The 56,253-nt window shown below is 72.3% G+C and carries 54 protein-coding genes and 3 tRNA genes (2 of these 57 only partly in view); 21 read left to right on the top strand and 36 right to left on the bottom strand.

The features are described from left to right. Window positions 1–482: the 3' portion of a DUF1028 domain-containing protein gene (locus AC1WTP_RS11685; RefSeq protein WP_481649361.1), read on the top strand. It extends 7 nt beyond the left edge of the window; only the last 482 of its 489 coding nucleotides appear in the window; its start codon lies beyond the left edge, outside the window; it ends in the stop codon at window positions 480–482. A gap of 283 nt (window positions 483–765) precedes the next feature. On the opposite strand, the gene AC1WTP_RS11690 is transcribed toward AC1WTP_RS11685, so the two are convergent. Next, on the bottom strand, window positions 766–1,494 hold the full coding sequence (locus AC1WTP_RS11690; RefSeq protein ID WP_481649244.1) for an AI-2E family transporter: 729 nt from the start codon (window positions 1,492–1,494) through the stop codon (window positions 766–768). Between AC1WTP_RS11690 and AC1WTP_RS11695 the strand changes: the two genes are divergently transcribed. Next, window positions 1,484–2,008, top strand: a complete 525-nt coding sequence (locus tag AC1WTP_RS11695) for a hypothetical protein (protein WP_481649245.1) — start codon at window positions 1,484–1,486, stop codon at window positions 2,006–2,008. The two genes, AC1WTP_RS11690 and AC1WTP_RS11695, sit on opposite strands and share 11 nt — an antisense overlap. A gap of 313 nt (window positions 2,009–2,321) precedes the next feature. Here the strand turns inward: AC1WTP_RS11695 and AC1WTP_RS11700 are convergent, their stop codons facing one another. Together AC1WTP_RS11700 and AC1WTP_RS11705 are read right to left on the bottom strand one after the other, a co-directional pair. Beyond that, window positions 2,322–2,921 carry a hypothetical protein gene (locus AC1WTP_RS11700; RefSeq protein ID WP_481649246.1) on the bottom strand — a complete coding sequence of 200 codons (600 nt, stop codon included), beginning with the start codon at window positions 2,919–2,921 and terminating at the stop codon, window positions 2,322–2,324. 292 nt (window positions 2,922–3,213) lie between these two features. Then, window positions 3,214–3,289 (bottom strand) — tRNA-Lys (locus tag AC1WTP_RS11705). Between the two features lie 186 nt (window positions 3,290–3,475). Here AC1WTP_RS11705 and AC1WTP_RS11710 point away from each other — a divergent pair. After that, window positions 3,476–4,738, top strand: a complete 1,263-nt coding sequence (locus tag AC1WTP_RS11710) for a L,D-transpeptidase (RefSeq protein WP_481649247.1) — start codon at window positions 3,476–3,478, stop codon at window positions 4,736–4,738. Between the two features lie 170 nt (window positions 4,739–4,908). After that, window positions 4,909–6,198, top strand: coding sequence for a L,D-transpeptidase (locus AC1WTP_RS11715; RefSeq protein ID WP_481649248.1), 1,290 nt, complete (start codon window positions 4,909–4,911; stop codon window positions 6,196–6,198). A 71-nt stretch (window positions 6,199–6,269) separates the two neighbouring features. Here AC1WTP_RS11715 and AC1WTP_RS11720 read toward each other — a convergent pair. Beyond that, window positions 6,270–6,342, bottom strand: a tRNA-His gene (locus tag AC1WTP_RS11720). Between the two features lie 105 nt (window positions 6,343–6,447). Then, window positions 6,448–7,038, bottom strand: a complete 591-nt coding sequence (gene orn, locus AC1WTP_RS11725) for an oligoribonuclease (RefSeq protein ID WP_481649249.1) — start codon at window positions 7,036–7,038, stop codon at window positions 6,448–6,450. 519 nt (window positions 7,039–7,557) lie between these two features. On the opposite strand from orn, the gene AC1WTP_RS11730 reads away from it, so the two are divergent. Further along, the gene (locus tag AC1WTP_RS11730; protein WP_481649250.1) at window positions 7,558–8,853 is read left to right on the top strand and encodes a glycosyltransferase 87 family protein; all 1,296 of its coding nucleotides are present in this window, start codon (window positions 7,558–7,560) and stop codon (window positions 8,851–8,853) included. A gap of 128 nt (window positions 8,854–8,981) precedes the next feature. Here the strand turns inward: AC1WTP_RS11730 and AC1WTP_RS11735 are convergent, their stop codons facing one another. From AC1WTP_RS11735 to AC1WTP_RS11750, 4 genes are all read right to left on the bottom strand, one after another. Beyond that, window positions 8,982–10,028, bottom strand: coding sequence for a hypothetical protein (locus AC1WTP_RS11735; protein WP_481649251.1), 1,047 nt, complete (start codon window positions 10,026–10,028; stop codon window positions 8,982–8,984). Between the two features lie 141 nt (window positions 10,029–10,169). Continuing rightward, a complete protein-coding gene (locus AC1WTP_RS11740; RefSeq protein WP_481649252.1) occupies window positions 10,170–10,910 on the bottom strand; it encodes a YcnI family copper-binding membrane protein in 741 nt (246 codons plus the stop codon). Window positions 10,911–10,924: 14 nt separating this feature from the next. Then, entirely contained in the window at window positions 10,925–12,589 is a 1,665-nt protein-coding gene (locus tag AC1WTP_RS11745; protein ID WP_481649253.1) for a copper resistance CopC/CopD family protein, read from the bottom strand. A 35-nt stretch (window positions 12,590–12,624) separates the two neighbouring features. Beyond that, window positions 12,625–13,266 carry a zf-HC2 domain-containing protein gene (locus AC1WTP_RS11750; RefSeq protein ID WP_481649254.1) on the bottom strand — a complete coding sequence of 214 codons (642 nt, stop codon included), beginning with the start codon at window positions 13,264–13,266 and terminating at the stop codon, window positions 12,625–12,627. A 107-nt stretch (window positions 13,267–13,373) separates the two neighbouring features. Between AC1WTP_RS11750 and AC1WTP_RS11755 the strand changes: the two genes are divergently transcribed. From AC1WTP_RS11755 to AC1WTP_RS11770, 4 genes are read left to right on the top strand one after another with little or no spacing between them, the layout of a single operon-like run. After that, window positions 13,374–13,964, top strand: coding sequence for a sigma-70 family RNA polymerase sigma factor (locus AC1WTP_RS11755; RefSeq protein ID WP_481649255.1), 591 nt, complete (start codon window positions 13,374–13,376; stop codon window positions 13,962–13,964). 31 nt (window positions 13,965–13,995) lie between these two features. After that, entirely contained in the window at window positions 13,996–14,520 is a 525-nt protein-coding gene (locus tag AC1WTP_RS11760) for a MauE/DoxX family redox-associated membrane protein (RefSeq protein ID WP_481649256.1), read from the top strand. Next, complete coding sequence (locus AC1WTP_RS11765) at window positions 14,513–15,229, top strand: DsbA family protein (RefSeq protein ID WP_481649257.1); 717 nt, start codon at window positions 14,513–14,515, stop codon at window positions 15,227–15,229. The genes AC1WTP_RS11760 and AC1WTP_RS11765 overlap by 8 nt, the downstream gene beginning before the upstream one ends. Then, the gene (locus AC1WTP_RS11770; RefSeq protein ID WP_481649258.1) at window positions 15,226–16,305 is read left to right on the top strand and encodes a hypothetical protein; all 1,080 of its coding nucleotides are present in this window, start codon (window positions 15,226–15,228) and stop codon (window positions 16,303–16,305) included. Before AC1WTP_RS11765 ends, AC1WTP_RS11770 begins: the two co-directional genes overlap by 4 nt. Window positions 16,306–16,367: 62 nt before the next feature. Here AC1WTP_RS11770 and AC1WTP_RS11775 read toward each other — a convergent pair whose 3' ends face one another. The 4 genes from AC1WTP_RS11775 to AC1WTP_RS11790 are packed head-to-tail and all read right to left on the bottom strand — an operon-like array spanning window position 16,368 to window position 19,019. After that, complete coding sequence (locus AC1WTP_RS11775; protein ID WP_481649259.1) at window positions 16,368–17,132, bottom strand: energy-coupling factor ABC transporter ATP-binding protein; 765 nt, start codon at window positions 17,130–17,132, stop codon at window positions 16,368–16,370. Next, the gene (gene cbiQ, locus AC1WTP_RS11780) at window positions 17,129–17,899 is read right to left on the bottom strand and encodes a cobalt ECF transporter T component CbiQ (RefSeq protein WP_481649260.1); all 771 of its coding nucleotides are present in this window, start codon (window positions 17,897–17,899) and stop codon (window positions 17,129–17,131) included. Before cbiQ ends, AC1WTP_RS11775 begins: the two co-directional genes overlap by 4 nt. A gap of 14 nt (window positions 17,900–17,913) precedes the next feature. Beyond that, entirely contained in the window at window positions 17,914–18,306 is a 393-nt protein-coding gene (locus tag AC1WTP_RS11785; protein ID WP_481649261.1) for a PDGLE domain-containing protein, read from the bottom strand. Beyond that, window positions 18,303–19,019 (bottom strand): energy-coupling factor ABC transporter permease, encoded by a 717-nt coding sequence (locus AC1WTP_RS11790; protein ID WP_481649262.1) that lies wholly within the window; start codon window positions 19,017–19,019, stop codon window positions 18,303–18,305. The genes AC1WTP_RS11785 and AC1WTP_RS11790 overlap by 4 nt, the downstream gene beginning before the upstream one ends. A gap of 236 nt (window positions 19,020–19,255) precedes the next feature. On the opposite strand from AC1WTP_RS11790, the gene bcp reads away from it, so the two are divergent. Next, window positions 19,256–19,732: a thioredoxin-dependent thiol peroxidase gene (gene bcp / locus AC1WTP_RS11795; protein WP_481649263.1), complete on the top strand. Its 477-nt coding sequence runs from the start codon at window positions 19,256–19,258 to the stop codon at window positions 19,730–19,732. Window positions 19,733–20,270: 538 nt separating this feature from the next. Here the strand turns inward: bcp and AC1WTP_RS11800 are convergent. Beyond that, on the bottom strand, window positions 20,271–20,591 hold the full coding sequence (locus tag AC1WTP_RS11800; RefSeq protein WP_481649264.1) for a hypothetical protein: 321 nt from the start codon (window positions 20,589–20,591) through the stop codon (window positions 20,271–20,273). 76 nt (window positions 20,592–20,667) lie between these two features. Here AC1WTP_RS11800 and AC1WTP_RS11805 point away from each other — a divergent pair. After that, window positions 20,668–20,751: transfer RNA gene (locus AC1WTP_RS11805), tRNA-Leu, on the top strand. Window positions 20,752–20,880: 129 nt separating this feature from the next. Next, on the top strand, window positions 20,881–21,417 hold the full coding sequence (locus AC1WTP_RS11810; protein WP_481649265.1) for an N-acetyltransferase family protein: 537 nt from the start codon (window positions 20,881–20,883) through the stop codon (window positions 21,415–21,417). 73 nt (window positions 21,418–21,490) lie between these two features. Here AC1WTP_RS11810 and AC1WTP_RS11815 read toward each other — a convergent pair whose 3' ends face one another. Then, window positions 21,491–21,928 carry a VOC family protein gene (locus tag AC1WTP_RS11815; protein ID WP_481649266.1) on the bottom strand — a complete coding sequence of 146 codons (438 nt, stop codon included), beginning with the start codon at window positions 21,926–21,928 and terminating at the stop codon, window positions 21,491–21,493. Between the two features lies 1 nt (window position 21,929). Continuing rightward, window positions 21,930–22,514: a DinB family protein gene (locus AC1WTP_RS11820; protein WP_481649267.1), complete on the bottom strand. Its 585-nt coding sequence runs from the start codon at window positions 22,512–22,514 to the stop codon at window positions 21,930–21,932. A 61-nt stretch (window positions 22,515–22,575) separates the two neighbouring features. On the opposite strand from AC1WTP_RS11820, the gene AC1WTP_RS11825 reads away from it, so the two are divergent. Next, entirely contained in the window at window positions 22,576–23,535 is a 960-nt protein-coding gene (locus AC1WTP_RS11825; protein ID WP_481649268.1) for a helix-turn-helix transcriptional regulator, read from the top strand. A 48-nt stretch (window positions 23,536–23,583) separates the two neighbouring features. Here the strand turns inward: AC1WTP_RS11825 and AC1WTP_RS11830 are convergent, their stop codons facing one another. The 3 genes from AC1WTP_RS11830 to AC1WTP_RS11840 all read right to left on the bottom strand — a co-directional run bounded on the left by AC1WTP_RS11830 (window position 23,584) and on the right by AC1WTP_RS11840 (window position 25,651). Further along, window positions 23,584–23,901 (bottom strand): hypothetical protein, encoded by a 318-nt coding sequence (locus AC1WTP_RS11830; RefSeq protein ID WP_481649269.1) that lies wholly within the window; start codon window positions 23,899–23,901, stop codon window positions 23,584–23,586. Window positions 23,902–23,994: 93 nt separating this feature from the next. Beyond that, window positions 23,995–24,813, bottom strand: coding sequence for an MOSC domain-containing protein (locus AC1WTP_RS11835; RefSeq protein WP_481649270.1), 819 nt, complete (start codon window positions 24,811–24,813; stop codon window positions 23,995–23,997). 4 nt (window positions 24,814–24,817) lie between these two features. Further along, window positions 24,818–25,651 (bottom strand): class I SAM-dependent methyltransferase, encoded by an 834-nt coding sequence (locus AC1WTP_RS11840; protein ID WP_481649271.1) that lies wholly within the window; start codon window positions 25,649–25,651, stop codon window positions 24,818–24,820. Between the two features lie 120 nt (window positions 25,652–25,771). Here AC1WTP_RS11840 and AC1WTP_RS11845 point away from each other — a divergent pair, with 120 nt between their 5' ends. Together AC1WTP_RS11845 and AC1WTP_RS11850 are read left to right on the top strand one after the other, a co-directional pair. Further along, window positions 25,772–26,833 carry an LCP family protein gene (locus AC1WTP_RS11845; protein WP_481649272.1) on the top strand — a complete coding sequence of 354 codons (1,062 nt, stop codon included), beginning with the start codon at window positions 25,772–25,774 and terminating at the stop codon, window positions 26,831–26,833. Window positions 26,834–26,943: 110 nt separating this feature from the next. Then, on the top strand, window positions 26,944–28,485 hold the full coding sequence (locus AC1WTP_RS11850; protein ID WP_481649273.1) for a sugar transferase: 1,542 nt from the start codon (window positions 26,944–26,946) through the stop codon (window positions 28,483–28,485). A gap of 122 nt (window positions 28,486–28,607) precedes the next feature. On the opposite strand, the gene AC1WTP_RS11855 is transcribed toward AC1WTP_RS11850, so the two are convergent. From AC1WTP_RS11855 to AC1WTP_RS11905, 11 genes are all read right to left on the bottom strand, one after another. Continuing rightward, a complete protein-coding gene (locus tag AC1WTP_RS11855; RefSeq protein WP_481649274.1) occupies window positions 28,608–29,867 on the bottom strand; it encodes a DUF1501 domain-containing protein in 1,260 nt (419 codons plus the stop codon). 1 nt (window position 29,868) lies between these two features. Next, a complete protein-coding gene (locus AC1WTP_RS11860; RefSeq protein ID WP_481649275.1) occupies window positions 29,869–31,134 on the bottom strand; it encodes a DUF1800 domain-containing protein in 1,266 nt (421 codons plus the stop codon). Window positions 31,135–31,411: 277 nt separating this feature from the next. After that, entirely contained in the window at window positions 31,412–33,385 is a 1,974-nt protein-coding gene (locus AC1WTP_RS11865; protein ID WP_481649276.1) for a S8 family serine peptidase, read from the bottom strand. A 248-nt stretch (window positions 33,386–33,633) separates the two neighbouring features. Further along, on the bottom strand, window positions 33,634–35,067 hold the full coding sequence (locus AC1WTP_RS11870; RefSeq protein ID WP_481649277.1) for a glycosyltransferase family 39 protein: 1,434 nt from the start codon (window positions 35,065–35,067) through the stop codon (window positions 33,634–33,636). Between the two features lie 367 nt (window positions 35,068–35,434). Then, window positions 35,435–36,538, bottom strand: a complete 1,104-nt coding sequence (locus AC1WTP_RS11875) for a glycosyltransferase family 4 protein (protein ID WP_481649278.1) — start codon at window positions 36,536–36,538, stop codon at window positions 35,435–35,437. Window positions 36,539–36,603: 65 nt separating this feature from the next. Then, the gene (locus tag AC1WTP_RS11880) at window positions 36,604–37,434 is read right to left on the bottom strand and encodes a glycosyltransferase family 2 protein (RefSeq protein ID WP_481649279.1); all 831 of its coding nucleotides are present in this window, start codon (window positions 37,432–37,434) and stop codon (window positions 36,604–36,606) included. Continuing rightward, window positions 37,431–38,582 (bottom strand): glycosyltransferase, encoded by a 1,152-nt coding sequence (locus AC1WTP_RS11885; RefSeq protein WP_481649280.1) that lies wholly within the window; start codon window positions 38,580–38,582, stop codon window positions 37,431–37,433. The genes AC1WTP_RS11880 and AC1WTP_RS11885 overlap by 4 nt, the downstream gene beginning before the upstream one ends. Beyond that, complete coding sequence (locus tag AC1WTP_RS11890) at window positions 38,582–39,691, bottom strand: polysaccharide pyruvyl transferase family protein (protein WP_481649281.1); 1,110 nt, start codon at window positions 39,689–39,691, stop codon at window positions 38,582–38,584. Before AC1WTP_RS11890 ends, AC1WTP_RS11885 begins: the two co-directional genes overlap by 1 nt. A 20-nt stretch (window positions 39,692–39,711) precedes the next feature. After that, the gene (locus AC1WTP_RS11895; RefSeq protein WP_481649282.1) at window positions 39,712–41,127 is read right to left on the bottom strand and encodes an oligosaccharide flippase family protein; all 1,416 of its coding nucleotides are present in this window, start codon (window positions 41,125–41,127) and stop codon (window positions 39,712–39,714) included. Next, a complete protein-coding gene (locus AC1WTP_RS11900) occupies window positions 41,114–42,559 on the bottom strand; it encodes an O-antigen ligase family protein (RefSeq protein ID WP_481649283.1) in 1,446 nt (481 codons plus the stop codon). Before AC1WTP_RS11900 ends, AC1WTP_RS11895 begins: the two co-directional genes overlap by 14 nt. 188 nt (window positions 42,560–42,747) lie before the next feature. Beyond that, entirely contained in the window at window positions 42,748–44,046 is a 1,299-nt protein-coding gene (locus AC1WTP_RS11905) for a hypothetical protein (RefSeq protein ID WP_481649284.1), read from the bottom strand. A gap of 230 nt (window positions 44,047–44,276) precedes the next feature. Here AC1WTP_RS11905 and AC1WTP_RS11910 point away from each other — a divergent pair, with 230 nt between their 5' ends. From AC1WTP_RS11910 to hutH, 6 genes are all read left to right on the top strand, one after another. Next, a complete protein-coding gene (locus AC1WTP_RS11910; protein ID WP_481649285.1) occupies window positions 44,277–45,125 on the top strand; it encodes a MurR/RpiR family transcriptional regulator in 849 nt (282 codons plus the stop codon). An 11-nt stretch (window positions 45,126–45,136) separates the two neighbouring features. Then, a complete protein-coding gene (gene hutU, locus AC1WTP_RS11915) occupies window positions 45,137–46,786 on the top strand; it encodes a urocanate hydratase (protein ID WP_481649286.1) in 1,650 nt (549 codons plus the stop codon). A gap of 2 nt (window positions 46,787–46,788) precedes the next feature. Further along, the gene (locus tag AC1WTP_RS11920; protein ID WP_481649287.1) at window positions 46,789–47,991 is read left to right on the top strand and encodes an allantoate amidohydrolase; all 1,203 of its coding nucleotides are present in this window, start codon (window positions 46,789–46,791) and stop codon (window positions 47,989–47,991) included. A 226-nt stretch (window positions 47,992–48,217) separates the two neighbouring features. Next, window positions 48,218–49,576, top strand: coding sequence for a formimidoylglutamate deiminase (locus AC1WTP_RS11925; RefSeq protein WP_481649288.1), 1,359 nt, complete (start codon window positions 48,218–48,220; stop codon window positions 49,574–49,576). Between the two features lie 55 nt (window positions 49,577–49,631). Next, on the top strand, window positions 49,632–50,834 hold the full coding sequence (gene hutI / locus AC1WTP_RS11930; RefSeq protein ID WP_481649289.1) for an imidazolonepropionase: 1,203 nt from the start codon (window positions 49,632–49,634) through the stop codon (window positions 50,832–50,834). Continuing rightward, complete coding sequence (hutH, locus tag AC1WTP_RS11935; RefSeq protein WP_481649290.1) at window positions 50,831–52,366, top strand: histidine ammonia-lyase; 1,536 nt, start codon at window positions 50,831–50,833, stop codon at window positions 52,364–52,366. Before hutI ends, hutH begins: the two co-directional genes overlap by 4 nt. A gap of 68 nt (window positions 52,367–52,434) precedes the next feature. Here hutH and rdgB read toward each other — a convergent pair whose 3' ends face one another. From rdgB to AC1WTP_RS11965, 6 genes are all read right to left on the bottom strand, one after another. Beyond that, the gene (gene rdgB, locus AC1WTP_RS11940; RefSeq protein WP_481649291.1) at window positions 52,435–53,052 is read right to left on the bottom strand and encodes an RdgB/HAM1 family non-canonical purine NTP pyrophosphatase; all 618 of its coding nucleotides are present in this window, start codon (window positions 53,050–53,052) and stop codon (window positions 52,435–52,437) included. Then, on the bottom strand, window positions 53,049–53,774 hold the full coding sequence (gene rph, locus AC1WTP_RS11945; RefSeq protein ID WP_481649292.1) for a ribonuclease PH: 726 nt from the start codon (window positions 53,772–53,774) through the stop codon (window positions 53,049–53,051). Before rph ends, rdgB begins: the two co-directional genes overlap by 4 nt. Window positions 53,775–53,843: 69 nt before the next feature. Continuing rightward, a complete protein-coding gene (locus tag AC1WTP_RS11950) occupies window positions 53,844–54,590 on the bottom strand; it encodes an MBL fold metallo-hydrolase (RefSeq protein ID WP_481649293.1) in 747 nt (248 codons plus the stop codon). A 238-nt stretch (window positions 54,591–54,828) separates the two neighbouring features. Next, a complete protein-coding gene (locus AC1WTP_RS11955; RefSeq protein WP_481649294.1) occupies window positions 54,829–55,794 on the bottom strand; it encodes a PLP-dependent cysteine synthase family protein in 966 nt (321 codons plus the stop codon). Window positions 55,795–55,804: 10 nt separating this feature from the next. Next, window positions 55,805–56,164 carry a MoaD family protein gene (locus AC1WTP_RS11960; RefSeq protein WP_481649295.1) on the bottom strand — a complete coding sequence of 120 codons (360 nt, stop codon included), beginning with the start codon at window positions 56,162–56,164 and terminating at the stop codon, window positions 55,805–55,807. 71 nt (window positions 56,165–56,235) lie between these two features. Beyond that, a protein-coding gene (locus tag AC1WTP_RS11965; protein WP_481649296.1) for a M67 family metallopeptidase crosses the window boundary here: on the bottom strand, window positions 56,236–56,253 show its end. It continues 471 nt past the right edge of the window; the window shows 18 of its 489 coding nt (coding positions 472–489); its start codon lies beyond the right edge, outside the window; it ends in the stop codon at window positions 56,236–56,238.

A 56,253-nucleotide genomic window follows, 5' to 3' on the forward strand; every position in this document is an offset into this window, starting at 1 on the left:
GGGACGACCCGGAGGTCATCCCGGCGGCCGGCACGCGGGTACACGCCGCACTGGCCAGCCCACCGGATCGCCCCACCGTCGTCTGTGTCCACGGCCAGGGTCTGTCGCACCGGTACCTCTTCCTGGTTGCAAAGGGCGCTGCGGTCGTCCGCCCACATGGTCGCCGTCGACCTGCCCGGCTTCGGCCTCACCCGCGGCGCCCGGTAGGTGCTGCTCGCCGAGGGCCGCTTCCCGCAGGACGTCCTGACCGAGCTGCTGGCCCGGAACCGGGTCGGGAAGTGCGGCAGGTCGGCATGGTCGACCGTCACACGCCTTCATCGGCTCCCGTACGCCGGACTGGGCCGGGCACCGCACCGCGCCGCGCGGTGCAGGGTAACCGTCTGGTGGGCCCGGAGACCCTGGCGGAGGTCCTCGGGGTGTTTGAGAACAGCCGTGAACTCGACCTGGCGGAGCGGCTCGTGCTGGCCATCGAGGCCGGTTAGGAGAGCGGCGGTGACCGACAGAGTGCATGGTCGGGGGACCGTCACGGTGATCCGTGATCAGCCGTGTCCGCTCTGGGATCTACTGGTCGATGACGCTGCGCACCCGGCACGCGGCTGCGCTGGCTCTACGGCGCTTTCAGGAGCAGTTGCTGCCGATTCCAGCAGCTGCTCACCCCGGACAACCCGATGGGCGAGGCGGCCCGGCAGACGCTCGGCTGATCGGCGGGGGGCGTCTAACGAACAGGGGGAATGCTCCGCACGCCCGGCGCGAATCGGGGAGTGATCACGGCTGGACTGGTGGCGGATCCTCCTCCGGCACCGGTCCGGGAGCATCCCGCTGTTCGGCCCGATGCCGCAACAGGACGGTGCCGGCGCGGTGAAGTACGGCCAGGATCGGCACCGCGATGACGGCTCCGGCGATACCCGCGGTCAGCGTGCCGGCGGTGACGGCGAGGAGTACCGGGGCGGGGTGCAGTTTCAGGGCCCGGCCGACGATCAGTGGCTCCAGCAGGTTGCCTTCGAGTTGTTGAACGGCGATGACGGCAGCGAGGACGAGCAGGGCGTCGGTGGGGCCGTTGGCGACGAGGGCGACGAGGACGGCGGCGGCGCCGGCGACGGTGGCGCCGACGATCGGCACGAACCCGCCGAGGAAGGTCAGCAGCGCCAGCGGGAGGACGAGCGGCACACCGATCACCACCAGAGCAATGCCAATGCCGATGGCGTCGACCGCCGCCACCAACACCTGGCCGCCGATGTAGCGGCTGACGGCCCACCAGCCTGCCCGCCCGGCCTCGTCGACCGTGTGGCGCAGCCGGTCGGGGAACAGTCGCAGCAGCCAACCCCACATTCGGGACCCGTCCCGGAGGAGGAAGAAGAGCAGGACGAGAGCCAGCAGCGCCGCGCCCACCGCCTCCAGGGTGGTGGACGCGGTGGCGGCGGGATCGACATCCGCGGAGGCCTCGGCGAGGCGCTGCTGCAACGCCTCGACGGCGGAAATCGAGTTGCGCCTCACCGATCGGCAGTGGACCGGTGACGATCGCCTGACGGATCTCGCCCAGGCCATTCGACAGCGTGTCGCCGAGGTCGTCGAATTGGTTGGCGATCTGGTTCGTCACCAGGACGCCGGCGAGCGTGAGCATACCCAGCAGAGTGAGCACGCCACCGAGCGCGGCCAGGGTGTCCGGTACCCGGAGCCGCCGCAGAAGCCCGCTGACCGGGCTGAGCAGCGCGGCGAGCAGCAACGTGACGGCCACGGCCAGGGACAACGGGGCCACGGCGAGCAGGAGTTGGCCGATCAGGTAGGCGACGGCGGCCAGCACCATCAGGCACAGCCCGTACAGCGCCGCGACACGGAGCATCCAGGGCAGCGCTTCCCACGGACTCCCGGGCTGGGGTCGCGCTCGGGCCTTCGACATTTCCGGGCTCCCCGGCCCAGACGTTCAGGAACCGTGGGCGGCGCCGACGCCGCGAGGGTCCATCCCGGGCTGCGGCGCGTTCCGGCTCGACAGCGCCAGCGGGACCAGTGACAGCACGACGGCGATGATGGCCACCAGCCAGGTTCCGGCGTCGATCCCCTCCCTGGACTCTCCTATCAGGCTGACCCCATTCGTGTTGACACCGAAGCCACCCGATAGGCGATTGACGGGACCGACCGGCAGGCTCAGTTATATCCCGAACAGCGACCGGAAACAGGTGAGTTCCCCCGCTTTGATGGAGGGCTTTGAGGTGTCCGACGCCGCGTTCGACCATCGCGCTGGCCCTGGGCGACGCCGGCACCGCGATTGCTCTCGCCCGCAAGGTGCCCCGAGACATGCCGAACCTGCCCGCCGTCACCCTCCGTCACGCCGTGTGATCATCGTCAACGGGGAACACTGACTCTACGATGGTCGCGATCCCGGCCACTGGCCTCTGTTCGTGCATCGTAATCACATCGCCGGGCACCAGACGTCGCCACCGTTGCGGGCTCAGCGGAGCCAGGCGGACCACCGCTCTCCCGCCGGGCTGGAGATCCGGCCGCGCCTCGACCCAGAGCCGCGCGACGTACAGGTCGGGGTCGCCCGCCGCCGTCACATCGCCGATGTCCCACAGCGGACGGAGGCGCCCCTCGCCGGGAATGGGAATCCGCCTGCCGCCGGCGACGCCCGGATCGACAAGCTGAAGGTCGGCGCGAACCACCCCGTGAACAGATTCAAAGCGACGCCAGTGACACCATCGCTCGGTCCGGGAAAGCCACATCATCCGGGCAGCCTCCGCGAGCAGATCCCAGAAGGCGATCTCGGAGCTATACGCGTCGCCAAGTTCCACGAGGATGTCCAGCGCGACTTCCCACTCATCATGGTCGAGGTACTCGTTCGCATCGGCCACCGTCGTGCCGGCCTCACCCGTCGCGACCCCGGGCACGTGACAGGCAGCTCGACGAAGAAGCTCAGGGACATCCACGGCATAGATCTTCCCGCATGAATCCACAGGACGCCGCGCCCAAGAAAGGGCCGAAGCCAAGATCGGCCATGGGGAACCCCATGGCCGGAGCCACGCCTCGGCCAGCACCCCGGCTGCCGGTCGCGCGCCACCCCACAGGTTGGGTAGCTTGTGTCCACGGTCACGACACCGCGTCCATGGCTTGCCGGAGCCGTCCAACCGCTCCCGAGCACCCAGCGAGCACCCGGCCACCGGCGGGGACACGTAAAAGGCCCCGACCCAGCGTGAAACGCCAGGTCAGGGCCTTGATTGCTGGTGCGCCGCCAGGGACTCGAACCCCGAACCCGCGGATTAAGAGTCCGCTGCTCTGCCAGTTGAGCTAGCGGCGCTCGCTGGCAACGGGGAGAACATTAGCACGGCCCCCGAGACGGGTTCCAATCCGATCCCCGGCTCCACCCTTCGGTCGAGCTTAAGCCGCGAAAGCGACAAACACCCCCGGCGCAGGGTCGCCGGGACCAGCGGATCGGCGCCCATGCGGCACGATGTCCGCCAGGTACGCGAGAACAGAGGTGGGGATGGGCAGGTTCGCGCGGGCCGGGGCGATGGTGGGTGCCCTGAGCCTGGTGGCGTCGCTGGCTCTGACGGGCTGCGGCGACGACCCGAAGAAGGCCGAGTTCGTCAACGGCGCGGCGCCGAGCGCGACCGCGGGCTCCTCGACCGACCCGTCGGCGCCGCCGGCGGCCCCGACCGGCCCGGCGCTGGCTCTCAGCCCGGCCGACGGAGCGAAGAACCGGCCGGTCAGCTCGGAGATCAGCGCCCGGCTGCCCGACGGCGGCAAGGTGTCCGGCGTCACGCTGACCACCGCGGACGGCAAGCAGGTGGAGGGCCGGCTGCGCACCGACGGCTCGTCCTGGGTGCCCTCGGCCCCGCTGAAGTGGGGCACCCAGTACACCGCCACCGTCACCGCGACCGGGGCCGACGGCCAGACCAGCCAGGGCACCAGCACGTTCACCACGATGACCAAGCCCAGGTCGATGATCAGCTCCGGGCTCTACCTCTTCGACGACAAGACGTACGGCGTGGCGATGCCGGTGGTCGTCGAGTTCCACCCGGGCATCCCGAAGAAGGACCGGGCCGCGGTGCAGAAGCGGATGTTCGTCCGCACCGACCCGCCGCAGCCGGGCGCGTGGCACTGGGTCGACAACGGCACCCAGGCCTACTACCGGGCGCCGGAGTACTGGAAGCCGGGCACCACGCTCACCGTCCGGATCGCGCTGGCCGGGATCCCGCTGAGCAACGGGCGCTACGGCAACGTCGACCGCAAGGCCACCGCCAAGATCGGCCGGGCGTTCGAGATGAAGGTCGACAACGCCGACAAGCAGATGCGGGTGTACGAGGACGGCAACCTGGTCCGCACCCTGCCGGTCAGCCTCGGCAAGCGGAAGACCCCCTCCTCCAGCGGCACCATGGTGGTGATGGAGAAGAAGGAGTCGACCGTCTTCGACACCCGCGACGATCCCGACCCGGCGAACCGCTACGTCACCGAGATCGACTTCGCGCAGCGGCTCACGTGGGGCGGCGAGTACATCCACGCCGCACCCTGGTCGGAGCACGTGCAGGGTCGGCAGAACGTCTCGCACGGCTGCGTCAACGTGTCCATGACCAACGCCCGGTGGCTGTTCGGCAAGACCAAGATCGGTGACCCGATCACCATCAAGGGCACCGAGCGGCGGCTGGCGCCCGGCAACGGGTGGACGGCATGGAGCCTCAGCTGGTCGGAGTTCGTCAAGGGCAGCGCCCTGCCGGTGCCCGACGGCGGCGCCGGGCCGGCGCTCTGAACGCCGCCCGCGACCGGTCGGGACTGGAAGTGGTCGTATCGAATGTCGGAATTTTCCAATTTCGGGCATGATGGTCAGGGTGTTTCAGGGCACCCCCGGCAACGGGTATCCCTCCCCGTGCGTCAGTTGAGAGACGATGGGCAACCGGGGACCACGACTGTGAGGGAATCATGCGAGCTGTCCAGGACCAGCTGAAGCGCCACGGTGGGCGACGCCGCGGGCTAGCGGCGGCCGTGCTCGCCGCGGCGCTCGCGCTGACCGCGGGCTGCACCGGCGGTGGCGGCGACAAGCCGTCGGGGTGGCAGGCCGGCAGCCAGAGCGCCGCGCCGAAGGCCGCCGCCACCATCACCGAACCGCAGGCCGACGCCAAGGACGTGCCCGCCTCCACCGGCATCACCTTCACCACGAAGGACGCCGAGGAAACCACCGTCGAACTCAAGGACTCGACCGGCAAGGCCGTCGAGGGCGAGCTCGCCGCGGACGGCAAGAGCTGGCTGCCGGCCGGGGCGCTGGAGTACGGCGAGACCTACACCGCCACCGTCACCGCCACCGGCGACGACGGGCGGCCGGCCACCGCGACCAGCACCTTCACCACCATGGAGAAGCCGGACAAGCAGGTCCGGGTGAGCAGCTTCCTCGGCGACGGCCAGGTGGTCGGCGTGGGCATGCCACTGATCGTCAAGTTCAGCCGGGCCGTACCGGAGGACTACCGCGACGACGTCCAGCGCCGGATGACGGTGACATCCACCCCGGCGCAGGAGGGCATCTGGCACTGGGTCAGCCCGACCGAGATCCGCTACCGGCCCAAGGAGTTCTGGAAGGCCGGCAGCACCGTCTCCTACCGGGTCCAGGCCGGCGGCCTGCCGATGGGCGACGGCTGGTACGGCCGCGCCGACCTGACCGTCGACATCAAGATCGGCCCCTCGCTGATCATGACGGTGGACAACAGGACCAAGCGGATGACCGTCCGGAAGAACGGCGCGGTGGTCAAGACCATCCCGGTCAGCCTCGGCAAGAAGAGCACCCCGTCGTCCAGCGGCACCATGGTGGTGATCGAGAAGCTCCGCAAGACGGTCTTCGACACCTTCGAGGAGCTCGGCCCCGAGGAGGGCTACCGGACGAAGATCGACTACGCCCAGCGGCTCACCTGGGGTGGCGAGTTCATCCACGCCGCGCCCTGGTCGGAGGGGCAGCAGGGCCGGGTGAACGTCTCGCACGGCTGCGTGAACGTGTCGATGGCCAACGGGGCGTGGCTGTTCGCCAACACCCGGATCGGTGACCCGATCACCGTCAAGGGCACCGAGCGGAGACTGCAGAACGGCAACGGCTGGACGGACTGGAACATGAGCTGGGACCAGTACGTGCAGGGCAGCGCCCTGCCGTACGAGCCCTCCGCCGAGCCCGACCCGGACGCGTCGGCGGATCCGGACCTCACGCCGAGCGCCGGCCCCACGGCCTGAGGCCGGCGCCCCGGACGGCCCGAGCCGGAAACGACGGAAGCCCCCTCTGCGGAGGGGGCTTCCGTTCACCGGGTGACTGATGGGAATTGAACCCACGACAACCGGGACCACAACCCGGTGCTCTGCCAACTGAGCTACAGCCACCATGCCGTCCACCCGGTCGATCGCCCCGGGCGGGTGCGGACCAATCATAGCCTCACCCCGGCCCGCCGCGTCCAGCGGGTTCCGACCGAGGGCGGGCGGCCCGGTTCAGAGCTCGGCGGCGATCGCCTTGGCGCTCTCCACGTCCGGGCCGGGCAGCGGGACGAAGATGGTGCGCCGGTAGTACTCCAGCTCCCGGATGCTCTCCCGGATGTCGGCCAGCGCCCGGTGCGCGAGGCCCTTCTGCGGCTGCCCGAAGTACACCCGGGGGTACCAGCGCCGGCAGAGTTCCTTGATCGAGGAGACGTCGATCATCCGGTAGTGCAGGTGGGCGTCGAGACGCGGCATGTCCCGGGTGATGAAGCCACGGTCGGTGGCGATCGAGTTGCCGCACAGCGGGGCGGTACGCGGTTCCTTGACGTGGCGGGTGACGTAGTCGAGGACCATGTCCTCGGCCTCGGCCAGGGTCACCGCGGAGCGGCGGACCTCCTCGGTCAGCCCCGACTTGCCGTGCATCGTCGCGACGATCTCCGGCATCGCCTCCAGCGCCGCCTCGTCGGCGTGGATCACCACGTCGACACCGTCGCCGAGCACGTTGAGGTCGGGGTCGGTGACGAGCGCGGCGACCTCGATCAGCTTGTCCCTGCCGAGGTCCAATCCGGTCATCTCACAGTCGATCCAGACGAGAAGATCAGCCACCGGGACAGCCTACGCGCCGCCCACGACCCGCGGCTGCGCGCTCCCGGCGGAGCGGACCGCGAGCGCCGTTCTCGCCGACGGGGCCGCTCTCGCCGGCATCACCGTTCGGTTGGTCGACGAACGCGGCACGCCCTCGACCTGCCCCGCCTGCCAACGGCGGGGTGCCGAAACCTCGTGGGCGGACCCTGTCCTGCCCGCACTGCGCATTTTCCGGACACCGCGACCTGGTCGCGGCCGCCCGGCGTCGCCACCCGCATCCCGGGCGGCGGACCCGCCGCCCGGACAGCCGTCGTGCCGCCGGAGGTGGTCACGCACCGTCGAGCTGGCCGGCACCGGCCCGGCGCCGGCCGGTCCCGACGTGACCCCCGCCGCCCGCCCGGCACGGCGCGGGGATCAGTTGGCCTGCGCAGGCCCGTCCCACCACCCGGTGGGGAGTCGCTCACCCTGCACGGCGAGGATCCACAACACGCCCACCGGACACCTGGTGAATGTCAGTGGACACCGCACTAGGGTTTCTGCGTGCCAGCCGAATCTGTCGCGCCGCCCGCCGTCACCGACGACGACACCGGTGGCCGTACGGTTCGTCGGCTCCTCGCCGTGCTGGCGCTGGCCGCCGTGCTGCCGGCGCTCTACCTGCCGGGCCTGGTGCACGACTTCTTCGACCTGAAGATCTACATGCGGGCGATGGAGTGGTGGGCGGCCGGCAACCCGCTCTACGACTACGTCCAGCCGGACCGGGTGCAGGGTGAGCTCTACTTCACCTATCCGCCGTTCAGCGCCCTGCTGCTGCTGCCGTTCGCGGCGCTGCCGCTGGGCGCCACCGTGGCGATCTTCACGGTGCTCACCGGGCTCGCCGTGGTGGTCACCACCCGGTGGCTGGTCACGCCCGTGATCGACCGGCACCACCTGCCCCGACTGTTCACCCTCGTGGCGGCGGTGCTGCTGGTGCTCGCGGTGGAGAGCACCCGCGAGACGATCACCTTCGGTCAGATCAACATGCTGCTGGTCGTGCTGGTCCTGGCCGACCTGCTCTTCGCCGTACCGCAGGCGCGACGCTGGGCGGGGGTGGGGGTCGGGCTGGCGACGGCGCTCAAGCTCTTCCCCGGCATCTTCATCGTCTACCTGCTGGCGACCCGGCGGTGGCGGGCGGCGGTGGTGGCGAGCGCGACCGCGGCAGCCGCGACCCTGCTCGCCGCGGCCGTGGCCCCGCGGGACTCGTGGCGGTTCTGGACCCACGAACTCTGGGCCACCGACCGGGTCGGCCGCACCGACTACACCGGCAACCAGTCGCTGTTCGGGTTGCTGAGCCGGATCACCGCCCCGGAGCAGCCCGCCCGGCCGATCTGGTTGCTGCTGGTCGCGGTCGTCGCCGGGTACGGGCTGTGGCGGGCGGTGCGGGCGGCCCGCGCCGGGGACGCGCTCGCCGGACTGACCCTGACCGGCCTGGTCGGTGCGCTGGTCAGCCCGATCACCTGGACGCACCACATCTACTGGTTCATCCCGGCGGTGGTGGTGCTGGCGGACGCGGCGCTGCGCGCCGACCCGTCCACCGTGGCCGGGACCCGCCGCCGGAAGCTGTTCGCGGCGCTCGCCGTCGGCACCGCCGCCCTCATCGTGTACGGAGTGGTGACCTTCTACGACTGGGGCGTCGCCCCCGCCCGCACCGACTCGCCCGTGGAGTTCCTGGTGCGCAACACGTACGTGCTGCTCAGCCTGCTGCTGCTGGTCACGCTGCCGGCCCGGTCCCGGCCGGCCCGGGAGAAGTCACCGCAGGGTCGAGAAAAGCCGCATCAAATGGACGGACTTCCCGAGTAGCACCCTTCACCGCTAATCTGGTCTCAACTACCTCAGACGACTCTCGGGTAGCACCGATCCCCCGGTGAAGACGGCCCTCCGCGTCGGCAGCGCGGAGGGCCGTCGCCGTTCCGCACCGGGCGGGGTGGTCAGGTCGCGGCGGCGGGGTCGTCCGTCGCAGCGGCGGGGCGGAGCCGGCCGTCCACCGGGACCGGCCGGGCCGTCTCCTCCGGTCCGTTGGGCGGCCAGGCCAGCGTCAGGGTCACCCCGGGCGGGCGGGGCGTCTCCGCCGGATCCGGCCCGGTCAGGTCGGCCAGGCTGGCCGGCCGGCGGGCGGGCACCGGCCCGATGGCCGGCCGGGGCGCGCCGGAAGCGCCCACCGCCGCCAGTTGCCGCCCACCGACCAGGGACCGGTCGGTGTCCCGGGTCGGTTGGGCGCCCAGCCCGCTCAGCGAACTCACCCCGAGACGCCCGGCCAGCACCGGCACCTGGTCCGGCTCGACCACGAAGACCACCTCCCGGGGCCGGACCTGGCGCAGCAGGAGCAGCAGGGCCAGCGTCACCAGCAGCACCCCGCCCGCCAGCAGGCCGGCGGTGGCCGGGGCGGCCCAGCCGGAGCGCAGCTCGGCGCGCAGCTGCAGGGCCAGGTCGGGCCGGCCGTCGGGGTGCATCACCACCAGGCTCAGCCGCTGGCCGGCCAGTTCCCGCGGGCTCCACTCCAGCGCACCGATGCCCTCGCGTACCCAGAAGGGGCGGCCGACCGGGTCGGTGGCCGCGGCCGGCGCGGACCCGGCGGCCGGCGCGGGCGCGACGGGTCCGGCCTGCTCCAGCCGGACCGGCAGCGGGCCCCGGGCCAGCGCCACCCGGCGGACGGTGGCGTGCGGGACCGGGTCGAGCCAGCGCCGCACCTCGTCGGTGGGGGCCAGGCCGACGAAGGCCGGGCCGCCGGCGGTGCGCGCCTCCAGCCGGAGCCGGGCCGAACCGACCCGCGCGAACGGCGCCTCCGTGTGCAGCAGCGCGTCGACGTCGCGGACCACCACGGCGTGCCCGGCCGTCTGCACCGTCTCGAACCGGGCGGCGAACGCGCCGTCGGGTTCGGCGTGCCGGGCCAGCATCCAGAGCGCGCCACCGGCGAGCAGCGTCGGAATCCCGATGATCAGCAGCAGCGTTCCGGCCAGCGCCCGCACGACCCGCATCCGCTCCGTCCCCCTCCGTAGCCAGGTACCCGGCCGACCTTACCGACGTCGGCCACCTGATCAGCGGATATCCACGGTCGAGGATCGGGAAAAGGCGCCGGCCCGCCGGATCACCGGCGGGCCGACACGTCGACTCACGACTCAGGACTTCGGCGCCGGCTCCCGCCGGGTACGCGCGAAGGCCAGCCCGCCGAGCACCAGGCCGCCGGCGCCGGCGACCAGGCCGGCGATGCCGAGGCCGACGGCCACCGCGTCGTCGCCCTCGGCCTCGTCGTCATCGTCGTCGTCCACCGGCGCCGCGGCGGCCCCGGCGGTCGGGCCGGCCGACGGGCTGGCGGCGGTGAGGGTGAGCACCGGCGCCGGGCTCTCCGGCTCCTCGGCGCCGGGGGTCGGCTCCTCGATCCAGCGCACCACGGTGCCGTCGGAGTAGGTCTGCAGCGCCTTGAAGACCATCCGGTCCACCTGCGGCAGCGGCCCCATCGAGACCGGGAACTCCTGGAACTGGCCGGGCTTGACCGCCGCGTCCGCGGTGGCCGTCCAGGTCAGCTTGGAGACCACCTCGCTGAGCTGGCTGCCGTGCACCTCCACCGGCGGGTCGACCTTGCGCTTCTCTACCGCCACCGTCCAGCCCGGCACCGGCATCGTCGACACCGAGCCGACCGGCGCGTTCTCCGGCAGCACCACCTCCACCTTGGTGGTCGACGCCGTGTCGCTCTCGTTCGGCACCCGGAACGCGAACCGGCCGTAGCCGCCCTGGGTCGCCTCCTTCGGGTTGACCGTGACGTGGGCCGACGCGGGCGCCGCGAAGCCGAAAACGGCCGTGGCGACGGCGCCGAGCGCCAACGCCGCGGCGGCGGTCAGGGAACGCCGGTGACGGATCATGAACGGGTACCTCTCTAACGGATCGGCACGGTGGCGGTCACCGTGGCCTGGTCGATGTCGGACGTACGGGCGGTGACGCGCAGCTGCCACTCCCCCGCCGCCGGCAGGTTGATCTCGCCGGTGGCGTGGTTGTCGGTCAGCGGCAGCAGCGGGATCTCGATCGGTTCGATCCCGGCCGACGGCAGCGCGGCGGTGGCCTTCCACTCGACCACCGGCTGCGGCCGGTTGTCCGTCGTGTACGCGTAGAAGTGCACCGAGTTGTTGCCCCGCTCGGCCGGGTCGATCTCAACCTGGAGGGAGAAGAGCGGGCTGGACACCGTGGTCGAGAAGTAGCCGGCGCTGGTGCCGGCCGTGTCGGTGACGGCGGTGCGGGCCGGGGTGATCTGCACCAGGGTCGCGGTCACGCCGAGCACCACGGCGGCGATCGCCAGCTCCACCCAGACGGCCCGGCGCACCTGCCCGGGCCGCTCCGGCCCGATCCGCCGGCGGACCAGCTGCCGGGAGTACGCGGCCACCGCGATCACCAGCGCGAAGAGCCCGACCTTGGCCAGCACCAGCCGCCCGTAGGTGGTGTCGACCAGGGCGCTCGGGGTGGCCACCTCGATCAGCGCCTGGACGGTGCCGGCGAGCAGCAGCGCGGAGACGGCCAGCGCCGCCCAGCGCGACCAGATCGGCAGGATGGCACCCAGCTCCCGCTCGTCGGCCCGGGGCAGCAGGAACCCGGCGAGCATCACCAGCCCGCCCAGCCAGACCGCCATGCTGCCCAGGTGCACCGCGTCGACAACCACCGAGACCGCCGGCGCGGGCGAGGCCGCCGGGTGCCCGGCCACCGGCCAGGTGAGCAACGCGGCCGCGCCGAGGACGCCGAGGATGACCAGGTCGGCCCGGCCGACCGGGCCGGCGAACAGCGGGCGGAGCAGGAACGCCGCCGCGGCCAGCAGGCCCAGCCGGACCAGGTGCGCGGCGCCGAACGTGCTGCCCAGCACCGAGCTGAGCCCTTCGCCGGTCACGTCGAACAGCCCGCCGCCGGCGGTGTACGGCACCTGGAGCAGCAGGCTCGCCACGGTGGAGAGCGCCACCAGGCCGAGCCCGAGCCAGGCCAGCCGGGCCGGGCCGCGCCGGGACAGCCGCCGCGGCCAGAGCGCGGCGAGCACCAGCGCCGGGCCGACGAGCAGCAGCAGGCCGGCGTAGCCGACGTACTTGGCGACCTTGACGGCGGTGCCGACCACCGGGTCGGCCCGGTTGTCGTCGCCCGGGTCGACCGGCGGCGCCGAGGGCGAGCCGACCGAGTAGGTGAACGCGCCGGAGACCGGGTGGCTGTCGGCGGAGATCACCCGGAAGCTGACCAGGTAGGTGCCGCGCCCGGCGGCCGGGTCGACCGGGATGGTCACCACGGCGCCCTCGAAGGTCGGCTCGCCCCGGTCGGCCCGGTCGCCGTCCGGGGCGATGACCCGGATCTTGCCGGGCACCTTGCGTACCGACTCGCTGAAGGTCAGCACCACCTCGGCCGGGGCGCTCGGCACCACGGCCGAGGAGACCGGGCTGCTGCTGACCAGCACCGCGTGGGCGCTGGCGGGGGTGGCCGGGGCGATCAGCAGGGCGACGACGGTGACCAGCAGGCCGGCGAGGGCGGTCAGCCGGGCGAACCAACGGCGGGTGGCGGCAGTCATGCCGGCCATGCTCGCCGACGACGGCCCCTGGCGGCGACCCGGCGTCACCCGCGGCCCGCCGCGACCGCCGTCGACAGCGGCCGGTCCGGCTCGCCGCTGGCCCGCCCGAGCGCCCAGAGCAGCCCGGCCTGGACCACGGCGGCCAGGTGGCCCACCTCGTGCACCAGGGCGGTGGTGGAGTTGGCGATGTCCACCGCGCTGGTGCCGGCCAGGCAGACCGCCAGCACCAGCGCCACCGGCACGAACGCCCGGGCCCGCTCGGGCCGCCAGGCGGCCAGCGCGAAACCGACCGCGAGCGCCACGTCGAAAGAGGCCATCTCCCGGCTGGTGTGCGGGTCCACGGACACGCCGAGCCCGGCGAGCAGGATCGGCAGCGCGACGGCCAGTTGGGCGACCGCGGCCACCCCGACCGCCACCCGCAGCATCTGCCGGCGGGCACGCACCGCCGCCGCCGTCCGCCGGGCGGCCAGCGGGTCGGCGGCCACCGCCGCCAGCACCGAGGCGGTCAGGTCCGGTACGGCCACCGCCTGCACCCGCACCAGCCGGGTCACCTGCTCGGCCCGGGCGAGCCATTCCCGGCAGCCCGGGCAGCCGTCGGTGTGCGCGTCCAGCGCCGCCGGCGCCATCTGCGGATCCTCGCCGTCCAGCCGCGCCGACAGCGCCGCGCGTACGTCGTCGCATGTCATGAGCGGGTAGTCGGCCCCGGTCCGGGAAAAGTTCCCGACGTGGCGCAGGACATGGAAGAGCCGAAGTGCCCTCCCCCGTACCACGGCGCCGCGTAACCTGGTCTGTCGTGATCCCCGCCCCGCGCGACGCCACCGCCGCCGGTCCGGCCGACCCGGCCGGCGCCGCCGCGCGGGAGTCGGCGACCGGGTGGGCGCTGGCCGCCCGCGACGGCGATCCGGTCGCCCAGGCCGCCTTCGTCCGGCTCACCCAGGCCGAGGTGTGGCGCTTCGCCGCCGCCCTGGTCGACCCGGACAGCGCGGACGACCTGACCCAGGAGACGTACCTGCGGGCGTTCCGGGGTCTGCCGGCGTTCGAGGGCCGCTCCAGTGCCCGGACCTGGCTGCTCGGTATCGCCCGCCGGGCCTGCGCCGACCACCTGCGCGCCGTGGTGCGCCGGCGGCGGCTCGACGAACGGCTGGCCGCGCACGCCTGGACCGACCGGCCGCACCCCGACCCGGCCGGTCACCTCGGCGCCGCCGACCTGGTCCGCCGGCTGCCCGCCGAGCGGCGCGGGGCGTTCGTGCTGACCCAGCTGCTCGGCCTGTCGTACGCCGAGGCCGCCGCCGTGGAGGGGGTGCCGGTGGGCACCATCCGCTCCCGGGTGGCCCGGGCCCGCGCCGACCTGGTCGAGGCGGTCGGCGACGCCCTCGCCGGATGACCGGGAACTTCCACCGCAGCCGGGACGACCAATGACCGTGACCGCACCGAGCACCGGGGCCGCCCGCTGGCCCGCCGTCCGGCCCTGGCTCGGCATCGCCGCCCGGCTCGGCCTGGCCGCCGTCTGGCTGCTCGCCGGCGGCTCCAAGGTCGACGACCTGGCCGCCTCCGGCCGCGCCGTGCACGCCTACCAACTCCTGCCGTACGACGTGGCGACCGTGGTCGGCGCCGCGCTGCCCTTCGTGGAGCTGGCGCTGGGCGTACTGCTGCTGCTCGGCCTGGCCACCCGGCTCGCCGCCGGGGTCTCCGCGGCGCTGCTGGTGGTCTTCATCGCCGGGATCGCCTCGGCCTGGAGCCGGGGGCTGGCCATCGACTGCGGCTGTTTCGGCAGCGGCGGCCAGCTCCAGGCGGGGCAGGCCCCGAGCTACCTCCCGGAGATCCTCCGGGACCTGGGATTCCTGGCGCTGGCCGGATTCCTGCTGATCTGGCCCCGCACGCCCGTCTCGGTGGACGGTTGGCTGACCGGGGACGCACCCGTGGAGGACGAGGATGAGTAGTCGCAAGGGGCAGAAGGGTTCGGCCCGGGTGGTCCGCGAACAGCTCGCCCGGGAGCAGCGCCGCAGGCGGACGCTCTGGGTGTCGATCGCCGCCGTGGTCGTGCTGGTGGTCGCCGGCCTGATCGGCTGGAGCGTCTACGCCAGCCAGCGCTCCGACGACTTCACCGCGCCGACCGGCTCGAACGAGGCCGGCACCGGGATCGTCGCCGGCTCCGGGCCGGTCACCATGGACATCTACGAGGACTTCCTCTGCCCGGCCTGCAAGCAGTTCGAGCAGGTCAGCGGCCCGACCATCGACCAGCTGATCAGCGAGGGCAAGGTCCGGGTCGTCTACCACCCGGTGGCCTACCTCAACCGCTTCTCCACCACCGGGTACTCGACCCGCTCCTCGGCGGCCTCCGGCTGCGCGGCGGAGGGCGGCCGGTACCGGGAGTACGCCAAGGCGCTGTTCGAGCGGCAGCCGCCGGAGGGCGGCGCCGGGCTCAGCGACGACGAACTGATCGACATCGGGGTTGGCGTCGGACTGGACCGGGACGGCTTCAGCTCCTGCGTGCGCGAGGGCACCTTCAAGCCGTGGACCGAGCACGTGACCGAGGAGGCCAGCAAGGCCAACGTCACCGGCACCCCGACCATCCTGGTCGACGGCGAGCCGTTGGCCGACCGCAGCCCGGAGGGGATCAAGGCGGCGGTGGAGGCGGCGGGCCGGTGATCCGGGACCTGCTGGCCCGCGCCGGGCTGGTGCTCGCCGCGGCGCTCACCGCCACACTCGCCACCGCCGCGCCGGCCGCCGCGCACGGCGCGGACGCCCCCGACGGCACCGACTACCGCACCGAGGTCACCGCGGTCACCCCGGCCCGGCCGGGGCTGAGCGTACGGGTGGTGGAGGCGGGCGCGCGGCTGGAGCTGACCAACACCGGCGACCGCGCCGTGCAGGTGCTCGGCTACTCCGGCGAGCCGTATCTGCGGATCGGCCCGGACGGGGTGTACGAGAATCTCCGCTCCCCCGCGACGTACCTGAACCGGACCATCGCCGGCGACACGAGGCTGCCGGCCGAGGCGGATCCCGCCGCCGCACCGGACTGGCGGCGGGTCGACGACTCGTCGACGGTGCGCTGGCACGACCAGCGGGCGCTCTGGCGGGAGTCCGCCCCGCCGCCGCAGGTGCGGGCGGCCCCCGACCGGGAGCACCGGGTGCGGGACTGGGTGGTGCCGCTGCGCGACGGCACCGAGCCGGTGGAGATCCGCGGCACGCTCGACTGGGTGCCGCCGCCGGATGCGTACATCTGGTGGGTGGTCGCCACGGTCGGGCTGCTCGCGGTGGGCGCGCTCGGGCTGCTGCCGGCCGGGTCCGCGCCGGGCGGGCGGGCGCTGGCCGGGCTCGGCGCGCTGCTGGTCGCCGGCGGGCTGGCCGCCGTCGTGTTCACGGTGGGTCGGGAACTCGACGCCGGCGCCCGGGGCGTCGGCGGGGTGCTCACCGGGCTGCTGGCCGGGCAGGTGTGGGCGCTGCTCACCGGGCTCGGCGCGATCGCCGCCGGGAGCTACGCGCTGGCCCGCCGGCCGGCCGCCGACTTCGCGCTGGCGCTGGCCGGCGCCTGCCTGGCGCTCTTCGCCGGGGTGGCCAACGCGGCGGTCTTCGCCCGCGCGGTCGCCCCCGTTCCCTGGCCCGCGACGTCGGCCCGGCTGCTGATCGCGGTCGTCCTCGTCACCGGCGCCGGCGCCACCGCGGCCGGCGCCCTCCGCCTGCACACCACCACCCGCACCCCCACACCCGCGCCCCACCCCTGACGTTTCCCTGATTCGGGGTTACATCCGCCCTGGTCGAGGCGCCAAGTGCAAGATCGCGGGCGCTAGCGCGGGGTGGGCGTGAAGCCGTAGGGGAGTTCGAGGCGGTGGCGGGCCAGGAGGTCGGAGTCCGCCAGGAGGTCGCGGGTGGGAGCGTCGGCGACGATCCGGCCGGCGTCCAGGATCACCGAGCGCTCGCAGAGTTCCAGCGCGTACGGCAGGTCGTGGGTGACCATCAGCAGGGTCACCGGCAGGCCGCGGAGGATCTCGGCCAGCTCCCGCCGGGCGGCCGGGTCGAGGTTCGACGAGGGCTCGTCGAGCACCAGGATCTCCGGGTGCATGGCGAGCACGGTGGCCACCGCCACCCGGCGGCGCTGCCCGAAGGAGAGGTGGTGCGGCGCCCGGTCCCGGTGCTCGGCCATCCCCACCGCGGCCAGCGCCCCGTCCACCCGGGCGGCCAGCTCCGCCCCGCGCAGCCCCAGGTTGGCCGGGCCGAACGCCACGTCCTCCGCCACCGTGGGCAGGAAGAGCTGGTCGTCCGGGTCCTGGAAGACGATCCCCACCCGCCGACGCACCTCGGCCAGGGTGGCCCGGTCCTGGCTCACCGCCAGCCCGCCGACGCTCACGCTGCCCTGGGTCGGGGTGAGGATGCCGTTGAGGTGCAGCACCAGGGTGGTCTTGCCGGCGCCGTTCGGCCCGAGCAGCGCCACCCGCTCGCCGCGCGGCACGGTCAGGTCGACCCCGTGCAGGGCCACGTGCCCGTCCGGGTACGCGTACCGGACGCCACGGACGTCCAGGCTGGGAGGTGTCGGCTGCACGAGACCGATCATGACAGCACGACGGCGGCGGCGGCGACGCCGGCCGCGAGGACCGGCACCGTGGCCCCGACCAGCCACTGCCCGGCCGTCGCCGCCCCCGCGCCCTGCCACACCGCCGGCATCCGCCCGGAGTAGCCCCGCGACAGCATCGCCAGGTAGACCCGCTCGCCACGCTCGAACGCGCGGAGGAAGAGCGCCCCGACACCGGCGGCGAAGCCGCGCAGCTGCCACAGGAAACGCGGGTCGTCTCCGCGGGACACCCGGGCCACCCGCATCCGGCGGGCCTCGCCGACCAGCACGTCCAGGTAGCGCAGCATGAACGTGGCGATCTGGGTGAGGATCTGCGGGCAGCGCAGCCGGTCCAGGCCGACGATCAGGTCCCGGGTGGTGGTGGTCGCGGCCAGCAGCAGCGAGGCGAGCACGCCCAGGGTGCCCTTGGCGAGGATGTTCCACGCCCCGTACAGGCCGTCCTCGGACAGCCGCAGGCCGAGCAGGTCGACCCGCTCGCCGGCGCCGAGGAACGGCAGCGCGACCGCGAACAGCACGAACGGCAGCTCGATCAGCGCCCGGCGCAGCAGCCAGCCCGGGCCCACCCGGGCCAGCGCGGCCACCCCGGCGACCAGCAGGGCGTACGCGCCGAACGCCCAGAACGCCGCGCGCGGGGTGGCCACCACGGCGAGGGTGAAGACCACCATCGCCGCGATCTTGACCTCGGGTGGCAGCCGGTGCACCGGGGAGCCGGACTCCCGGTACAGCACGTGCGCGTGCCCGGCGCCCATCGACGTACCCCCGCTCAGCCGGCGGTGCCGGCGCGCTGCCGCTCGTCGGCGGCCCCGGCCTCGTCGGCGGCCTCCGGGCCCCGGCGACGGACCAGCCAGAACGCGCCGCCGGCCACGGCGAAGGTGAGCAGCACGCCGACCACCCCGGACAGGCCGGTGGAGAGGAACTCGTTGTCCACGCCGGCGATGCCGTAGTCGGCCAGCGGGCCGCCGACCTCGTGCTCCTGCTCCCGCTGCGCCGGGCAGCTGCCGCCGGTGATGTTGTCCTCGGCGTCGAACGTGCAGCCTTCGCGCAGCGACGAGTCCAGGCCGTCCGGGTGCGACGAGGCGAAGTTGCTCACCACCCCGGCGAGCAGCAGGGCCACCAGCAGCCCGCCGACGACGAATCCCCAGGAACGCTTCCTCACCGGACACCTCCGACGGCCGCAACGGCGGGCGCGGTCGCGGGCCGCAGCCCGCGCAGCGCGTAGACGAGATCGGGTCGCACCTTGGCGACGGTGACCACCGTGGTCGCGGTGATCAGGCCCTCGCCGATGCCGATCAGCAGGTGCACGCCGGCCATCGTGCCGGCCAGGCCGCCCAGGTTGCCGCCCAGGTCGGTGGTGCCGCCGAGCCAGTACTGGAACACGAAGCCCATCGACGCGACCACCACGCTGACCAGCGCGGAGACGAAGGCGGTCACGCCGAGACCGCCCGGGGTGCGGGGCAGCACCCGCAGCAGCAGCGCGATCAGCAGGTACGCCGCGGCGGTGCCGAGGACCGCCATGTTGGTGATGTTGAGCCCGAGCATGGCCACGCCGCCGTCACCGAAGACCAGCGCCTGCACGACCAGCACCACCGCCACGCAGAGCGCGCCGACCCACGGGCCGACCAGCATCGCGGCGAGCGCCCCGCCGAGCAGGTGGCCGCTGACGCCGGCGGTGAAGATCGGGAAGTTGAGCATCTGCACGGCGAAGATGAAGGCGGCGACGAGGCCCGCCATCGGGGCCAGCCGGTCGTCCAGGTCGCGCCGGCCGCGCAGGACGCAGAGCGTCATCGCGGCCAGCGCTGTCGCCGCGAACACCGCGGCGACGGGACCGTCGATGATCCCGTTCGAGATGTGCATCGCCAGGGTTTCCACGCGACCTCCCACGCGACGGCGGGCCTCTCCACGCCGGCGGGCTCAGCCTATTTCCCACGCATCGCTGTTGCCAATACCTTGCAACAAGCCATGGTCTTGATCACGATCGCCGGTCGCCGGCACGGGTCGGTCGCCGGGGCCGGTCGGCCGGCGGGAGCGCTGGGGTCGGTCGGCCCGTCCACGCCCGGCGCGCCGCCCCCGGCCCGGTCGCGCCGGACGGCGGTAGGGTCTCTGCCATGACCGCGCCCGAGCGACTCTCTCCCGGCGACCCCGCGCCCGAGTTCAGCCTCCCCACCGACACCGGGGACACCCTCTCCCTGGCCGACCTGCGCGGACGCAAGGTCGTGCTGTACGCCTACCCGGCAGCCATGACGCCCGGCTGCACCAAGCAGGCCTGCGACTTCCGCGACTCGCTCGCCTCGCTCCAGGCGGCCGGATACGAGGTGGTCGGCATCTCCCCGGACAAGCCGGAGAAGTTGGCGAAGTTCCGCGAGCGCGACGCGATCACCTTCCCGCTGGTCTCCGACACCGACAAGGGCGTGCTCACCGCGTACGGCGCCTACGGCGAGAAGCAGATGTACGGGCGTACGGTGACCGGCGTGATCCGCTCCACCTTCGTGATCGACGCGGACGGGAAGATCGAACGCGCGCTCTACAACGTCAAGGCCACCGGGCACGTCGCCAAGCTGCGCCGGGAACTCGGCCTGGACTGAGGCTGTCGTATTGGGCCACTACCGTGCGTACGTGGTCCGGTACAAGTACAGTCCCGAGGCGCTGGCCGCCGCGGCGGCGGTCGCGCGCAGTGTCACCGAGGTGATGCGGCTGCTCGGCGTACGGGTCAGCGGTGGCTCGCACGCACACATCAGCCGCCAACTCAAGCGCTTCGGCATCGACACCTCCCACTTCACCGGCAGCGCCCACCACCGCGGCCGCCGGGGTGAGCGGCGCACCACCTCCGGGCAGCTGCTGGTACGCCTGCCCGAGGGATCCCGCCGCACTCCCGGCACCCGGCTGAAGTGGGCCCTCGGCACCATCGGCGTGCCGGAAGAGTGCGAGGAGTGCGGCATCGGGCCGAGGTGGCGGGGCCGGCCGCTCGTCCTGCACGTCGACCACGTCAACGGCGACTTTCTCGACAACCGCCCGCCGAACCTGCGCATCCTCTGCCCGAACTGCCACTGCCAGACCGCGACCTACGCCGGGCGCAACCGACGGGTTCAGGCTGGGAGCCCACCGGTCGAGGCCACCCCTGGATCAGCCGCTCGGCGGCGAACCCGTTCCGGCTCCCGCACGGGCCTGGCAGACCAGCATCTTGTCGAACTCTTCGAGCGCGTGGACGCGGGGCAGCTGACGATCACCACAGCCGCCCGCGACCTCGGCTGCTCCCGCGCCCATCTGTACCAGGCGCGTGGGCGCCTGCGCGAGGCCGGACTGATCGCGCCGCGACCCGCTGTCCAGTCGCCGTCCGTCAAGCGGGGACTGGTGCTCAGCCAAGCGCTGGCGCACCCGGAACTCGGGCCGAAGCCGCTGGCGCGTCTGCTTCGCGAGCTGCCGGGCGGATGCCGCGTCAGTCACGGAACGATCTCGAACATCCTTCGAGAGGAAGGCCTCAACACCGTCGCGGCCAGACGCTCTAGACTCTCGGACGCAGGCGGGAGTGGCGGAATCGGCAGACGCGCAGGTCTTAGGAACCTGTGTCCGTGAGGGCGTAGGGGTTCAAGTCCCCTCTTCCGCACCGATGGTGGTTGCGGGCCGCGGGGCTGTCGCAGTCTCGACATCCCCGCCGGCCACGCCGTGCGCCGGTGCTGTCGGGAGCGTCACGATCGCGGGCGACCGGCGCACCGGCCGGGCCAGGATGGCGGGCGTGAGTCTGCGTTTCGTCCTCGACCCCGAGCTGACCCCCGAGCTGCGCGAGCGGGTCGTCGCGCTCTGGGTCGACGTCAGCAACGCCGGCGGTGCGGTCGGTTTCGTGGCGCCGGTGACCGCGACCGAGGTCCGCGCCGCCGCCGACCCGGCGTTCGCCGGCATCGTCGACGGCCCGGACCGGCTGCTGGCCGGGTACGCGGGCGAGCGACTGGTCGCCGTGCTGATCTTCAGCGACAACCGGTTCGACCTGAAGTCGCACTGGTGCGTGCTGAAGCGGGTGATGGTGCACCCTGGCACCCAGGGCCGCGGATACGGTGCCGCGCTGATGCGCGAGGCCGAGCGGCTCGGCCGCGAGCTGGGCTGGGAGGCGCTGCACGTGACGCTGCGCGACGGCCTCGGCCTGGACCGGTTCTACCGGGGGCTCGGCTACCGGGAGATCGGGCGGCTGCCCGGCGCGCTGCGCGTCGCCCCCGGCGACGACCGCGACGAGATCCTGATGTGGCTGGACCTGGTTGATCGGAGCGCCGCCGCCTGACCAGGGGCGGGTAGGGGGTGGCCGCGAGCGGCCGGACCGCGCCGATGGGCGACGGCCCGGCCGTGCGGCCTGATCAGTCGAGGCAGAACTCGTTGCCCTCGGGGTCGGCCATCACGATGTGACCGGCGGCGAGCGGCGGAGCGGGCTCGTGGCGGCTGAGCCGGGTGGCGCCATGGTTGGCGAGCCGGTCGGCCTCCGCCTCCAGGGCCGCCATCCGCGCGTCGCCCGCGAGCCCGGGGGCGGCTCGCACATCGAGGTGCACGCGGTTCTTGGCCTGCTTGGGCTCGGGCACCCGCTGGAAGAACAGCCGCGGCCCGGAGCCCTCGGGGTCGACCAGCGCCGAGGCGTCGTTGCGGCTCTCGGGCGGCACGCCCATCGCCTCCAGAGCCCGCTCCCACGACTCGAAGCCGCCGGGCGGGTCCTGCAGCCGGTAGCCGAGGGCCTCGGCCCAGAAGGCCGCCAACCCGGCCGGGTCGGCGCAGTCGAAAGTGATCTGTACGTCGCGGGCCATGTCAGCTCGTCTCCCGTCGGGTCTGCTGGTGAGTGTGCCGGTGGAGGTCGCGCAGCAGGCACACCTCGGCCAGATGGTGGATCAGTTCGCGGTTGATGTGCAGCACCAGCGCCGCCAGAGGACGCTCGGCGTACGGTCCCTCCGCCTCCCCGCACGGGCGGTCGAGGCCGGTCTCGCCGAGGGACTCGACCCCGGCCAGCCACGTGGCGTACTCCCGGTCGAGCTGGGCCAGTGCCCCGGTCGCGGTTTCGGCGTACTCGAACGACTGGTAGTCGGTGGGCGCGCGGCCGAAGTACGCGGCGTTGCGCACCGCGAGCACGCCGACGATCACGTGCCCGAGTCGCCAGGCGATCGTCGTGAACGGTGGCGGGTCCGGCTCGGGCATCGCGAAGTCGATGGTCATCGCGCCGGTCCCGGCCTGCACCGGTGCGGCGGCGGTGCCGCGCGGTCGCACGCTCCAGCAGCCGGGCACCGGCTCCCAGAAGTACTCGTCGTCGGTGAGTCCGTCGAGGCGGTCGCGCAACTGCCTGGTCCAGTGCCAGGCGAGCTGGTCCCGGAGCAGGGGGTTCCAGGTCTGGTCGGTCATGGTTCCAGCCTCCCGCGGATAGCGGACAGGGTCGGTCCGCTATCTGTGGAACGATGAGCGGGTGACCGTCGAGGCGACGACCGAGCGGGTGCTGCGGTTGCTGGGGCTGCTGCAACGGCGGCCGTCCTGGACCGCGGCCGAGCTCGCCGCCGAGCTCAGGGTCACCGACCGCTCGGTGCGCCGCGACGTGGAGCGGCTGCGCGCGCTCGGCTACCCCGTGCACGCGACGGCGGGCGTCGGCGGCGGCTACCAGCTCGGCGCGGGCACCCGGCTGCCGCCGCTGCTTTTCGACGACGAGGAGGCGATCGCGACGGCCGTTTCCCTGCGGCTGGCGTCGGGGGGCACGGTCGCCGGGGCGGGCGAGGCGGCACTGCGGGCGCTCGCGAAGCTCGACCAGGTGATGCCGTCCCGACTGCGCGCGGAGGTGCGGGCGGTGCACGGCGCCACCGAGACCCTTGTCGGCCCCGGGGTCCAGATCGACGCGGAGCTGCTGGTGACGCTCGCCCGGGCCTGTCGCGACGCCGTGCGGGTGCGGTTCCGGTACGCCGGCCGCGACGGCGGGGAGCGCGAGCGCACGGTCGAGCCGGTGCGGATGGTCACCACCGGCCGCCGCTGGTACCTGATGGCCCGGGACGTCGACCGCGACGACTGGCGCACCTTCCGGCTGGACCGGATGCGCGAGGTGGTGGCGACGACCTGGCGCTTCCGGGCGAGGGCGCATCCGGACCCGGTCGCCTTCGTGCAGCGGTCGGTGACCGAGGCGCCCTACCGGTATCTCGCCCGGGTGCGGGTGCACGCCCGCGCCGACCGGGTGCGGGAGCTGGTGCCGCCCCAGGTGGGGCGCGTCGAGGACGATCGCGACGGGTGGTGCGTGCTGGTCGTCGGCGGGGAGCAGCTGGACTGGATCGCCATGCACGTGGCCCGGCTGGGCTTCGAGGCGGAGGTGCTGGAGCCGCCGGAACTGCGGGAGGCCGTCGCCCTGCTCGCGCGCCGCCTCGCGGCGATGGCCGGGACCGGCTGACGGTCAGTCCCTTCCCGTCACCGTCGGGAAGGGACTGACCCGTGTCAGCTAACCCGCGAGCTGGCGGTCGCGCAGCAGCCGGGCGCAGGCCTCGGTCAGCTGCCGGACCGGCTCGGCGACCTCCGGGCGGGTGCGCAGCGCGTCCTCCAGCCGGACCCGCCACAGGCCGGCCTCGACCAGCAGCCGGTCGCCGTCGGTGTTCCAGCGCAGCCGGTCCCGGGTCTCGCGCAGCGACTGTTCGTAGCCGGGCCCGAGCAGTTCGCCGAGCCCGGCGCCGAGCCGGTCGAGGACGGCGTCGTCGGCCACCGCCCCGACGAGCACCCGGGCCGCGTCCCACGCCACCCGGGGTTGGTGGATCACCGGCATGTCGACTCCTTCGTCGGTGTGGCCGTTTCGGCCATCATCGATCGCGCCGGGGCGGCCGGCAAGCCCCTGACCGGACGACGCCGCGGCGGCCGGTCAGCCGTCGACGCGCACCGGGTCGCCGACGGCCAGCGTTCCGGTCTCCTCGGGCACCAGGTGGAGTCCGAAGAGGAGCTTCTGCTGGACGTTGCGGTGCCGGCCGAGGGTGCGCAGCGGTTCCTTCCCGCGTACCCCGGTCTCCTGGTCGGTGGTGGTCACCACGCAGCGGTCGCAGGGCCCGGCGGCGCGGAAGCGGACGCCGCCGATGCGCAGCCCTCGCCCGGCCCAGCCGTCCTCGGCCCAGGCCGGTGCGCCGTCGACCACCAGGTTGGGCCGGAACCGGGTCATCGGCACGGCCTCCTCGCCGGCCTCGGCGAGCCAGTCGTTGAGCGCGTCGAGGGAGGCGCTGCTGGCCAGCAGCAGCGGGTAGGCGTCGGCGAAGCTGACCTGGTCGCCGGTGTCGTGTTCCCGGTCGGCCGCGGGGATGTGCCGGGTCGGCTCGGCCAGCCAGACGAGCCGGACCGGCCGGCCGAGCAGCGCGCCGAGCCAGCCGTCGGCCGCCGGCCCGGCGGGCAGCGCGGGGACCGGCAGTTTCCGGTTGCGGAAGGTGCGCACCGCGACCGGGTCGCCGCCGGCCGGCTCGGGCACGTCCAGGTCGGGCCGCCCCTCGGCGCGCAGCAGCAGGCCGCCGTCGCGGGGCGTGGCGTGCAGCGCGACCAGCCGGCTGGTCTCCCGCTGGGTGACGCCGACGCCGTCGGCGTCGACCACCATCCAGCGCCGGTCGCCGGCCAGCCCCCACGGCTGCACGCGGGCGTCGTCGTGGTCGAGCCGGTGAGAACCCTTGACCGGGTACGTGTGGATGGCGCTCAGCCGCATCCGGTCACCATGCCACGCCGATGCCGTCCCCCGGGTACCAGTGGTTGGCCGGGGTCTCCCGGTAGGCGAGGAACCGCCGGCCGGTGCGTTCGGCGTGCTCGGCGAGGACGTTGGTGGCGGTGACGTTGTCGGTGAGCAGGATCGCACCGGGGGCGAGCTTGCTCTCCACGGCCTCGAACTCGCGCCTCTCGTGGGCCCGGCTGTGGTCGCTGTCGTGCAGGAAGAGGTTGACCGGCCGGTCCAGCGCGGCGATCGAGGCGATCGAGTCGCCGATCACCAGGTCGACCACCTCGGACCAGGGTGCGGTGCGGGCCAGGTAGCCGGCCTCGGGGTTGATGTCGAGCGAGGTGACCCGACCGGGGTGCCCCTCGGCGGCGTTGCGCAGCAGCGCGGCGGCGAGCACGCAGCTGCCGAGTCCCTTGTCGACGCCGGTCTCCACCACGTGCGCGGGGCGGGTGGCCCGGGCGATGGCGTACCAGCCGATCCGGCGGGCGTAGCGGACCTGCTTGTCGGCCAGACCCCGTCGGGCGGCGCCGGCGGTGGCCTGCTGGATGTGCTGCCGCAGCCGGTCGTCCGACTCGATCTCGTCCAGGTAGGCGCGGACCTGCTTGACCGGAATGTCGCAGACCACGCTGACGAACCAGGCGAGGTGGTGGCGACTCAGCTTGGTCAGGTCGTAGGTGTAGTTGTGATGTTCGCGCGACGTGACCAGCCAGCGCGCCGAGGTCCGGAGCACCTTGGCGTCGTGGCGGGCGACCCTGGCCAGCCGCTTGGGGAAGGCGGCGACCGGGGCGAGTGGGGTGCGGGCGATGGCCCGTCGGAGCTTCGTTGCGTCCACGGGAGGGTTCTACCAGCCCGAGGGAAACAGCGGGGGGTGAGCATCGATTCAGCGAGTCGGGCGCGCACCGCCGCCGGACGGGGGTACGCAGGCCGGCACAGCAGTCAGTAGCATCGCGTCATGCCTCATCGCCAACAGTTCGCTGATCCTGAACGTACCCAGTTCTTCGAGGGCCAGCCCGAACTGGAACCGACCGAGGAACCGCGCCCGCGGCGGCGCCGCTGGCGGAAGATCGCGCTGATCACGTTGCTCGTGGTGTCGCTGCTCGGCGGCGGCGGCCTGATCGCGGGCGGCCTCTACCTCCGCTCGATCAATTCCGACATCGAGCGCGTCGACGCCTTTGCCGGGGTGCCGGAGGAGTCCCGCCCGCAGATCGTGGCGAAGGGCGCCATGAACATCATGATCCTGGGCAGCGACTCCCGCGACCCGGAGAGCACCGGCGGTTCCCGCACCGACAGCATCATCCTGGCCCACATCCCGAACGACCGGTCGAGCGCACAGCTCATCTCGATTCCGCGAGACACCTGGGTGAACGTCCCCCGGTCGAAGGACGGCCGGCACGGCGGGCGCGACGCGAAGATCAACGCCGCGTACGCGTGGGGTGGGGTGCCGCTCATGGTGCAGACCGTGGAGTCGTTCACGAAGGTCCGGGTCGACCACGTCATGATCATCGATTTCGCGGGCTTCAAGGAGATCATCGACGCGCTCGACGGCATCGAGATCGACGTGGAGAAGACGTTCACCTCGATCCATCCGCCGATGCGCACCTTCCACAAGGGCGTGCAGCGGATGGACGGAGAGGCGGCGCTGGACTACTCGCGGCAGCGCAAGCAGTTCGCCGACGGCGACTTCGCCCGGATCCGACACCAGCAGCAGGTGATCAAGGCGATCCTCGACAAGGCGGTCTCCGGGGGCATCGTCACGAACCCGGCCCGGCTCAATTCCTTCGTGAAGGCCACCTCCAGCGCGGTGTCGGTGGACGAGAAGATGTCGCTGGTCAGCATGGCAATGGATCTGCGCGGGCTGCGTGGCGGCAACCTCACCTTCCTGACCAGCCCGACGAAGGGCACCGGTCGGGTCGGCAGCGAGAGTGTCGTGTTCGCCAGCACCGAGAAGGTCGAGCCCTTCTACGACGCGGTCCGCCGCGACGCGGTGCCGGAAATTCTGTCCGCCGCAAAGTAGGAACGTGAACTGGCCTGCCGGCTGTGGCGGCAGGCTCCGGCCGGTCATATCCTGCGGTCGCCCTCCGAGTCGCTACACGTCTCGAAGGGCTTCACGGGGGAGGGTCAACCATGTCAAGCCAGCCGGTGACGAGCCCGTCCGCGCCCACGCCGCACCTCGGCGACATGGCGCAGCGGACGGCCACATCGCGGCACCATGCCGTCGCTGACCAGGATTTCCCGGCACCAGCCGGCCCGGAGACCGACGACCAGGAGGCCGCACTCCGCTCCGGTCTGGACACGACCACGGTCCTGCCGTACGCCAAGTCCCGAGCCGCGGCCGGGACGAGCTGGGTACGCGCCTGGATGATGACGCTCCCCATCGACGTCGCCGCGCTGCTCGCGCCGCTGCTGCTCTCGCAGAACTACTGGCGTGGGACGCTGGCCAACGCCACGCTCACCGTCGCCATCTTCGCGGCCGGCGGGCTCTACCGGGCGCGCCGGCACGTGAGCATCCTCGACGAACTGCCGAGCCTCTGCGGGCGGCTGCTGGCCTCCGCCGCGGTCGTGGCCATCATCGCGGCGGAGCGACACTCCTCGGTGGAGTACGTTGGTGGGTTCATGCGCGGCGTCGCGCTCTCGGCGGGGCTGGTGATCCTCGGCCGGACGGTCAGCAGGTCGCTCACCAAGCTCGTACGCAAGCGCCGGTGGGTGGAGCACAACGCCATCATCATCGGCAGCGGGCCCGTCGGGCTCGAACTCGCCCGGCTGCTGCGCCGCTACCCTCAGTACGGTCTGCGGTTCGTCGGGTGCGTCGACGTCCCGGCCCGCCAGGGCATCGGGGCGCTCCCGCTGAGCGGCACCCTGAACGACCTCGAACACCTGATCCGGCTGCTGGAGTGCGATGTCCTGGTCATCGCCGACCCGGACTGCATCGAGTCCACCCTCATGGAGACCCTGCTCCGGCCGCGCAGCTCACGCTGCGACCTCTGGGCCGTGCCGCGGCTGTGGGGCTCCCGCTCCCACCACGGCGGATACCCCGACCACATCGGAGCCATCCCGATCGTCAAGATCGGTGACATCTCGCTCTCCGGCCCGCGGTGGGCCATCAAGCGGGCCTCCGACGTGCTGTTCGCCGCGGTCGCGCTGATCGCGCTGAGCCCGGTGCTGCTGCTCTGCGCCATCGCGACATTCATCGACGGCGGCCCTGGCATCTTCTTCTACCAGGAGCGGATCGGCCGGTACGGCAAGCCGTTCAAGGTCATCAAGTTCCGCTCGATGCGACCGGTGAACGAACAGGAGTCCCAGACGAACTGGTCCATCGCGAACGACAAGCGGGTGGGCCCCATCGGGCGGTTCATGCGGCGCACGTCCTTGGACGAGCTGCCGCAGCTCTGGAACATCCTGCGCGGCGACATGAGCGTGGTCGGGCCGCGCCCGGAGCGGCCGTACTTCGTCGAGAAGTTCTCGGCCGAGTACCCGACGTACGCGGCGCGCCACCGCGTCCCGGTCGGGCTCACCGGGCTCGCGCAGGTCAGTGGCCTGCGGGGCGACACCCCGATCTCCGACCGGGCGCGGTTCGACAACTACTACATCGAGAACTGGTCGCTCTGGCTGGACGTCAAGGTGGTGCTCCGCACCGTCACCGAGGTGTTCCGTGCCGGGGGTCGTTGACCCGGCGATCGGTCAGTAGCGGAAGCGGTCCCCAGGTGGTCGGCCGGATGCGGTGACCGGTGTCGGGTCGGCAGCGAGAGCCCGCGTGCTCGGCCAGCAGGGCGCCCGCGGGCGGTCAGGTGTCAGTCGCGCACGACGAACGGCAGCATCGTCGGCTCGTACCCTCCGACCAGATAGCGTGCCGGGTCCGCGTCCAGCACCGAGGCCAGCAGCGTGCCGAAGACATCCCGGAAGTCGGTCGTCGCCTTGAGGTCGCCGTCATCCAGGTCGGTCAAGCTCGGCTGCTCTCCGTAGAGCCCGCCCGTCACCTGGGGACCCAGCACGAAGACGGGTCCGGCGGTTCCGTGGTCAGTGCCGTCCGAGGCGTTCGCCCGGACCCGCCGACCGAACTCGCTGTACACGACCACGGTCACCCGTCGTCCGGCCTCGGTCTGCGCCAGCCTGGCCGCGAAGCTGGTCAACGCCTGGTCGAGCTGGCGCAACAGCAGCTCGTGGCCGGGCCGCTCCACCGCATGTGTGTCGAACCCGCCGAGACTCACCGAGTACACGCGGGTCGGGACCCCGGCCTCGACGCACTGAGCCACGCGGGAGAGCTGTTCGGAGAGGAGGTTCGCGCCACCCGTGCCCGTGGCCGCGATGTCCGGTTCCGCGGTGGCGTCCGCCGGGGCGTCCACCGCCTCGGCATCCCGGATGAGCTGGTCGATCTTGACGAGATTCGCATAGGCGTCCGCGGCCCGTGCCTGCATCTCGGATTCGTTCGGCTCCCGCCGCCCCAGCACCCCGATCAACTCCGTGGTGACTCCGGCCGGCAGCTTGAGCCCGCCGATGCTCACGCAAGCCCCGGTACGGGTCTCCCCCACGAGTAACGGCGGGAGCATGGGCTCGAAGCTCACCGCAGCCTCCGGCGCGGCCTTGATGCCGTCCAACCATCGGCCGACCCAGCCGGAGGTGGTCGGGCCGCTCGGTGAGGCGGTCTGCCAGATGTCCATGGATCGGAAATGGCTCCGGTCCGGTTTGGGATATCCGACCCCGAGAACGACGGCCAGGCGCTGTTCGCTCCAGAGTCGACTCAAGCCCTTCATCACCGGGTTCAACCCGAGCGAATCGTCGAGCCGGAGCACTCGATCAGGCGCGTAGGCCAGCTCAGGCCGGGCCGCGTAGTACGCCGAGTCCGCGTAGGGGACGACCGTGTTGAGGCCGTCGTTGCCGCCGTACAGCGTGACGACGACCAGCTTGCGTGTCTTCCGGTGATCTTCCCGCGCGGACGCGTCGCTCGCCGTCCGCAGGAGGTCCGTCAGGCCCAGTGCCCCCAACCCGGCGATGGCGCCGCCTCCGGCCACGCCGGAAGCCAGAAGGAACCTGCGTCGTGTCAGAGCGTCCATGTCACGTCACCAGATATTCCGGGCTCGCCAACCCGAGGGTCAGCAAGCGCTGCGGGTCGTCGGTGCCCTTCAGGGCCGAATACGTCCTGTTGGTCCACGTCTCGACGGCTAGGACGTGCGCCATGTACTCCGGAGTCAGCCGTCGAGCCGGAACCAACTGGGCGATCCGACCGGCGAGGTTCAGGCGGACCTGCGCCGCCCCGACCGTCAACCAATCCGCTCCCGCGGGCCACCCCTCGACGCTCGGGGGCGCGAACGGCAACTGTCCCAGCCGTTCCAGTGCGTTGAGGGCGTACGTCAGCATGTCGTCAGACAGCTTTCCCGGCCGCAGACCCAACTGCCGCATCGCGCCGACGAACCATTCCGTCGGCTGCTTCACCAGCCTGCCGGCGCTGGCCGGGAATGCGTCGTCCTCGAAGAGCTTCCGCAGCATCGACATCGAGTCTGGAAACGCGAGCACCATGCTGTCGCGGGTGGACTTCGGGATCGGCTCGGTCGACGAGGCGTAACGGAACCACAGCCGCTCGGCGATGAAGCCCGCGCACCTCTCGTGCCTGAGCAGGAAATCGACCAGCGAGTGCGCGTCGAATTTCTTCCGCACGCCGAGGATGCTCTTCATTCCGTCGTCGTGCGAGGCCGGACTGAAGTATGTACGGCCCCGGTCGTAGTCGATTTTCCAGCCGGTCAGGGCGCGGCCCGCCTCCTTCACGTCCCGTTCGGTGTACCTGCCGATGCCGAACATGAAGAGTTCCAGCAACTCGCGGCCGAGATTCTCGTTGGGGGCGGTCCGCGTGTTGAGTTGCCCGTCGAGCCAGTAGATGAGCGCCGGGTCGGTGATCATCCGATGTGCCATCACCGCGAAGTCGAGCGAGCTGCGCAGGTTCTTGTGCTGCACAAGCATCAGTTGTGGACGGATCACCTTCCGGACCGAGGTGGCCCAGTGCCCATGCCAGAAGAACCACAGCTTTTCGCGGGTCTGGTGGTCTGCGACGGTGAGGCGGTCCAGCCACCACTGGGTGATCCGCTTCGTCTGCTCCCGGCGCTCCTCATCCCCCTTGCTCCGCTGGCTGGGGGTGGGGTCCGACAACCCGGCGAAGGGATCCGGGCCGAGTTCCGGCATCGGAGCCCTCAGCGCCCCCACGTCCGGCGCTGTCGGCGCGGTCAGGGCGGCGACGGTCGCCTCGTACCCCGCCTTCTTTGCCGCGGCCAGCTCGGAGGAGGTGGGACCGAAGCCGGCACGACGAAGGAGCAACGAGACGTCGGCCATGCCAGCAAATGTATGCGACGCCCGTGACGCGGCAGAATCCCGGGGCGCAGCACCCGAGCGGCACCTGGCGGGGTCGGAATCCTCGCTGGTGGTGGCGGATTCGGGCGCGGTACCGGTGTCGCCGTCGCCACCACGACGATTGACCGGGCGGAGATCCGGGCGCGCGTACGCCCGTGGTGTCGCCATGACGCGGGTGGGCCGCCGGGACGCGCATCGCGCGTGTCTCGGCGGCCCACTGGACCTGTCGCGTCAGGACGCGGTCTTCGGTCGCTGGTGCTCAGCCGACCTTCAGGACCTCGTAGGTGAACATCGTCGAGGGGCCCGGCTCGGCCACGGACGGGTCGAAGCTGGCGATCAGCGGCGAGTTGCCACCGTTCGGTGCCTGCACCACGTTGTAGTTGGTCTGGGACTGGAACAGCAGGCTGCCGTCACCCCAGTGGTAGAGCCAGAACGACTGCGCCGTGCCGACCGCGGTGGCGTTGGCGATGAGCGGCTGGGTGCCGCCCGACGGCGCGCTGACGAAGCGCCGGTTGACGTGGGACCGCAGCGCGACGGCGTCGCCGCCCATGTCGAGCATGTCGAACTTCTGCCAGTCGGTGATCACGGTGGAGTTGGCGATCAGGGCGCTCCTGCCGGCGTCCGCCGCGGTGACGAACTTGCTGTTGACGGCTGCGCGCAGCACGACGACCGCGGCCGGTGAGGCCCAGATGAACTTCTCGGCTACACCGATGGTGGTGGCGTTGTTGATCAGTGGCAGGGTGCCGCCGGACGGGGCGGTGACGTACTTGCCGTTGATCTTGGCGATCAGGCTGACGGTGCCGTCGCCGTTCATGACGACCTGGAACCGCTGGGCGTCGGTGATGGTGCTGCTGTTGGCGTACAGTGCGCTGGTGCCGCCGGCGGTGGCGGTGACGTACTTGCCGTTGGCCCAGGACGCGAACGCGATGTAGCCGCTGCCGCCGTCGACCACGGTGAACTTCTCCGAGTCGCCCATCTGGTTCATCGGCTGGCTGGCGGTCAGCGGCTGGGTGCCGCCGGCCCCGACCGAGACGTTCTTGCCGTTGGTCAGGGACCGCATGCCGGTGACATGCGGCACGGCGGTGGTGCCGATGCGCAGCATCACGTCGCTGGTGTTGTAGGCGGCGGTGTTCCGCACGACCCGTCGGGTGCCACCGTAGACGATGACGTTGCGCACCTGGGTCGGCGCCCAGGACGGGTTCGCCGACAGCAGCAGCGCGGCGGCGCCGGCGACGTGCGGGCTGGCCATCGAGGTGCCGCTGTACTTGTCGATCGCGGTGTCGCTGGTAGCCACCGAGGACGGGATGTGGTGCCCCGGCGCGTGGATGTCCACACAGGGCCCGTAGTTGGAGAACGAGGCGCGGAAGTCGACCTCGTCCGTGGCGCCCACCGTGATCGCCGATGCCGCGCGGGCCGGCGAGTACAGGCAGGCGTCGTCGGCGCTGTTGCCGGCGGCGACCGCGTACGTGACGCCGGAGGCGATGGACGCCTCCACCGCCGCGTCGACCGCGGCGTTGAACTCACCGCCGAGACTCATGTTCGCCACCGCCGGCTTGACCGCGTTCGCGGTCACCCACTCGATACCGGCGATGACACCCTCGTACGAGCCGCTGCCGGCGCAGTCGAGCACCCGCACACCCACCAGCTTCACGGCCTTGGCCACACCGTAGGTGGTGCCGCCGATGGTGCCCGCGACGTGCGTGCCGTGCCCGTCGCAGTCGTCGGCGACCGGGTCGTTGTCGACGAAGTCGTAGCCGTGGCTGGCACGCCCGCCGAACTCCTGGTGGGTGATGCGGATGCCGCTGTCGATGACGTAGGCGTGCACGTTGCTCGCCGTGTTCGGGTACGTGTACCGCTTGTTCAGCGGCGCGAAGATCTGGTCCAGCCGGTCCAGCCCCCACGACGGCGTGTTCAGCTGGGTGTCACTCTTCGACACCTTGCGGTTCTGCTCCACGTACGCGACCTCGGGGCTGGCAGCCAGCCGCTTGGCCTGCGCCTCGTTCATCCGGGCCGCGAAACCCCGGATCGTGTGCGTGTACGTGCGGGACACCGCACCGCCGTACCGCTTGGTCAGCGCCGCGGCGCTGGCGCCGACCTCAGCCGGCGTGGCCCTGGTGTCCTTGAACACCACGATGTAGCTGTCCTTGATGGCGCCCTTGTCGGTCGCCCCCAGGATTCCCGGAACCTTCTTGTCGTCCGGCGGGCCGGCGTACGCCGCACCCCCTCCGAACACGGTTGCGGCGGTCGCGACAGCAGCGAGCGCGAGCCCCGCCACAACCGACCGACCAACTCGACGAACTCCGAACAAAGTCAGACTCCCCGTGAGATGAACGTCCACTAAGGACATGGACGGCGTTGCCCTCGACAAGACGCAGCCCATCTTCGCCGATGAACGCCATCGAAGGCTCAGCCGTTCGGACTAGTCGGTGGCGAACGCAAGGGGCACGCTCCTCGCCCTTACCGGGTGGCGGGGCCGACGGCTCATGCAGGCCAGGTTGAGTCGCTTCGCGCCACGAGCAGTACCGCTCGCCCGGTCTGGAACGTGTAGGTCTGCCGCACCTCGTAACGCTGCGCAATGTACTTGATCTTCCAGCCGGGCGCGGCCAGCGGGTCGCCCGGCGCGCCGTAGACACCTGCGGCCGGACCGATGAGCCAGATGCGGCGGGCTCTGGCCAGCCGCCCCTGGATATCGCTGAACTCGGCCGCCTCCAGCGTCCCGGTGGTAGCCGCCGTCTGTTTCATCAGAATGTCCGGTGGCTGGACGGTGTGCGTCCACTCCAACTCATTCAGGTAATGCGTGAGAGTCGGCCGCATCGACCAGGCGAAGTCCGTGTAGACGACGACATCGCCGGTGGCCGCGTTCTCATTGATGGCGGAGGCCATGCTGCGGGTGTCCGGCGCGTTGTGCGTCTGCCGTACCGACATCTGCGCGGGCAGCGAGAGGAACGCGAGCACTCCCACGATCGCCGCCGCGCGCACGAGCCGCGGCAGCCCGACGACCGCCCGCACCCGGTCAGTGGTGATGGCGGCGCCGGCCAGCACCGCAAGAGGCGCGAGGAGGAAGATGCCGTAACGCGGCACCCACACCGGAACCATCAGCGAGACCCCGATAACCGCGGCGACCGGCACCGTGACGAGGGCGACAAGCTCGGTGTAGCTACGGGTCGGCAAGGCGACGAAGGCGCTGACCGCGAGCAGCAGCAACAGGTACCCCACGGCCGGGCTGTACGCGATATCGCCGGGCAGCGTGACGATCGTCTTCCAGGTCGGTGTCTGCACCCAGTGGAGCTGGGAATGATGCTGGCTTCTGCCCAACCACATGAGCGGTGCAACGACCGCCAGCGCGGCACCTATCGCCGGAAGCGCCCGCCCGAGCCGGCGATCACGCTCTTTCCACCACGCCATTGCCAGAATCACCACATGTGCGGCCACCACGGAGAGCGCGACCAGATGAAAAATCCCGGTGAGCGCCAGGCAGAGGCCATACCCCGCCCAACGCCACGCGGTGGGGACCCGCACGGCGGTGAGCAGCAGCAGGGATGAAAGTGTCGCGAAAAGGAATGCAAAAGCGTAGGGCCTGGCCGTGTGGGCGAAGAACACCAGGCTGGGTATCGCCGAGCAGATGACGCCGGCCACGATTCCGGCTGCCTGCCCGGCGGCTCGCCGGCCCAGCTCGGCGGTCACCCCCACGCCAGCCGCCATCGCCAGGAGCGAGGGCAGGCGCAGGACCACATCGGACTCGCCGAAGATCGCGACCAGTCCCAGGAGCACCAGGTAGAAGGGGGTGATCACCGCGTCCTTGTAGCTGGCCAACTGGAAGAGCTCGCCGGGCGACCGAGTCGCGGCGGAGAGCGAGGCGCCCTCGTCCCAGTCGAGCGGGACACTGGTCAGCGAATAGCCAGCGACCACCAGCATAAGGACGAATCCGACGCCAAAAGGTACGCTCTTCCTGCAGTTCACCCGGTTCCCCTTCCCCGTGAGGCAAGGAGAATAGCGAACGTCCAACGCGTTTTCTTACCGCCTGGGTGCTGTCGGCGGTCCCGCCGCGATGAAACGGCGTTGGTCCGCCGCGGGCCCAGAGCGTTTGTGTAACTGATTGACTACCTGAGGTTGTCCATTCCTGGAACCTTGAGTCAAGGGAAGTCAGCGCGTCGATCGCGTCGGCAAAAAGGGGGAAACCACCGCCACGATAGTGTGTTTGTCCGGCCGGGTGAGCGCGCCAGCGGTTCGGGCCCGCTGGCGCGCGGCACCGTGGTCCAGACTCAGCACCTCCTGAGGAGGATCACCGGCCAGGTGCGGCGTCCAGCTCTGCTCCGGTGGAGAGCGAGGCGTACGCCGCCTGCAACTGCCGGCGAACCGCCGCCGAGCTGTGATGTGCCACCACCCACTCCCGTCCGTTGGCGGCGAGTCGCGCGGCGGTCTCCGGCGCGGACAGCAGCCCACTGACCGCCGCGATCCAACCGGCCCTGTCGTCGGCGACGCGGACGTGAACACCGTCCGCCACACCCGCGCGGTCGGCCACCATGCTGGTCGTCACGCTCGGAACCCCAGCCGACATCGCCTGGATGAGCTTCAGCTGGACGCCGGTACCCCGGAAGATCGGCGCGATGGCGACGGCGGCATCCGCGTAGTGGGGCTCAACCGCGGGCGCGTTGGCGTGGAGTTCGATGCCGTTTCCGACCAGTTCCTGGACCGCCTTGGGCGGGTCCGTGCCGACGATCCGGAGCCGGGCGTCCGGGACGGCGTCACGAATGCCCTGCCAGCACTCCCGCACGAACCACAGGAGGCCGTTGACGTTCGCCTCGTAGCTGAGCCGACCGACGAACAGGACCGTCGGTGCGATCGGGCCCGCCTGCCGCTGGACGGAGAAGTCGCAGGGGCTTCTGACGAGGAAGGTGTTGGGCCGCTCCTGGCCGGGCAGCGACGGAGCGGAGAGCATCAGGGGAACCCCCATGCTGACCAACCTGTCCTCGCGGGCCCGCATCCGGGGTGCCTCCACGCGACCCAAAGCCCGCCAGGCGGGGCTGGGCCCGTGCGAGGCAAGCTGCTCGTAGTACTCGCTGCGGAACTCGTCCAGGTCGACGATGACCGGCGTTGAGCCACAGGCCTCGACCAGGTGGACGGTACGGAAGACGTTGAGGTGCACGACGTCCGGCTGGAAGTCGTCCAACTCCCGCCGCAGCGCGTCGGTGAGCGCCTTCGGGCTCGCATACCCCGTCTGCAACGAGACCCCGGTGCCGAGCGCTCGCGCGGAGCGCAGCATGGAACCGACGCGCGGGTTGGGGACGAGGGTGCGGTCGTCGACCGGCAGGAGCTCGGCCAGCCGCGCCTCTTCCTCATCGTGTACCAGCCCCAGGAAGCGGACCTCATGCTCGGCGGCGAGCATCTCCAGGATCACGAGGCTGCGCGGGCGAACCGATGCCGGGATCCACGGCGCTACAAACAGAATCTTCAAATCGGCAGCCTCCTCAGGGCTGACGCGAGGAGTCGCTGACTCCGCGTGCCGTGCTTCGTGAAATAGACATACATGCCGGTCCGGTACAGGTTGTTCTTGCCGACCGCAGCGGTACTGGTGCTCTCCTTGTGTTCGGCGACACTCGTCCCGACCGACGCGACGCCCCAGCCACCGGCGCGCAGCCGCGTGCACAGGTCGACGTCCTCGAAGTAGAGGAAGAAGCCGGGGTCGAATCCACCGATGGACCGGAACGCGTCGCCCCGTACGAGCATGCAGAACCCGGACACCCACGCGGTCTCGCGCACCTGGCCGGTCGGTTCGACATCGAGATACTCGAGCATCCGGAACTTCTTGCGCAAGGGTGTCGCCCGAGCCAGATACTGCTTCAGGCGCCTCGGCACGAGATGGTCGACCTTCAGCGCCCCCAGCCATTCCTTCGCGATGCTCGGCTCGGGCCCCGCCGAGATGCCGAAGCGCCCGTCCGGGTATCGCATCAGCGGCGCGACCACCCCCAGCTTCGCGTCGGCCTGCAGGGCGTCCACGAGGTGCGCGAAGGACTCGGGGGTGAGGTGGCAGTCGGGGTTGAGGAGAAAGTAGGCGTCCGCGTCGGGGAGGGTCTCCGCCGCGGCGTTGATCGCCTTGCCGAAGCCCACGTTGGGCAGCGAGATGACCGGATACCCGAAGGATTTGGCGACCTCGACGCTGTCGTCCGTGGAGGAGTTGTCCACGACCACGACCTGGTCCACCGGCAGGGCGCCCAGGCAGCCCAGACTCAGGGGAAGCTCCCGGGCCGAGTTGTAGGAGACGATGATGGCTGCGATTTTCACTGTCGACCCGCAATCGCGTAGGCGTCGAGGTACGAGCGGACCGTGTCGTCCCAACGGAACGTCCGCTCGATGTGTGCGCGGGCACGCCGACCACGCTGCGCGGCGTCCTCGGGGGATGAGACTGCGGCCCGGACGGCCGCCGCGATCTCGTCGGCCGTCGACGCGGTGTACAACATCGAGGCGTCACCGCGTACCGACTCGGCCGGCCCACTCGACGTGATGACGGGACAGCCGAGGGCCATGGCGTGCGCCACCTTCATCAGCACTCCGCCGCCCACGATCGACGGCACGACGACGGCGTGGGCGTCGAGCATCTCCGACCGGAGGTCGGGCACCGCACCGGTCACCACCACCCTGCTGTCGCTCTCGCCGAGGCCGACCACGTCGGCGGAGGGCTCCGCCCCGACGATTCTGAGTTCCGCCTGCGGCAGGTGCTGCCATACCAGGGGCATCACCTCGCGGGCGAGAAACTGAGCGACGAGTGCGTTCGCGCGCCGCCACATCGCCCCGGCGAACACCAGTCGCGGTCGCTCCGTCGCCGGCGGCGGCGACCAGGACCGGTCATCGATGTGGATTCCCGGCCGTGCCAGCACGGTGTTCGAGTTGTATGCCGCGGCGACCGCGAAGTCGGCGTCGGACAGGGTGATGACGGCGGCCGCCTGCCGGATCGCCGCGCGTTCGAACCGTCGCGTCCGAAGCAACTCGGCGAGACGGTACGGCCGTTCCAGACCGGACGACGCCCGGTACGACTCCAACATGACCTTCTCGGTGATGTCGTGCAGGCCCAGCACCGACGCGGGGCTGATCCCGACGACCTCGGCGGACTGCAGATACTCCGAGTGCACGACATCGGGCCGGATCCGGCGGATGAGCTCGGCGGCCTCTCGGGTCGCTTCTCGCGGCCACGCCTGGCGGAGCCAGGCCGGTTCGAGTCGGAAACGGTCCCGGTGGCTCGGACGAGCGGTGACCGTGGCGGGCAACAACGTGTACTTCAGGTCGTCCCGCTCGGATGGCGCCGTGTGCTCCGGCGAGTAGACGAAGAGGTCGACCTGTTCCGCCAACCGCGGGGTGAGCTGCACGATCGTGTCGGCCGCGGCGTGGAAGTGGTGCGCGTTGGGCGCGAACGGGGTGAGCAGGAGGACGCGCATCAGCCCAGCCGCTTCAGAAGCGCCGTGACGAACCCTTGCGCGACCCGTCCCTGGGCCGCAACCCGCTGGGCGGCCTCCCGGAACTGCTCGGCAGACGCGGCCGCCGCGGTCGCCGTGCGGTAGAGCGTCTCGGCATCGACGTCCGGTGGCACCAGATACTCGGTGAGTCCCAGGTCGACGAAGGCGTCATGGACCTTCCGCTCGTACGCGATGGCCACCGTCGGAACGCCGATCGCCACCGCCAGGAGGGCCGCGTGCAGGCGGGTGCCGAGGACGAGCTGGTTCGTCGCGAGCGACTGCAGCCAGTCGCGGAGGGCTCCGGCGAGGGGTCGGCTGCCGTCCAACGGGGTCGAGTCCAGGTCCAGCAGGTCGCGGAAGTCGCGCTCGTAGATGACGCGGTCATCCTCGCCGTGCGCTCCACGACCGAAGGCCATCGGAAGGAACGTGCCCGACCACCCGTCCTGGCGGAGCCGAGCAGCACATCCGGAGGTCGCCGCCACCAGTGAACTCTCGAGGTCGGGCGCGAGCGGTCGCATCGACAGCGCGAAGCGGCGGCCGGAATCGACCGGCTCCAGATCGGGCAACGGCAGGGTGTAGGCCATGTCGCCGATGACCTCGGCGCCGGAGCCGAAATGCGACGCGGTTCGCTGATCGCGCACACCGACTGCGACACAGGAGGCGCCGATGAGACGAAGCACCTGACGACCCAGCGGCGTTCCTCCCTCCCGCACACCGACGCCGACGGTGGCGACGGGCGTTCCCGCCAACTTGGCCATCGCGATGATCCTGCCGAACATCGGCAGGGTGCCCGGCCAGGACAGGTTGGGGGAACGCTCCTGGAAGACCGTTCCAGGGCCGAGGAGAAGCAGGTCGCACGACTTGATCGCGCGCTGCACCGCGACCTGGCGCTCCGAGGCGCCACGGGCCCGCAGTACGGGCATGTGCTCCGTCTGCACACCGTGGAGTTCGGCGACCCGGTCCGGGTTGGGGGAGAAAACCACGAACGACGAGTTCTCCTTGACCGCGCGGACGCAGGTGATGAGCGAGTGGAGAAGGATCTCGTCTCCGAGATTGTCCGATCCGAACCACCCGACTATTCCGACCCTCACATGTCCTCCGTCGTTGCCGCCTACAGTTGGCCTGCGGCCCTTCGTTGTGCCACAAATCTGGCGGTAGCCAGAGCAAGGATGACGCCCCCGATGGTGAAGGACGCCGAGGCGGATTCCATTACGGCCAGCAGTCCGGCGAGCGCCCATGCCGCCGCCGCAACGCTTCCGAACGAGATGAGGACCGGCCACACCAGTTCTCTGATCCGCAAGAACCACAGCAGCGACCCGGCCACGACAAGCTCGTTCAGCACCATCGCACAGGCGGCGCCGTAGGCGCCATACCTGCCGTCCAGGGCGAGGTTCAGTCCGACGCTGCCGCAGATGCTCAGCACGAGCACCACCAACCGGCTGGCGGCACGGCCCCGGGCGAGCAGAATGGCGGACAGACCAAAGTTGGCGAATCGCAGTGCGAGGAACAGGGTGAGCACCATCGCGAGCTCGGGGATGTTCCCCGCCTGGTCGCCGAACAGCACCACGGTCGCGATCGGAAGGCCAATGAACATGACGCCGGCGGCGCCCTGGCCCGCGAGTCCGAAGAAGTGAAAGACCGTGAGCGGGTCGTTCGCCTGGGCGGTCCCGGAACCCCGCCGTGGCGCGGCATAGGCAAGGGCGCCGACGCCCATGGACGCCGCGACCTGGACCGCCGGTCCGATGATCGCCGCCGCCGAGACGTATTCCCCGACCTCTGCGGCGGTGACGAAGAACGCGAGCACGAAGACGTCGCCGCGGAAGTAGAAGAGACCGAGGAGGTCGGAGGCGAAGTACGGCAGCGCCAGCCTGATGTGGTGGGCCGAGCGGACACCCCGGGAGGCACGGAGCGACGGCAGGATCCGCACGATGAGAACCGCGGCAATTGACCGGAGGACGGACGCCGTCAGGAAGTAGACGGCAGCGTCATGGAGGGTGAGCCCGTTCATCAGCCACACGTCGGCCGCGCACGCGCCGACGAGCAGGAGGCCGGTGGACGTGTTCGTCAGCGGTTCAGCCCAGGCCGAACGGGTGCCTCGGATGAGCACCCAGGCCGTCTCGTTCCACTGTTCGAAAAGGCTGGCGACGAAGATCAGGAAGAAGGCGAGTTGCGCTTCCGCGGGAAGAAGGACGTCGATCAGCACGTACCCGAGGGCGGCGGCCGCCATCAGCACGGCGAGGCGGCCGCCATGGATCCGGGCGACCACGGGCGGCGAGACCGTCCCCGCGGCGGCCTCCCTGGTCAGGTGGGTCGGCAGGCCGAGAGAGAGCGCGGCGGCGGTGAAGGACGCGGTGAGTGTGGCCAACCCGTAGAAGCCGACGGCCTCGATGCCGGCGCCTCTGGTCAGGAACGCCATGACCACCAGGGTGGTCAAGCGCGTGGCCAGGGTGGAGAGCCCCAACAGGCCCGACACGACCGTCAGGGAGGTGCGCCGCCCCGCCGGCGCCCGGGCCTCAGTCGCGACCATGGCCAGTCGCAACGGCCGAAGACCCTGTCCTGGCGTAGAAATAGCCCGCCACGAGCGCCAACATCAGGAAATAGGGTCCCTGCAACAGCCCCCAGCCCGTCATACCGATAAGGACGAGACCCGGCAATGCGCTGACCAGAACCCTGGGTGCCAGTTCCGAGGTCCGCGAACGGAAGACGGAGCGGATGGCCGCCGTCGCGGTCCGCACGAACGGTAGCCAGAGGAGCAGCGCGCCGACGATGCCCACCTCCGCGGCGCTCAGCAGTAACACGTTGTGCACGGGCACGCCGCTGGCGGTGAGTGGGTCCAAGGCGCCGGCGACGGCGACGTAGCTGTTGGGTCCCACCCCGGCCCACGGATGCGTGCGGATCACCTCCCCGGCGACCAGGAGGAGGTGTTGGCGGGAGCCCCCACCGGGGTCTGCCATGAATCGCTCGATCAGCCACGGTAGCGATGCCACGCCGAGCACGCCGGTAAGGCCGATGACCACGAAGTACCTCTTCTGCCACCGCCCGGTCATCAGCTCGAGCAGCATGAAGATGAGGATCATGGAGACCACGGCCGCGAGAACCGTGCGACTCTGAGTGAGGGACACGCCGACAAGGACGACACCGAGCGTCGTCCAGGCCACCCATCGTTCCCGCACCGTCCGCTGCGGCAGGGTCAGCGCGCACAGACCGCAGAAGAACAGCAGCTTCGCCAGCTCGCCCGGATGGCTCGTCAGGCCCGTGGCACGCCCGAGCACGTCGAGCGCCTGTTGGCCGGAAACACGGCGCAGCGGAAAACCGAGGACCGCCGCGGTGATCGCGCCGAGTTGAAGCCACGCCACGCCCGCGAAGGCCCACAGCAGGATCGAGTGCCGGCGGTCCGCACGCTCGGCCGTGGCACCGATGGCGAACACGATCGCCGCCGTGCAGAAGTGCAGCAGGCCGCTCAGGGTACGCAGAGACGTGTCCCAGGCGAGCGCGGCGAACAGGGCCATCCAGCCGAGGAACGGCACCCACAGGAGGAGGGCGCGGACGAGTCGACGACGCGTGTGCACCGCAACCAACACCAACGCCACAGCGATCGCGATGGTGTACGAGTACAGCGTCGGCGTTCCGGTCGCCACACCGGCGTAGATGACGACGTCGGCGGGAGCAAGGGCGATCGGCACCAGTCCGAGCGTCGCCACCAGGAGTGCCAATGCGGCGACGATGCGCTGATCCGGATCAGACCACAGGCCCCCGGCGAGCGTCCGGCCGGCCCGGATCAGGCGCGTGAACACGCTCGGGGGCCGATGGCGGCCCGACCCACGGAGCCCGTGGCTCTCGCCGCCGGGGTCGGCAGCCGGGTCAATTGTCCGGATTGGCTCCTGACCGCCGCTGTGCCACATTGCCGGAGCATGGCGTGGATCACCCTGGGGATGACCGTAGGCCGTACCGGTGAACATGACATCTCCGTATCAGCCTGGTCGGCCAGTCGCTGCCAGGGCTGCGCTGGTCGTGCCGTCGTGCGGGGGATTTCGCTCACGCCTTGAGGGCGGAGTCCAGAACCGATGACGGATCGGTCCGGGCCGAAGCGAGGCTTCGCGCGCTCATCATAGAGGCCCGCCACCACCCGGCCTGTGGCGGCTGATGCTCAGAAGCGTGCGTTGTCGCGAACGGAGTTGACCACGCGCCGGATGACGTCCATCCACTCCACCGGCGAGGTCATCCGCAGCACGAGCTGGCGGTCGATGGCACCGTCCGGGTTCGAGCGCCAGAAGGCGACCACGACGACGCCGTACGCGTTGGCGCCGTCCAGCTTCACGGTCTCGACCAGGACCACGTAGGGCCCACCGATGCGCCACTGCAGGCCCCACGCCTCCTCCGCCTTACGCAGGGCGACGCGCCGCTCCTCGGTGCAGTCGCGGCACTCACGGACGATCAGCTCGCCGCCGATCTCCTTGTTGTCGCCGATGGAAGCGCCGCAGTTGTACTTGACCTGCCCCTCGGCGCTGCCAGCGGGGTTGCACGCCCAGCCGGCCGGCGCGGTGAACCCGAAGCCCAGGCCGTCCGGGGTGAGCGTGCGCACCGCATCGCCCTTGCCGAAGACGGGCCATCTGGGCCAGTCCCCCGGCCGTGGCGGCTCGATGCCGGGCTGCTGGGGAGCTGCGGTCGGCAACCCGGCCGGCGCGCCGGCCGCGTCCGCGCCGGTGGGTGAGGAACTCGCCGTCGGGTCGGTCGTGTCTCCGGACCTGGTCGTCCAGACGACGGCACCCACACCGCCGACGAGGACCAGCACCAGCGCGGCGGCCCCGAGCCAGAGCCCGGTGCGGCGACGGGGCGGCTCGGACGGCTTGATCCGGCGGTCCGATGCGGCGAACGGGTCGTACGAGGTCACCTCGGCCGGCGGACCGGATTGCGGTACCGGAGAATGGGGCGTGCCCGAGACGGGCTGCGCCGAGACCGGCTGGGCCGACACCGGGTGCGGTGGGACCGGCTGCGCGGAGACCGGACCGACCTGGATCGCCCACGGCATGACCGGCGCCCCGGACGTCGGCTGGGGCGCGCCCGAGACCGGCTGCGGCGGGTTGGGGATCGTCTGCGGGGCACCGGAGACCGGCACGTCGGCGCCGATCTCCGTGGGGACCGGTTGGTAGTCCGCACCGAGCGCGCGGAGCAGCTTCTCCGCACCCGGCCCGGCCTCCGCGGGGTACGCGACCCAGGGCGCGTCGGCCGAGAAGTCCGCGTAGGCGTAGGACTGCCCGCCCGGTTGCTGCGCCAGCGAGTCCGCCATCGCGGCGAACGCCTCCCGCCAGCGAGGGTCCGCGGCCACGGCGCCCTCCAGCACGGCGACCGTGACGAACCGGCCCTGCGAGTCGATGGCCGCCCACGCCTTTCCGACCACGGACCCGCCCAGCACGTGGGTGAACCTGTACGGGCCAACCGGCTGCATGCCCTACTCCTCTACTGAACCGCCGTGCGGATCCTACAGAGCCGACGCTCAGCCCTCCGCCCGCCCGTCGCCGGCCCGACACAGTTCGGGACGGCGTATCCGAACCGTGACGTGCACTGTGGAGGCGAACGGTGGCCCGCACCTACCGGTGGCGCCACGCACTGGCGCACCTCGGGGATCACCCGTCCCGACCACTTGCTTGTGAAAGTTTTCATGCATAGAGTCGCGTCATGAATGAGGGAACTGCCGTCGCCCCCGGCGAGCAGGTGCTGGACCTGTTCCACGGGGTCCGGCTCACCCCCACCCAGCGCCGGATCGCGCACTGCCTGGTCCAGCACGCGCCGGCCGCGGCCTACCTGTCGGCGGCCGAGGTGGCCGAGCTGGCCGGGGTCAGCCAGCCGTCGGTCACCCGGTTCGCGGTCGCGCTCGGCCACGACGGCTACCCGGCGCTGCGCCGCCGGCTGCGCGAGCTGACCGCCACCTCCCCCGCCGGGCCGGACGGCGCCGGCAACGAACTCCAGCAGGCGGTCCGCGCCGAGATCGGCAACCTGGACCGGCTGGCCGGCCAGCTCGCCGACCGGGAACGGATCGCCGAGAGCGGCCGGCTGCTGGCCGCCAGCCGCCCGCTGCCGGTGCTCGGCCTGCGGGCCGCCGCGCCGCTGGCCGCGTACTTCGCCTACTTCGCCGCCAAGGTGCACCCCGACGTGCGGGTGCTCGACGACGGCGGCAGCCTGCTCACCGACCGCCTGGAGCAGGCCGCCGCGGCCGGGGCCAGCGCCCTGCTGGCCTTCGTGCTCCCCCGCTATCCCCGGGAGACCCTGGACGCGCTGCGCGAGGCCCGGGCCGCCGGCCTGCGCGTGGTGGCGATCACCGACTCGCCGGTCAGCCCGGCCGCCGAACACGCCGACCTGGTGCTGCCCGCCGCGGTCGGCGCGCAACTCGTGTTCGACCTGCACACCGCCCCGATGACGCTGGCCATGGTGCTGCTCCAGGCGATCTGCGACGCCGCACCGGCCGAGACCCAGCGCCGGCTGGAGGCGTTCGAGGCGTCCGCCGCCCGCCGTCAGTTGTTCCTCTAGAGGAGACCGAGATGTCCCAGGTTGTCCGCGCCGCCCGTGGCGCCGAGCGCACCGCCCGTGGCTGGCCGCAGGAGGCGGCGCTGCGGATGCTGATGAACAACCTCGACCCGGAGGTGGCCGAGCGCCCCGAGGACCTGGTGGTCTACGGCGGCACCGGCAAGGCCGCCCGGGACTGGCCGTCGTTCCACGCGCTGGTCCGCACGCTGACCGACCTGCGCGACGACGAGACCATGCTGGTGCAGTCCGGCCGGCCGGTGGGGGTCATGCGGACCCACGAGTGGGCGCCCCGGGTGCTGCTGGCCAACTCCAACCTGGTCGGCGACTGGGCGACCTGGCCGGAGTTCCGGCGGCTGGAGCAGCTGGGCCTGACCATGTACGGGCAGATGACCGCCGGCTCGTGGATCTACATCGGCACCCAGGGCATCCTCCAGGGCACCTACGAGACGTTCGCCGCCGTCGCCGCCAAGCGGTTCGGTGGCACCCTCGCGGGCACGCTGACGTTGACCGCCGGCTGCGGCGGCATGGGCGGGGCGCAGCCCCTCGCGGTCACCATGAACGGCGGCGCCTGCCTGATCGTCGACGTGGACCGCGGCCGGCTCGACCGCCGGGTGCACGACCGCTACCTCGACGAGGTCGCCGACTCCCTGGACGACGCCGTCGAGCGGGCCCTCGCCGCGAAGCGGGACCGCCGGGCGCTGGGCGTCGGCGTGGTGGGCAACGCGGCCACCGTCTTCCCGGAGCTGCTGCGCCGGGGGGTCGCCATCGACATCGTCACCGACCAGACCAGCGCGCACGACCCGCTGTCGTACCTGCCCGAGGGGGTGGAGCTGGCCGACGCCCGGGACTACGCGGCGGCGAAGCCGGCCGAGTTCACCGACCGGGCGCGGGCGTCGATGGCCAAGCACGTCGAGGCGATGGTCGGGTTCCTCGACGCCGGGGCGGAGGTCTTCGACTACGGCAACTCGATCCGGGGCGAGGCGAAGCTCGGCGGGTTCGAGCGGGCCTTCGACTTCCCCGGCTTCGTGCCGGCGTACATCCGGCCGCTGTTCTGCGAGGGCAAGGGGCCGTTCCGGTGGGCGGCGCTCTCCGGCGACCCGGCCGACATCGCCGCCACCGACCGGGCCATCCTGAGGCTGTTCCCGGAGAACGACTCGCTCGCCCGGTGGATCCGGATGGCCGGCGAGCGGGTGGCGTTCCAGGGCCTGCCGGCCCGGATCTGCTGGCTCGGCTACGGGGAACGGGACAAGGCCGGGGTCCGGTTCAACGAGATGGTCGCCTCCGGCGAACTCTCCGCGCCGGTGGTGATCGGCCGGGACCACCTGGACTGCGGCAGCGTCGCCAGCCCCTACCGGGAGACCGAGGCGATGGCCGACGGCTCCGACGCGATCGCCGACTGGCCGCTGCTCAACGCGCTGGTCAACACCGCCAGCGGGGCGTCCTGGGTGTCCATCCACCACGGCGGCGGGGTCGGCATCGGCCGGTCCATCCACGCCGGGCAGGTCTGCGTCGCCGACGGCACGGCGCTCGCCGGCCAGAAGATCGAGCGGGTGCTCACCAACGACCCGGCGATGGGCGTCATCCGGCACGTCGACGCGGGCTACGACGACGCCCGCGAGGTCGCCGCCCGCACCGGCGTGCGCGTGCCGATGGCGGAGGGGTGAGCGTGTCCGACGAGCTGGTCGGCCGGTTCCGCGCGCTGTGGGACGAGATCGCGCCGATCGGGCGGGACGGGCGCAGCGGCGGCTACCTCCGCTACGCGCTGACCGAGCCCGAGCTGCGGCTGCGCTCCTGGTTCCGGGACCAGGCCGGCCACCGGGACATGCCGGTCACCGACGACGGCAACGGCAACCTCTTCGCCTGGTGGGGTGACCCGGACGCGGGCGACGCGGTGCTGACCGGCAGCCACTTCGACTCGGTGCCGCACGGCGGGGCGTACGACGGGCCGCTCGGCATCGTCAGCGCGTTCCTCGCGGTGGACACGCTGCGGGCCGCCGGCGTCGCGCCGGTCCGGCCGGTGGTGGTGGCCGCGTTCGTCGAGGAGGAGGGGGCCCGGTTCGGCGTACCCTGCCTGGGCTCGCGGCTGCTCACCGGGGCGCTGTCGCTGGACCGGGTGGCCGGGCTGCGCGACGCCGCCGGGGTGAGCTTCGCCGAGGCGCTGGGCGCCCCGCCGGCGGGCGACCGCCCCGAGCTGCTGGCCCGCTTCTCGGCCTTCGTGGAACTGCACGTCGAGCAGGGCCGCGCGCTGGTCGAGACCGGCTCGCCGGTCGCGGTCGCCAGCGCGATCTGGCCCCACGGCCGCTGGCGCTTCGACTTCCTCGGCGAGGGCAACCACGCCGGTACGACCCGGATGGCCGACCGCCGCGACCCGATGCTCACCTACGCGTTCACCGTGCTCGCGGCGAACAAGGAGGCCCGGCTGCGCGGGGCGCACGCCACCATGGGCCGGGTGACCGTGGAGCCGAACGCCACCAACGCGATCCCGTCCCGGGTGACCGGGTGGCTGGACGCCCGGGCGGCCGAGCCGGAGACGCTCGCCGGCCTGGTGGCCGCGGTGCACGGCAAGGCGGCCGAGCGGGCCCGCCGGGACGGCACCGAACTTGCGCTGGCCGAGGAGTCGGCGACCCCGCTGGTCGGCTTCGACGCCCGCCTGGCCGACCGGCTGGCCCGGCTGCTCGACGCGCCGGTGCTGCCCACCGGGGCCGGCCACGACGCCGGCGTGCTGGCCGCCTACCTGCCGACCGCGATGCTCTTCGTGCGCAACCCGACCGGGGTGTCGCACTCCCCCTCGGAGTGGGCCACCGACAACGACTGCGCCGCCGGGGTGCGGGCGCTGGCCCGGGTGTTGGAGGAGCTGGCATGCCGGTGAGGGCGAGACACCCGTTCGGGCAGCTCGCACGGGCGCAGCGCCGCCCCGGCACCTCCCCTGGTCCGGACGCTGTCGAGCTGCCCTCATGGACGGGACGGCGGGACGAGGCGGCTGCCTCGTTGGGCTCTGCGGGCACGTCCGTGCAGTGCCGCGCACCTCGGCGGACCGGCGGGGCACCGGACCCTGCGGTCTCACACGCGGGGCAGCTCGACAGGAGGCGAACGAGGTGACTGCGACCCACTGGCTCGCCGAGTACGCCTGGCTGCCCGAGCATGCCGAGCCCACCGCCGACGTGCTCATCGAGACGAACGACGGCCGGATCACCGCCGTGACGCCGTTGACCGTCGGGAGCCGGCAGCCCGCGGGCGTCGAGGTGCTCGGCGACGCCGTCCGGCTGCCCGGCCTGACCCTGCCCGGGCTGGCCAACGCGCACTCGCACGCCTTCCACCGGGCGCTGCGCGGGCGCACCCACGCCGGCCGGGGCGACTTCTGGAGCTGGCGCGACGAGATGTACGCGGTCGCCACCCGGCTGGACCCGGAGTCGTACCTGGCGCTGGCCCGGGCCGCGTACGCCGAGATGGCGCTGGCCGGGATCACCTGCGTGGGCGAGTTCCACTACCTGCACCACGGCCCCGACGGCATCCCGTACGCCGACCCGAACGCGATGGGCGCAGCGCTGGTGGAGGCCGCCGCGCAGGCCGGCGTCCGGATCACCCTGCTGGACACCTGCTACCTGACCGCCACCGTCGACGGCCAGCCGCTCACCGGCCCGCAGCGGCGGTTCGACGACGGCGACGCGGCGCGCTGGGGCGACCGGGCCGCCGCGTTCACCCCGGCCGGCGGCCACGCCCGGGTCGGCGCCGCGGTGCACTCGGTGCGGGCGGTCCCCGCCGAGCAGCTCAGCACGGTGGCCCGGTGGGCGCGGGAGCGCGACGCGCCGCTGCACGTGCACCTGTCCGAGCAGCCGGCCGAGAACGACGCCTGCCGGGCGTTGCACGGCTGCACCCCGACCCGGCTGCTGGCCGAGCGCGACGTGCTCGGCCCGGCCACCACCGCGGTGCACGCCACCCACCTGACCAGCGGCGACCTGGGGCTGCTCGGGGAGCACCGCACCGGGGTCTGCCTCTGCCCGACCACGGAACGGGACCTCGCCGACGGCATCGGCCCGGCCCGGCGGATGGCCGACGCCGGCGCCCCGCTGAGCCTGGGCAGCGACAGTCACGCGGTGGTCGACCTCTTCGAGGAGGCCCGCGCGGTGGAGCTGGACGAGCGGTTGCGTACCCGCCGGCGCGGGCACTTCTCGGCCGTGGAGCTGCTGACCGCGGCCACCGCCGGCGGGCACGCCGCGCTGGGCTGGACCGACGCCGGACGGATCGCCGCCGGGGCACGGGCGGACCTGGTCACGGTCCGGCTGGACAGCGCCCGCACGGCCGGCGTACCCCCGGTGGGGGTGTTCTTCGCGGCCGGCGCGGCGGACGTCACGCACGTGGTCGTCGACGGGCGCCCGGTGGTGCGCGACGGGCGGCACCTGACCGTCGACGTGCCGGCCGAGCTGCGCAGCGCCGTCACGGAGGTGACCGGGTGAGCGCGAGGAGTGCGCCGGTCTTGCGAGCCCCGCAGTCGGGAACCGAGGTGGCGCCGTGAGCACCCTGCTGGTCGACAACATCGGTGAGCTGGTCACCAACGTGCCCGGTGGCGGCGAGGACGGCCCGCTGGGCCTGCGCCGCCGGGCGGCGGTGCTGGTCGAGGCGGGCGAGGTGGTCTGGATCGGCCCGGCCCGGGACGCCCCGACCGCCGACCGGCGGATCGACGCCGAGGGGGCGGCGGTGCTGCCCGGCTTCGTGGACAGCCACGCCCACCTGGTCTTCGCCGGCGACCGGGCGGCCGAGTTCGCCGCCCGGATGAGTGGGCAGCCGTACACCGGGGGCGGCATCCGGACCACGGTGGCCGCCACCCGGGCCGCCGCCGACGACGAGCTGCGGGCCACCGTGCGCCGGTTGCGCGGCGAGGCGCTGCGGCAGGGCACCACCACCATGGAGGTGAAGAGCGGGTACGGCCTGACCGTGGCCGACGAGACCCGCTCGCTGCGGCTCGCCGCCGAGGTCACCGACGAGACCACCTTCCTCGGGGCACACGTGGTGCCCGCGGAGTACGCCGACCGTCCCGACGACTACGTGGGGCTGGTGTGCGGGCCGATGCTGGCCGCCGCGGCGCCGTACGCCCGCTGGGTGGACGCCTTCTGCGAGCGGGGCGCGTTCGACGCCGACCACACCCGGGCCATCCTGACCTGCGGGCAGGCCGCCGGGCTGGGAGTACGGGTGCACGCCAACCAGCTCGGCCCCGGCCCGGGGGTACGCCTCGGGGTGGAGCTCGGCGCGGCCAGCGTCGACCACTGCACCCACCTGACCGACGACGACGTCGACGCGCTCGCCTCGACCCGGGTCGACTCCGGCGCCCACTGCCCGCACACCACCACGGTGGCCACCCTGCTGCCCGGTGCCGAGTTCTCCACCCGGTCGCCCTACCCGGACGCCCGCCGGCTGCTCGACGCCGGCGTCACGGTGGCGCTGGCCACCGACTGCAACCCCGGCTCGTCGTACACCTCCTCGATGCCGTTCTGCGTCGCGCTCGCCGTCCGCGAGATGGGGATGACCCCGGCGGAGGCGGTCTGGGCCGCGACCGCCGGCGGCGCCCGGGCGCTGCGCCGCGACGACGTCGGGGTGCTGCGCCCCGGCGCCCGGGCCGACCTGGTCGTCCTGGACGCCCCGTCCCACCTGCACCTGGCCTACCGGCCCGGTGTGCCACTGATCCGCCAGGTTCTGCACAACGGAGTGCCACAATGACCGTGACCATCCTGCCCACCGGAATCTCCCCCGCCGACGTGCTCACCGTGGCCCGCGGCACCGCGAAGGTGGTGCTCGACCCGTCCACCGTGGAGGCGATGGCCACCAGCCGGGCGATCGTGGACGGCATCGAGGCCGCCGGCCGCCCGGTCTACGGCGTCTCCACCGGGTTCGGGGCGCTGGCCAACACCTTCGTCGCGCCGGAGCGGCGGGCGGAGCTGCAGCACGCGCTGATCCGCTCGCACGCCGCCGGGGTGGGCGCGCCGATGCCGCGCGAGGTGGTCCGGGCGATGATGCTGCTGCGGGTCCGCTCGCTCGCGCTGGGCCGTTCCGGGGTCCGCCCGCTGGTCGCCGAGGCCCTGGTCGATCTGCTCAACCACGACGTCACCCCGTGGGTGCCGGAGCACGGCTCGCTCGGCGCCTCGGGTGACCTGGCGCCGCTGGCGCACTGCGCGCTGGTGCTGCTCGGCGAGGGCTGGGTGCTCGGGCCGGCCGGTGAGCGGATCGACGCGGCGGACGCCCTGCGCCGGGCCGGGCTCAAGCCGGTCGAGCTGGCCGCCAAGGAGGGCCTGGCGCTGATCAACGGCACCGACGGCATGCTCGGCATGCTGCTGCTGGCCATCCACGACGCCGCGCACCTGTTCACCATGGCCGACGTGACCGCCGCGCTGGCGATCGAGGCGATGCTCGGCTCGGAGCGGCCGTTCCTGCCCGAGCTGCACAGCATCCGGCCGCACCCGGGGCAGTCCGCGTCGGCGGCGAACATCCACCGGCTGCTGCAGGACTCCCGGGTGATGGACTCGCACCGGGACGACCTGGCGCACGCCGTGCAGGACGCGTACTCGATGCGGTGCGCGCCGCAGGTGGCCGGGGCGGCTCGGGACACGCTGGACTTCGTCCGCACGGTGGCCGGGCGGGAGCTGGTGTCGGTGGTGGACAATCCGGTGGTGCTGCCGGACGGCCGGGTCGAGTCGACCGGCAACTTCCACGGCGCCCCGCTCGGCTTCGCCGCGGACTTCCTGGCCATCGCCGCCAGCGAGGTGGGCGCGATCGCCGAGCGGCGGGTGGACCGGCTGCTGGACGTCACCCGCTCCCGGGAGCTGCCGGCGTTCCTCTCCCCCGACGCCGGGGTCAACTCCGGGCTGATGATCGCGCAGTACACCGCGGCCGGCATCGTCGCGGAGAACCGCCGGCTCGCCGCGCCCGCCTCGGTGGACTCGCTGCCGACCAGCGGCATGCAGGAGGACCACGTCTCGATGGGCTGGGCGGCGACCAAGAAGCTGCGCACCGTGCTGGACAACCTGACCAGCGTGCTCGCGGTGGAGCTGCTGGCCGCGGTGCGCGGGCTCCAGCTGCGCGCGCCGCTGACCCCGTCGCCGGCCGGGCGGGCGGCGGTCGAGGCGCTCGGCGGGATCGCCGGCGAGCCGGGGCCGGACGTCTTCCTCGCCCCGCTGATGGAGGCGGCCCGGGCCGCGCTCACCGGCCGCGAGCTGCGGGCCGCCATCGAGCGCGAGATCGGCCCGCTGGGCTGACCCACCCGCACCGACAGACAGGAGTGGCCATCCGGCGCGGATGGCCACTCCTGTCGGTACGCGCCCGGTCAGGCGGCGGGCGGGAGGACCTTGGCGACGAGCTTGGCCAGCTCGCGCAGCGCCTTCCCCCGGTGGCTGATCGCGTCCTTCTCCGCCGGGGTCAGCTCGGCGTTCGTCCGGTCCTGCCCGTCGCCCAGGAAGATCGGGTCGTAGCCGAAGCCGCCGTCGCCGCGCGGCGCCCGCAGCAGCCGGCCGGGCTGCCGGCCGTCGACCAGGTGCTCCTTGCCACCGGGCAGCACCAGCGCCACGGCGCAGACGAAGGCCGCGCCCCGGTGCTCGTCCGGCAGGTCGGCGATCTGGTCCAGCACCAGCTGGAGGTTGGCCTGGTCGTCGCCGTGCCGGCCGGCCCAACGGGCGCTGAACACGCCCGGCATGCCGCCCAGCGCGTCGACCGCCAGCCCGGAGTCGTCGGCGATGGTCGGCAGGCCGGTCCGCCGGCAGCCCTCCCGCGCCTTGATCAGAGCGTTCTCGGCGAAGGTCAGGCCGGTCTCCGGCAGTTCCGGGTACTCCTCCACGTCGTCCAGCCCGAGCAGCGCGATCCGGTGGGCGCCGAGCGCGCCGTCGAGGATCCGCTGCAGCTCGATGAGCTTCTTGCGGTTACGGGTGGCGAGCAGGACCTTGTTCATGACAGCGCCTTCCGCTGGGCCTCGGCCAGTTCCACGCACCCCGCCACGGCCAGGTCGAGCAGGGCGTCGAGTTGGTCGCGGGCGAAGACGCCCGCCTCCCCGGTGCCCTGCACCTCGACGAACTCGCCGGTGCCGGTGCAGACCACGTTCATGTCGACCTCGGCGGCCACGTCCTCGGCGTAGTTGAGGTCCAGGCGCGGCTCGCCGGCGATCACGCCGACGCTGACCGCGGCCACCGAGCGGTGCATCACCTTCTCCGGCTTGCCGGCCAGCGCCTTGCGCGCGGCGAGCCATCCGACCGCGTCGTGCAGGGCCACGTACGCGCCGGTGATCGCGGCGGTCCGGGTGCCGCCGTCGGCCTGGAGCACGTCGCAGTCGAGCACGATCGAGTTCTCGCCGAGCGCCTTGAGGTCGATGGACGCCCGCAGGCTGCGCCCGATCAGCCGGGAGATCTCGTGGGTGCGACCACCGACCCGCCCCTTGACGCTCTCCCGGTCCGAGCGGGTGTTGGTGGCCCGGGGCAGCATCGCGTACTCGGCGGTGACCCAGCCGAGCCCGGAGCCCTTGCGCCAGCGGGGCACCCCTTCGGTGACACTGGCGGTGCAGAGCACCCGGGTGTCGCCGAACTCCACCAGCACCGAACCCTCGGGGTGGGTGCTCCAGCCCCGGGTCAGCGTCACCGGTCGGAGTTGGTCGGGCTGCCGCCCGTCAGGTCGCGCCATGCCTGCACCCTATGCAATGCGGTGATCGAACCGCCCCGGGGTGTCCCGACCCGGTCGCTCGACGCCGGGTCAGACGTCGTAGCTGGCGCCGGGGCGGACCACCTCGAGCGGGCCGGCGTACGCGGCGGCGGCCGAGGCGACGGTGTGCGCCTCGCTGCCCCAGGCGGCCACCAGGTGGGTCAGCAGCAGCCGGCCCACACCCGCCTTGGTCGCCGCCTCGCCGGCCTCCCGGCCGGTGAGGTGCAGGTCGGGCGGGTTGTCCACGCCGTCGAGGTAGCTGGCCTCGCAGAGGAAGACGTCGGCGTCCTGGGCCAGCCGCAGCAGCGCGTCGCAGGGGGCGGTGTCCGCCGAGTAGCAGAGCACCCGGCCGCCATGCTCGAGCCGGACGCCGTACGTCTCGACCGGGTGGTTGACCCGGTCGGCGGTGACCGTGAACGGGCCGATCGGGAAGGTGCCCGGCTCCAGGGCGTAGAACTGGTAGACGTCCTCGACCGTGCCGTCGTCCTGCCCGTAGATGGCGGAGAGCCGGTCCGGCGCGCCGGCCGGGGCGTAGACCGGCAGCGGCGGGTAGGGGCCGTCCGGGGCGTAGCGGCGGACCACCACGTACGACGCGGCGTCGAGGATGTGGTCGCAGTGCAGGTGGCTCAGCAGGATGGCGTCCGGGGTGTGCAGCCCGGCGTAGCGCTGAAGGGTGGAGAGCGAGCCCGACCCGAAGTCGATCAGGAGCCGGAAGCCCTCGGCCTCGACCAGATAGGCGGAGCAGGGGGACTCGGGCCCGGGGAAGCTCCCGGCGCAGCCCAGGACCGTCAGTCGCATCGAGTTGTCTCGCTGTCACGTTGCGTAGTGCTCGCGCCGACCCGGGCTCCGTCGATGATCTCTACCGACGCGTACGCCACGCTGCGCAGCCTACGCTGGCGCGCGCACGGGCAAGAATGATCCGCTGCAAGTTGTCACCAAGGTGACACCCGCTCCGACCCGGCACCGGGCGCGGGTGCCGGACGCGCCGGGGCCACCGGCGTCACCGCCGGTGGCCCCGCTGTCCAACGGCCCCGGATCAGGCCCAGAGCTGCCCCTCCAGGGCGCCCTCGGCGTCGGCCAGGGTGCCGCCGTAGGCGCCGGTGGAGAGGTATTTCCAGCCCCCGTCGGCGACCACGAACGCCACGTCGGCGCGCCGGCCGTCGCGGACCGCCTCGTGCGCCACGGCCAGGGCGGCGTGCAGGATCGCACCGGTGGAGAAGCCGGCGAAGATGCCCTCCACCTCGACCAGCTGCCGGGTCCGCAGCACCGCGTCCCGGGTGCCCACCGAGAAGCGCCGGGACAGCACGCTCGCGTCGTACAGCTCCGGGACGTAGCCCTCGTCGATGTTGCGCAGGCCGTAGACCAGCTCGCCGTAGCGCGGCTCGGCGGCGACCACCTGGATGCCGTCGACCTTCTCACGCAGGTAGCGCCCGGTGCCCATGAGCGTGCCGGTGGTGCCCAGGCCGGCCACGAAGTGGGTGATCGTCGGCAGGTCGTGCAGCAGCTCCGGCCCGGTCGTCTCGTAGTGCGCCCGGGCGTTCGCCTCGTTGCCGTACTGGTAGAGCATCACCCAGTCCGGGTGCTCGACGGCGATCTGCTTGGCGGTGGCGACCGCCTGGTTGGAGCCGCCCGCGGCCGGCGAGAAGATGATCTCAGCGCCGTACATCCGGAGCAGCTGCACCCGTTCGGTGGAGACGTTCTCGGGCATCACGCAGACCAGCCGGTAGCCGCGCAGCTTCGCCACCATGGCCAGCGAGATGCCGGTGTTGCCGCTGGTCGGCTCGAGGATGGTGTCGCCGGGCCGGAGCCGGCCCGCCTCCTCGGCCGCGCGGACCATGAACAGGGCCGCCCGGTCCTTGATGCTTCCGGTCGGGTTCCGGTCCTCCAGCTTGGCCCAGAGGCGTACCGGCGGCGCCCCGTCGGGCACCGTCGGCGAGAGCCGGGGCAACCCGACCAGGGGCGTGCCGCCACAGGCGTCGAGCAGGCTGTCGTACCGCGCCACGGCGGCCCCCTCAGCCGGCGGCGGAGGTGCGCCGGCCGGCCCGCGCGGCGGCCGCGTTGTGCTGGGCGATCGCGGCCGCCGCCGCGAAGCCGAACGCGCCGCCGGCCACGGCCGGCAGGATGGTGACGCTGTCCCCGTCGGAGAGCTTGGCGTCCAGCGCGCCGAGGAAGCGGACGTCCTCGTCGTTGACGTAGACGTTGACGAAGCGGTGCAGCGCGCCGGTCTCGGTGACCAGGCGGCCGCGCAGCCCGGCGTGCCGGGAGTCCAGGTCGGCGAGCAGGTCGCCCAGGGTGTCGCCGGTGCCCTCGACGGCCTTCGCGCCGCCGGTGTAGCTGCGCAGGATGGTGGGGATGCGAACCTCGATGGCCATGATTGTCGTGCTCCTCTTTCGGGTGTGCCGGTCGGTGACGGGGACGTGGGACAGGTGTTACGGCGCCGGGATCAGCGGCCGGAACACTC

Source organism: Micromonospora sp. R311, from assembly GCF_056780015.1.

Excerpts from the sequence above, each read along its gene's own strand:
- AC1WTP_RS11710 (WP_481649247.1), top strand. The coding sequence starts at position 3,476 with ATGGGCAGGTTCGCGCGGGCCGGGGCGATGGTGGGTGCCCTGAGCCTG.
- AC1WTP_RS11715 (WP_481649248.1), top strand. The coding sequence starts at position 4,909 with ATGCGAGCTGTCCAGGACCAGCTGAAGCGCCACGGTGGGCGACGCCGC.
- AC1WTP_RS11735 (WP_481649251.1), bottom strand. The coding sequence starts at position 10,028 with ATGCGGGTCGTGCGGGCGCTGGCCGGAACGCTGCTGCTGATCATCGGG.
- AC1WTP_RS11740 (WP_481649252.1), bottom strand. The coding sequence starts at position 10,910 with ATGATCCGTCACCGGCGTTCCCTGACCGCCGCCGCGGCGTTGGCGCTC.
- AC1WTP_RS11745 (WP_481649253.1), bottom strand. The coding sequence starts at position 12,589 with ATGGCCGGCATGACTGCCGCCACCCGCCGTTGGTTCGCCCGGCTGACC.
- AC1WTP_RS11750 (WP_481649254.1), bottom strand. The coding sequence starts at position 13,266 with ATGACATGCGACGACGTACGCGCGGCGCTGTCGGCGCGGCTGGACGGC.
- AC1WTP_RS11760 (WP_481649256.1), top strand. The coding sequence starts at position 13,996 with ATGACCGTGACCGCACCGAGCACCGGGGCCGCCCGCTGGCCCGCCGTC.
- AC1WTP_RS11765 (WP_481649257.1), top strand. The coding sequence starts at position 14,513 with ATGAGTAGTCGCAAGGGGCAGAAGGGTTCGGCCCGGGTGGTCCGCGAA.
- AC1WTP_RS11775 (WP_481649259.1), bottom strand. The coding sequence starts at position 17,132 with ATGATCGGTCTCGTGCAGCCGACACCTCCCAGCCTGGACGTCCGTGGC.
- cbiQ (WP_481649260.1), bottom strand. The coding sequence starts at position 17,899 with ATGGGCGCCGGGCACGCGCACGTGCTGTACCGGGAGTCCGGCTCCCCG.
- bcp (WP_481649263.1), top strand. The coding sequence starts at position 19,256 with ATGACCGCGCCCGAGCGACTCTCTCCCGGCGACCCCGCGCCCGAGTTC.
- AC1WTP_RS11815 (WP_481649266.1), bottom strand. The coding sequence starts at position 21,928 with ATGGCCCGCGACGTACAGATCACTTTCGACTGCGCCGACCCGGCCGGG.
- AC1WTP_RS11820 (WP_481649267.1), bottom strand. The coding sequence starts at position 22,514 with ATGACCGACCAGACCTGGAACCCCCTGCTCCGGGACCAGCTCGCCTGG.
- AC1WTP_RS11830 (WP_481649269.1), bottom strand. The coding sequence starts at position 23,901 with ATGCCGGTGATCCACCAACCCCGGGTGGCGTGGGACGCGGCCCGGGTG.
- AC1WTP_RS11835 (WP_481649270.1), bottom strand. The coding sequence starts at position 24,813 with ATGCGGCTGAGCGCCATCCACACGTACCCGGTCAAGGGTTCTCACCGG.
- AC1WTP_RS11845 (WP_481649272.1), top strand. The coding sequence starts at position 25,772 with ATGCCTCATCGCCAACAGTTCGCTGATCCTGAACGTACCCAGTTCTTC.
- AC1WTP_RS11850 (WP_481649273.1), top strand. The coding sequence starts at position 26,944 with ATGTCAAGCCAGCCGGTGACGAGCCCGTCCGCGCCCACGCCGCACCTC.
- AC1WTP_RS11855 (WP_481649274.1), bottom strand. The coding sequence starts at position 29,867 with ATGGACGCTCTGACACGACGCAGGTTCCTTCTGGCTTCCGGCGTGGCC.
- AC1WTP_RS11860 (WP_481649275.1), bottom strand. The coding sequence starts at position 31,134 with ATGGCCGACGTCTCGTTGCTCCTTCGTCGTGCCGGCTTCGGTCCCACC.
- AC1WTP_RS11870 (WP_481649277.1), bottom strand. The coding sequence starts at position 35,067 with ATGCTGGTGGTCGCTGGCTATTCGCTGACCAGTGTCCCGCTCGACTGG.
- AC1WTP_RS11875 (WP_481649278.1), bottom strand. The coding sequence starts at position 36,538 with ATGCTCGCCGCCGAGCATGAGGTCCGCTTCCTGGGGCTGGTACACGAT.
- AC1WTP_RS11885 (WP_481649280.1), bottom strand. The coding sequence starts at position 38,582 with ATGCGCGTCCTCCTGCTCACCCCGTTCGCGCCCAACGCGCACCACTTC.
- AC1WTP_RS11895 (WP_481649282.1), bottom strand. The coding sequence starts at position 41,127 with ATGGTCGCGACTGAGGCCCGGGCGCCGGCGGGGCGGCGCACCTCCCTG.
- AC1WTP_RS11900 (WP_481649283.1), bottom strand. The coding sequence starts at position 42,559 with ATGTTCACCGGTACGGCCTACGGTCATCCCCAGGGTGATCCACGCCAT.
- AC1WTP_RS11905 (WP_481649284.1), bottom strand. The coding sequence starts at position 44,046 with ATGCAGCCGGTTGGCCCGTACAGGTTCACCCACGTGCTGGGCGGGTCC.
- AC1WTP_RS11910 (WP_481649285.1), top strand. The coding sequence starts at position 44,277 with ATGAATGAGGGAACTGCCGTCGCCCCCGGCGAGCAGGTGCTGGACCTG.
- hutU (WP_481649286.1), top strand. The coding sequence starts at position 45,137 with ATGTCCCAGGTTGTCCGCGCCGCCCGTGGCGCCGAGCGCACCGCCCGT.
- hutH (WP_481649290.1), top strand. The coding sequence starts at position 50,831 with ATGACCGTGACCATCCTGCCCACCGGAATCTCCCCCGCCGACGTGCTC.
- rdgB (WP_481649291.1), bottom strand. The coding sequence starts at position 53,052 with ATGAACAAGGTCCTGCTCGCCACCCGTAACCGCAAGAAGCTCATCGAG.
- rph (WP_481649292.1), bottom strand. The coding sequence starts at position 53,774 with ATGGCGCGACCTGACGGGCGGCAGCCCGACCAACTCCGACCGGTGACG.
- AC1WTP_RS11950 (WP_481649293.1), bottom strand. The coding sequence starts at position 54,590 with ATGCGACTGACGGTCCTGGGCTGCGCCGGGAGCTTCCCCGGGCCCGAG.
- AC1WTP_RS11960 (WP_481649295.1), bottom strand. The coding sequence starts at position 56,164 with ATGGCCATCGAGGTTCGCATCCCCACCATCCTGCGCAGCTACACCGGC.